We start from the raw sequence: 57,671 nt of genomic DNA, 5'->3' as shown, positions 1-57,671 counted from the left end.
CTACACGCTCTTGGTTTTTACGGTTAATCTGGCTGAAAGAAGTCGAGTATGAGATATTCGCAATAGAATTTAAGGGTACTTCACGCAACATTCCGCCCATTACCATATCACGATAAACGATTTTCATACTCAATAATTTCTCAATCTGGTTACGGTCTTGCGACTTGATTCTCAATTGAATTGGGTATTCGTCTTTATCATCACGGAATTTGGCGATTTCTAAACCAAACAAAGCAGTACGAACAGCCATCGCAATTTGTGCTGATGAAATACCTTCTCTTTGTGCTTTTGCTTTATCAACGTCAATGATGATTTCTGGTTTATTGGTAATCAAATCGGATTTCAATTTTTCAATACCCTTAATCCCTGATTTGTCAATGGCAGCACGTACTTGTTTTTCTAATTTTGCCAATGTTTGGAAATCATCACCCGCAATTTCAATCGCAATTGGAGCTCCAGTTGGTGGTCCATTATTTTCTCTGTCAACGGAAATTTCTGCTCCCGGAATTGGCAATGCTTTAATTTCTTTTCTGAAAACAGTTAACATTTTTTCTGAAGAAATTCCACCACGATTAATTCCACTCACAAAGGCAACGGTTACTTTCGATTTTTGTGGCGTTGGAGCTCTGTCAGGATTGGTTGGGTCACCTGCATTTTTACCAACATTTGAAATTACCGAGTTGATAGCTCCTTCTGCTTTTTCACGTTTGATGATTTCAAAAACCTTTTTCTCAATCACTTTTGTTACCGAGTCGGTTACTCTGGCATCTGTTCCAATTGGTAAATTGTTGTAGATATAAATATAATCTGGCTCACCACTTGGGAAGAAAATAACCTGAGGTTTTACCACACCCAATAACATAATAGTTACAGCAAATAATACAAACATTGAAATAACTGCCCAAACAGGACGGTAGCCTGTAATCAACCAAGAAATCAATTTTTGATAGTTATTCTTAAATCTCGGTAAACTCTTTTCTTGGAAAGGAACGATAATTTTTGGCGTAAGAATAAAGTGATTGAAAGCATATAAAAGAGCAATCAATACAAAGAAATTACCCAAACCTACATTAACGATATAACCTAATAAAGCACACACTGCCAAGATAATCATTGGTTTTTTGATGGCGGCAACGCTGGTATCAACCACACCGTGTTCGTCATGACGTTTCATGAATGAAATCGCAAAAACAGGGTTCATTACATAAGCAACAATCAAAGAAGCAATCAAAGTACAAATTAAGGTGATTGGTAAAAACTTCATGAATTCACCAATAATACCCGGCCAAAAAAGAAGCGGAACAAATGGCATAACCGTCGTAACTGTTCCTGATAATACAGGAATGAATACCTCAGAGGCAGCCAGTTTTACGGCTTCAACAATTGAAATATGACGATACTGATTGAAAATACGGTGTGAGTTTTCAATTACCACAATGGCATCATCTACCACAATACCCAAACCTAATAAGAAGGCAAAAAGTACGATGGTATTCAGCGTAAATCCTAAGAAAAACAATGGAATAAAAGCTAACAATGCTGATAATGGAACAGAAAGTCCCACGAAAATGGCATCACGCACACCCATAAAGAACATCAAAACCAATACCACAAAGATGAAACCTAAAATTACGGTATTCACTAAGTCGTCAATATCTCCTTTTGTTCTTTCAGAAGTATCCGCTGTAATTCTAACTTCTAAACCTTGTGGCAAACGATTTTCTTTTGCTTTGGCAATGATTTCCTCAATTTCTTCAGATGCTTTAATTAAGTTAGCTCCACCACGTTTGATTACGTTGAGTGTTACTACTTTTTTATTGTCTAAACGAGCAAAATCTTGTTGTTCTTCGCTACTATCAATTACTTCGGCAACATCGCCCAAACGAACCATCGCACCTGATGATGAACGTAACTGAATATCTTGAATTTGAGCCATCGACTTAAATTCACCTTTTACTCTTAGTGTTCTTCTAACCCCGTCAACGTTTAATTCACCACCTGAAATATTTACGTTTTCGCCTTGAATTGCCGTTTGAATGTCATAAAATGATAAACCCGACGACTGAGCTTTGTAAAGGTCAAGGTTAATTTGGATTTCACGAGTTAAAGCTCCTACAATATCTACACGAGTAATTTCTGGTAAACCTTCAATTTCGTCTTGTAAATCTTCAGCAAAGTCTTTTAATTTTGCTAAAGGAAAGTTTCCCGCCAAGTTGATGTTCATAATTGGAAACTCCGAGAAGTTTACATCTTGCACAACAGGTTTTTTCGTCAAATCTTTTGGTAATTGAACAATGTCAACTTTGTCTTTTACCTTACGGAGAGCATCTTCAACTTTTACGTCAGGGTTAAATTCAACCAAGATAATCGAGAAATCTTGTAGTGAATTTGACTTTACTTTTTTTACCCCTGAGATAGTTTTAATCTGCTTCTCGATAGGTTTTGTAATGGTATTTTCAATATCCGTTGGCGTTGTTCCTGCATAAATAGTTTGCACATAAATCTGCGGAACTTTAATATCAGGAAATTGCTCTTTGGGTAAGATATTGTAAATCACCATACCCACAATAAAAAGTACAGTAGTAAAAAGGTACACTGTTTTTTGGTTAGCTCCCAGCCAACCAATCATATTATAAATCACACCCGCACCATGTTTTTCATTGGTTAGAGCGTCATTATTGTCGAGGTTGTTGTTCATATTTTTAAATAATATTTTCTAAATCGTTAAATCTTTGTGATATTTCTTCTGGAGAAGCCTTCTTCCAATTCTCGTTCAGAATGTTCATCTGCTAAATCTAAAAAATCAAAACTGTAATTATCCTTGACCGCTAAATGTGCTTGATGAGCATAATTTTCAGGTAATAGTTGGTCAAAATTGGTTTGGTTTGTCAAATACATTTCAAATGCTTTTCTTTCAATTTGATGAATTAAAACATTTTTTGTCCAACCAAATTTTTTGGCATGAATCATATAAAACCTACGCTCTTCTACGGTTTTACATTTTTGCATGATGATAACATTATGAGTCCAGCCAATTTTCCCAACCATTGGTTGGGATATTGTATCTGCCTGATATTCAAGGTAAAACCTCTTCATGTACTCCAAGTTACTTCTCCCAAAACCATTTTCATTTGGAAACTCTTTTTGTAAATCCTTTGATAGATTTTCGATAATAGATTTTCCCCAACCAAATTGCATTTGACGTTCTACAATCATTTTTCCCAAATCCCAATAAAGTTGAATTAACTCTTTATTGACGGCTTTTAATGCTTTGTATTGAGCTTCACGAATTTTAGTTTTGACTTCACCAAAAAAAGATTGGTAATCAGAATTTTGAATATCCATTTTGTCTGAATTAATACGCAATCAAACTTCCATCTACTAAATCTTGGTAGCCTTGTGTAATAATCATTTCGCCTGTTGTTAAGCCTTCAACAATTTCAACGTTTCCATTGTAAGCAATCCCCGTTTTAACTTTTTTGCTTTTGGCGATTTTCTTCCCATTTTCAGTTACCGCTACATAAACAATGTCTCCTGATTCAGTTTTCTGAACAACGTTTTGATTTACAACCAATGAATTAGCTTTCGATAAGTCATTTACATTAATAATTGCTACTTGATTTGGCTTCAATGTTCCTCCTAAATTTGGAATATTTGCCTCAATACCGAATGTTCTTGAAGCTGGGTCAATCAAAGCATTTACCAATGAAATACGTGTTGAAAATTCTTTATTAATATCTGGGAATTTTACGGTAATCATATCGCCACGTTTTACCGAACCTACATAAGTATCAGCAATTTTAGCCGTTACTTTCAAGTCGCCAACGTTTACAATTTGTGCAATTGGACCACCTGGCATTCCCATTTCACCTGACTTCTGAATAACTTTTTCAACCGTTCCCGAAATTGGAGCGTAAACTTTTGTCATTGCCAATTGCGTTTCCATAGTTGCAATGCGTTTCTCCAAAGACTCTTTGTTGGCTTTTGCTTGTAAAAACTGAACTTCTGTACCAATTTGTTGGTCCCAAAGTGTTTTTTGTTTGTTGAAGATTGTCGTAGCTAAATCTAATTGCGTTTTAATTTCTACCAATGATTCTTTCATTACAGAATTATCGATGGTTGCCACTAATTGACCTTTTTTCACAACCTGACCTTCTACAATCAAGATACTTGTGATAGCTCCACCCATTTGTGGCGTTACTTGTACGATATTTTTAGAAGTAACTATTCCCTGAGCTTCCACAAAGTGTTTGAAGTTTTGTGCTTGAATTGGCATTACTGAAACATTGACGGGTGTTGCTTCTGCTTTTTTCTCAGATGCACCTAATTCTTTTTCAAGAGCTTTAATTTTTACTTCAATTTCTTTTTGTTGAGATTTCAAATCTGCCAATTCCGTTTTTTTATCTGGCTTACTGCACGCAGCTAAAAGTAGGATAGAGGCAAGGCTTAAGTATTGTATTGTTTTCATATTATATAATGATAGAAAGTGTTGGTTGATTATTTAGTGTCACAGGAATCTTTCCTATGAAGTTTTGGTATCAGAAACACGGGAAGGATTCCCGTGGTACATTAGTCGTTGTATAATTTTCCTAATGCTTTGTCTAAGTCAACTTTCGCAACTAAAGCATTATAGAAAGTGGTAAAATAATTGGTTTGAGCTTCTTTGTAAGAAATTTCAGCATTGATAACTTCTAAGTTTGAGCCAACCCCTTGCTTATATTTAATCTTGGTAACTCTTACTACTTCGCTTGCCAAATCCATATTAGCTTTTTGTTCTTGCAAAGTTTCGTAGGCATTTTTCAAAGTAATTTGCCCTTGTTTTACTTGCATATCAATCGAGTTTTCTAACAATTCAAAACTCTGTTTTACTTTTAATAAGCTATTTTGAGATTGAATAATTTTGTTTTTTCTCTGGAAACCATCAAAAATTGGCACTTGAACGGCAAAGCCAAGACTGGCTGCGTTGAACCAAGGTTTACTAATCAAATCAAAAAACTTAGGACGACCTGCCGAATATCCAAAACTACCCGTCAAAACTACTCTTGGTAAATAACCAGCTTTTTGGTTTTTCAAATCCAATTCTGCCAAACGGTTTTGTGTTTCAAGAATAGAATATTCAATTCTATTTCCATATTTCAAATCCAATTGGTTTTCGGGAGTTAATTCATTGATATTCACATCAGAAAGTTTATCAGTTAACAAAATCGTTTCTGTTACTTTTTTGCCCATCTGAAATTTCAATAAATGATAACTCAATTCTTGTAAGCGGTCAACGTTTTTTGCTTCAATTTTTAGGTTATTTAGTTGAACTTCAAGACGTTGTACGTCAAGTTTTTCTGCAAAACCTTGTGCGTTTAGTGCTTTTGTATCACGTAAAAGGGAATCTAAACGACCAATATTTAAGGTCAATAATTTAATACGTTCTTCATTAACCAAAATGCCATAATATGCTTTCGTTACACCTTCAGCGGCTTGTTGCTTTGTTTGAAGCAAAGCTTTTTTCGATAATTCCTTGTAAACATCTGCTGCTTTTAAGCCCAAAGTATATGAACCATCAAATAATAATTGGCTCAAACTTATACCCGCTTGCCCACTGTTTGCCACACCAAATTCAGCGGCAATAACATCGCCTTCTGCGGCAGTTGGGTCAAATGTTTTGGCAGGAATAAACATTTTAGGAATAATCACATTGTTTGTATAAGCAACGCTTGCTCCAACTTGTGGTAAGCCAAGCCCTTTAAGTTCATTAACACGAGCTTCTGCGTTGTAAATATCAAGTTGAGCGTTTTTAATAGAAATGTGATTTTTTACGGTATAATCAACCGCCTCACGTAGCGAATAACTTTGCTGTGAAAAAGATAAGTTTGTAACAAGCAATAGGCTGAAAATTAGCCATTTACTTAGTAGGTTTGTATTCATTTTGTGTTTGTTTTTGTGGTATTAGACCGCTTTGTGTACTGTTTAATAAAATCGTTTTATAATTGGTAATGTTGATAAATTTCTAAGCCTTTTTCGGTGAGCATACCTCTCATGAAGTGGTCGAGTAAAGTGAGTTGAACATCAACTATTTTGAATTTGCTTGGAGGAAAAATATTGGGGTCAAAACCCATTTCTACTTGTTCCAGTCTCATTCTTGCTAAAATATCAACCTTAATATCTGCTCTGAAATAACCCTGTTCAACACCTTCAATAAGGTCTTTTTGTATCATTTCAAGCACAAATTTTTCTTTATGTTCTTGAAATAATTTCCATGTACGAGGATGATACTTTTTAATATCAAAAAATGCAGAAGGATTAATTTCGTTGAATGAATCTTTGCATAAATCCATCGACTTCATTGTTTTCTCCACCACATTAGAAGACCCTTTATTCAATTCACTCCACTCATATTTATCAGTAGCAATTTCCGTCAACATCAATTGGTACACCAATTCATCTTTGTCTTCAAAATGCTGATAAATCGTTTTTTTGGAGATGCCCAGCTCACTCGCAATGTCGTCCATCGTCACGGATTTGATTCCGTAACGAAAAAATTGCTCACGAGCTTTAGCGATTATTCTTTCTTTAATTTCCAATTTTTAATATTTTAAAAGACTTAAAAACTTTAGAAACAATTAAAGTTTCCAGATTTAAAACTTTGGAAACTTTTAAAAGGTTCAAAGTTTTTATAATTTTTTTTAGAAATTGAAAATTGCAGAGAGTCAGAATGTAGTGTTAAGTTGTTGATTTTAAGATAAAAATTGACTTGTTTATATTTTTTATAGAAATAATTATAAATTAAACTTTGTATTATTTCAAGATGCAAAGAAAAGAGTATTTCTATTTTACGGATAAAAAATAGTTTGTACGGTTATATTGATACGTGAAAGACATGCGTTTAAGAAATCAGCCGTAAGTAAGTACAAGGACGATTTAAGAACGGTTCGCCGTAGCGATTACGATTTACGATTATCATAAGCTTGATTGTCAATGATTTATGATATTTTAAAATATCGTTTTATTTTGTCTCATTACTTAGAAAATCGAAATCAATTATATCTTTGTGTCTATGAAAATCATTCGTAATGTGCTTATATACTTCGTTTTAGCTTGTGTTGCGTTATTGGCATTGGCAATTATATTTCAGGAAAAACTCATTTTCAGAAATACCAAATTGACTATGGATTATCAGTTTCAATTCAAAAGCGATTTTGAAGAAATTTGGCTTGAACCCGAAGCAGGAGTGAGGCTAAATGGACTTTATTTCAAAACAGATTCCACCCATAGAAAAGGCTTGATTATCTATTTTCATGGCAATGCCGATGACCTTAAACGTTGGGGAAAATATGCTGAAGATTTTACCAAAAATAATTATGATGTCTTGATGTTTGATTATCGGGAATTTGGAAAATCAACAGGGACGCTTTCCGAAAAAGCCTTGCACACAGACGCCCGTTATGTGTATAGCTGGGCAAAAAAACGTTTTCCAGAAGATAAAATTGTTGTTTACGGGCGGTCGTTGGGAACGGGGATTGCTACACGTTTGGCATCAGAGAATAATCCTAAAATGCTGTTATTGGAAACGCCGTATTTTAGTTTGATTGATGTAGGTGAAAGTTATTTCCCAATGCTTCCATATAATTTGTTATTGAGATATAAAATGCGGACAGATTTATGTATTCAAGCCGTAAAATGCCCGATTCATTTGTTTCATGGCACAAAAGATGAAGTTGTGCCGTACCAATCAAGTATCAAATTAGCAAAATTACTAAACAAAAAACCTTCTGAAATTTTAACGACAATTCCAGAAGGTAAACATAAAAATTTAGGAGAATTTCAAGCGTATCATCGTGCCTTGAAGCGTTTACTTTAGACCACTGATTATACAGATTGGACAGATTTACACAGATAAAATATAAGTACAGTGATGATTTAAGAATTACGATAATACAGCTCCTAATAATACTAAATCCTAACACCACATTTGTATAAAAATCTAACGATAATAATAAAAAATCTGTGTAAATCTGTTTAATCCGTATAATCGGTGGTCTAAATAATTACCGACCGAAGTCATCTTGCAATCTCACAATATCTTCTTCGTCAGATGGTTTTTCTGGGTCTGTATGTTGCCAGATTTCTGCTACAACGCCCCAACCATCTAAGCCAATCAAACGGTGGCGTTCGCCTTTGTCCATTTGGATAAAACTTCCTGATTCTAAGGTTTTTACTTCGTCAGATTCTTCGTCGGTATCGCTGATTTTAACGCCAACGGTTGTTCCTGCAATTACTTTCCAGATTTCGGCACGACGAAAATGGTATTGCCACGACAAGCGTTTGTTTGGAGCAACCACTAATATTTTCGGCGATAATTTATTGGTAATCTGAATTTCCGACATTTCTAATTGTGGAAAATAACGAGCCGCAAATTTAGCAGCGTCACTTTCTTCCAACACAAAGAATCCGCCCCACGGACGAGTTTGGTCTTGCGTAGAAACTGTAAAACCTAATGCTGAGAGTTCAGAGGCAATTTGATTGAAAATATCAGCCTTTTCAGTTGAAGAGTTGATTGTTAAGTTCATGAATAGATTTGAAATGTTTGTATTGCAAAATTACGTAAAACACTTAGAAATCAAATGTTTCGTTGTGGGCTTCGTTATGGAAAAGTTTTATAAATCTTTAATCATCCAAACATCGCAACCATTATGCCCGCTGTTGCCCATAGGTGCATTTAGATAACTAAAACCTGCTTTTTCATAAAGCGGTACAGCTATATTTAACTCAGGTAGCGTTTCGAGATACATTTTTGTGTAACCCAATTCTTTAGCCGCCTCAAAACAACGATTTAATAACGTTTTGCCTAAGCCCAAACCTCTAAAATCAGCTTTGAGATAAAGTTTTACTAATTCACAAGTATCCTCTGGTAGGTTTTCGGTTGGAAAAACACCTGCTCCGCCAGCCATTTTTCCATCAACTTCTATGATAAAATAAATAGATTTTGGTTCTCTGAAAAGCTCAAACAAATGGTCGGTTGTGGGGTCATAAAAAACCGTTCCTTGTTTTGCCGCATTAAAATCTAAGAGTGAATTTCTAATAATTGTAGCTAATTCTCGGTTGTCCTGTGGTTGTATTTGACGAATGTTGATGTTTGGCATATTGTTGGGTTGGGTTGAGAGATTAGCCAACTTTTTAAAAGTTGGCTAATTTGCCCTATAAATCGAAAAGGGAGAAACAGTTTTTAAACCATTCCTCCCTTCATTTCTAAAAAAGAAAAAGTTTATTCAGCATATTCCTCAATTGGTAAACAGCTACAAACCAAATTACGGTCGCCGTAAGCTGAGTCAATTCTTGAAACTGTTGGCCAGAATTTATTAGCTTTTACATAAGCCAATGGGAAAACAGCTTTTTCACGAGAATATGGTCTGTCCCAATTTTCTGCTAAAACCACTGCTTGCGTATGTGGAGCGTGTTTCAAAACGTTATTTGCTTTATCTGCATTTCCGTTTTCAACTTCCGCAATTTCTTCACGAATCGCAATCATGGCATCGCAAAAACGGTCTAATTCTGCTTTTGATTCAGATTCAGTTGGTTCAATCATCAACGTTCCAGCCACTGGGAATGAAAGCGTTGGTGCGTGGAAACCATAATCCATCAAACGTTTGGCAATATCTTCTGCTTCAACACCTGCTGAAATTTTAAGTGGACGACAATCCAAAATCATTTCATGGGCACAACGTCCTTGCGAACCTGTATAAAGCACAGGATAATGTGCTTCTAAACGAGCTTTGATATAGTTTGCATTCAAAATTGCGGTTTCAGTAGCACGTCTCAAACCGTCGCCTCCCATCATTGCAATATACGCATAAGAGATTGTCAGGATAGAAGCAGAACCATAAGGAGCTGCAGAAACTGCCGAAATCCCTTCTTTTCCACCAACTTTTGAAACAACCGCATGACTTGGTAAGAATGGTACTAATTGTTTCGCTACGCCGATTGGTCCCATTCCTGGGCCACCCCCACCGTGAGGAATACAGAAGGTTTTGTGTAAGTTTAAGTGACAAACATCTGCTCCGATTGTTGCAGGAGAAGTTAAACCTACTTGAGCATTCATATTGGCACCGTCCATATAAACTTGTCCGCCAAATTCATGAATCATCGAGCAAATTTCTTTGATTGATTCTTCAAAAACTCCGTGCGTTGATGGATACGTTACCATCAAACAAGATAAGTTATCAGCGTGCAATTGTGCTTTTTCTCTTAAATCAATAAGGTCGATATTTCCGTTTTCGTCGCATTTTGTAACAACCACTTTCATACCTGCCATTACCGCAGACGCTGGGTTTGTTCCGTGTGCCGACGAAGGAATTAAGGCAACATTACGGTGGAAATCTCCACGAGATTCATGATAAGCACGAATAACCATCAAACCAGCGTATTCACCTTGAGCTCCAGAATTTGGTTGGAATGACATCGCCGCAAAACCTGTAATTTCACTAAGCCAATCGTTCAAATCACCAATCATGGCGGTATAACCTTGTACTTGGCTTTTAGGAGCAAATGGGTGAATATTTCCAAATTCTGGCCATGTTACAGGAATCATTTCGGTAGTTGCATTCAATTTCATCGTACATGAACCCAATGAAATCATTGAATGAACCATTGAAAGGTCTTTGTTTTCCAATTGCTTTAAATATCTAAGCATTTCATGCTCAGAATGATAGCTATTGAAAACAGGATGCGTTAAGAAATCAGAAGTACGGTTGAATGATTTTCCGAAAGCATAATCAACTTGGTCGAAAAGTGATGATAATTCAACTTCTGCCGTTCCGATTTTTTCAAAAACTGAAATAATATTTTGAACGTCTTCAAGCGTACAAGTTTCATCTAAAGAAATACCGATGTATTTATAGTCATCATAATACCTAAAGTTGATACCGTTTGCTAAAGCTTCTTTTTTCAAATGAGTTTCATCTTCATTGATATTTACTTTGATGGTATCAAAATAGGCACTTGTTTCAATTTTATAGCCTAATTTTTCAAGAGCTAAAGCAGTTAATTTTGTTAAACCGTGTACACGTTCTGCAATAGCTTTTAAGCCTTCTGGCCCATGATAAATAGCATAAGCTGCTGCCATTACCGACAATAAAACTTGTGCAGTACAAATATTTGAAGTCGCTTTTTCACGACGAATATGTTGCTCACGTGTTTGTAATGCCATACGTAATGCCCGATTTCCTTGTGCATCCATAGAAACACCAATGATACGCCCTGGAATATGACGTTTGAATTCATCTTTAGTGGCAAAGAAAGCGGCATGAGGACCTCCAAAACCCATTGGTACACCAAAGCGTTGTGAAGTACCAATTACGGCATCAGCACCCATTTCACCTGGAGATTTCAATAGTGTTAAAGCTAATAAATCAGCGGCAACAACTACGTTAATTCCTAATTCGTGGGCAGATTCAATAAGGGAAGTATAATCAAAAAGTTGTCCATCTCCAGCAGGATATTGGACAATCATTCCGTAGATTTTCTCTTGTGTTAAATCAACTTTACGGTGGTCGCCAACGATAATTTCAATTCCAAGTGGCAAAGCACGAGTTTTCAAAACATCAATAGTTTGTGGATGGCAAAGGTCTGAAACAAAAAATGCTTCTGCATTTTTCTTTGCCCCTTTTCTTTGTCCGTGCAACATCGTCATGGCTTCTGCGGCAGCCGTTCCTTCATCTAAAAGAGAAGCATTGGCAATTTCCATACCCGTAAGGTCGATAATCATTGTTTGATAATTCAACAACATTTCTAAACGACCTTGTGCAATTTCTGCTTGATACGGTGTATAAGCAGTGTACCAAGCTGGATTTTCAAGAATGTTACGTAAAATCACGGCTGGCGTGTAAGTATCGTAATAACCCATTCCGATATGCGACTTAAAAGTGTCATTCATCTGAGCTAATTTCTTGAAATCTTTCAAAAATTGAGCTTCAGATTTTGCTTCTGGTAAGTTCAGCGGCTTAGGTAAATGAATAGCAGGAGGAACAGTTTGATTGATGAGTGTTTCGATAGAATCTACTCCAATAATATCAAGCATTTCCTTGCGGTCAGCTACGTTAGAATTGTTATGACGATTCTCAAATTTTTCTTGATACTGAAAGTTTATCTTCATTTTGGGAGAAAAAAGGGTATTGTTTCAAAAAACTGACACAAATTTACAAAGAATTAATTTCAAACACGATATTGTAAAGTCTCAGATTAACAGGGTGTTAAATTATTTTGTTCAATAAAATAAATGAGTGCTTTTGTGTTCTAAAAAATATTAGAATTATGCAAAAAACATTGTATTGTTAAGTTTTACATAATTTATTTTTGACATAAACAACCATTTTACTTTTTTCAGCGTCTCAGTAATATAATATATATGACGGTTGATAATATAGTAACCAACTAATTTCTTTATAAATAGATAATACATTGAAATTGCCAAAGACCCTAAAGTAATTTCTTGACCGTTTAATAATTTTAAATAATAACTAAAGGTATTCTCTATTGACTTAATGGGTAAAAGACAGTAGTTTTGTAAGTGAAATATAGGAAAAATACAAATTTCTATAATTAGTTATTATTTGCCCGATATTTTACTTTTATAGTCAGATTTTAAAACCTATGAAAAAGCTGTTTAAAAATAATCCACTCATTGTTATATCTGTGTTACTACTTTCGGTGGTAACTATTATTACTTATAGCCGAAATTTAGACTCTTCAGTAAAATCATCTCAAGGGTTTTTCTCTGGGAAAATTAGTTTTGATAGCATATCCAATCATAAATTATATTCTGATAAAATACAAGTAAAAAGAAGTGCTGAGCGTGGGGTAACCGTTTTGACAATTGTAGTAACCGATAATAATTCTCCAGAATCAGTATTTGTTAAATTATATAATGCCAATGAGAGAGGAACGTTTTTTATTCCCGGTGAAGGAGATTTACAAAATGTTGGAAATTTAATAAAAGATGTTAACCAATTCCGTGAAGAAAGTAATTTTTACCAAACAACTTTAGCAAATGATGAGGGATTGAAGAATGGGGTTGGTAGAGTAAATATTACCAAATTGACTAAAGATGAAGTAGAAGGGGAGTTGATAATAATTGCTAATAATTCTGAAGGGAAACAAGCTCAGTTAGAATCAGCAAGATTTAAAGCAAGATTTTAAAACAAATGAATAAATAAATTATCATTTGACAAGATTATATTTAGTGGTTAGGTGATACCAAAACGTCCGAAGCTTTGCTTCGGACGTTTTTTTGTTGATTAGTTTTGAATTAGCGAAGATAGCGAATAGCGAGGTTAAAAGCGAAGATAGCGAATGGCGTTTGTGAAGTCAGAAACTAAAATAGCGAATAGCGAGGGTTACACAGCCCATTTCGCTATTCGCTATTTTCGCTAATCGCTTTTCACTATTTCACTACTTCAAATAATTCTTTATCCATTTGTGGTTTTACAGTACAAGTATTGTCAAAGTGCATGGTAGTTGTATTACTTGCATTATACGCATCCCATTTTGGTAAATCTTTGTGATTTGGATTGCCCGTTTTCGCAAAATTTAACCATGCCTGACTCATTTTTGCAGCTAATAAATAAGCATCTTTATTGCCACCAGTCATTTCTTCGCAACGAGCGATGTTATCAAAAACGAAAGGGATTTCCATGCAGTGAACCGCTTTGTATTTACCATCCATTACGGGCGATTGCCAGTCGAATAAGTACATATATACAGGCGAACCTCCTGCCAAAGCTGATTTTTGATTTGCCTGCACAACTGCTCCTGGTCTAAACGTTACATCATAATCCATTAACTCAGCAGGTTTGGCATTGGGATATGCCTTTTGAACGGCAGAGATGTAAGCGTCGGCTTTAGCTCCATACGTTTTCTTGATAGCTTCAACTGCTTGCTCTTGAGTTGTTCCTTTGGGCAAGCCACCTCTGAACGGCATAAATTCATTAACCGTAGTGCCAATCATCAAAGGAACATTTTTTGACAACTCAAATGCTTCGTTTGAGAACAATTGATAAGGCAATACTTCGCCGTCGGCACTTGGACCCCAGCTTAATCCAAAACCAATTACAGGTTTTCCTTCAGCTTTCATTTTATCCGCAACGGTTTTAAGGGCTTTTTTTCCTGCATCGCTTAATGTTTGAAAAGGTACTTTTTGAATCTCATCGACTTTATCTGCTGAAAGTCCTAATTCTTTCATTACTTCTGCTCCAATTGCCTGTGTTGTAGTTTTATCAAGCATAGCAGTACGGAACGCACCACTTTGATTGATGGCTTTGTGGAATAATCCTTTTGCCGACGGCATTGCCATCAAAGTATTTACCTTTGCTCCACCACCCGACTGTCCGAAAATCGTTACATTATTTGGGTCACCCCCGAAATTTGAAATGTTTGTTTTGACCCATTCCAAAGCCGCTTTCATGTCTAAAACACTTGAGTTGGCAGATTGCTTATATTTTTCGCCATAGGCTGATAAATCTAAAAAGCCTAAAATATTTAAACGATGATTGATTGAAACTACTACAACATCGCCTTTTTTCGCTAAGTTTTCACCATCGTAAGAAGGTAATTCTTGTGATGAACCAGCCGTAAAACCACCTCCATGAATCCAAAACATAACTGGACGTTTTTTCCCATCATTGGTACTTGGAGTCCATACATTGATACGCATACAATCTTCGTTTGTAAATCCCCAACTATGGTTGAAAACAAATTCACCTTCATCCATTACACTGGTTGTAGGGTCGAGGAGAGGGGCAACAGGCCCATAAGCTAAAGAGCTACGAACTCCCGACCATGATTTAGGTTTTTGTGGGGCTTCAAAGCGTTTGGCTTCGGCATACGGAATGCCTTTATACGTAACAATATTGTTGTGAATATAGCCACGAACTTTACCCGCATCGGTAGAAGTTACAGCTACATTTTCGCCCGTTTGAATTTGGGCATTTACTCCCAAACAAGTGCTAAGGGCTAAAGAAAGGGCAATAATTGTTTTTTTCATTGTGTTGTTGAAAGGTTGAAATTGTTATTCAGAATTAAATTTCCATTGTTAAAAGAGCATAACTTAATGCTTTTCCGTGTGTATCCATGCGTAAGGAGGTGGTTACGCCACCCGCCAAAGCATCTTGACAAACAAATAATAGTGATGAAATATTGGGCATTTCGTAACGAATGATTTCGCCCGAGATAATGCCTTCCATGTGTTTTTTCACAGTGTCGGCAGTGACTTTTTGGCAAAGCATTTCATAGTCATTTTCATTGTAGGGAATTAATGAAAGTGTTGAAATATTGCCTTTGTCGCCCGCTCGGCTATGTGCTATATCGTATAATTTCATGTTAAAGATGAATTAGAAATTATGAGTTATAAATGAGCTTTTGGTTGTTTAACTATTCTGAAAATAATGTCATAACGGGTTTGATTTTGTTCCTATCCACCAAAACGGATACAATTCCGATGACTTCATTCACATATTTTCTGACTCCGCCACCGCCTGCTGGACCATTGGTGTAAAGAGCTTCTACTTCTTCACCGATTAATGCCGCTTCGGCTTGAGTTTGGGCTTTGGCGGCTATTCGAAGACGAACCTCTGAATTTTGATATTGAAATTTGGAATTCGGAAAAACAGAATTTTGACCAATATAATCCACTTGAATGTCGTCAAATTGAGGTTTTAGCCGTTTTTCAAGTGTTTCTCCTGCTAATTTGGCTCTTTCTAAAGCCGAATAACCTGCATAAGAAATTTCTCCTTCGCCTTGCCAAAATGCTTTGTAACCAACGCTTACTTTATAAGTTTCGGGTTTGGTTTTGCCACCACCGCCAGATACTTTTATTTGATTTTTCCCGATTTCTTCCAATTTTACACTCGTAAAATCAGCGATAACATCGGGCGTAAAATATTCGTTTGGATTAATAACTTCGTACAATAATTGCTCTTTAGCGGTTTGTAAATTGATGATTCCGCCTGTTCCTTCAACTTTACTAATAATTGCCGAACCGTCTGAAAAAATATCTGCAAATGGATGTCCCAAATTCTCCATATTTTCAACGGGTTTCTTGATGGGGTCAGCAAAATATCCACCTGTTATGTGTCCTGCACATTCCATCAAATGTCCGATAACTGTTCCTTTTCCTAATAAATCAAAATCATCAGTTTGCCAACCAAATTCATGAATCATCGGAGCAAGAAATAACGAAGGGTCAGCTACTCGTCCCGTGATAATTATTTGAGCATCAGCTTGTAAAGCCTCTAAAATTCCTTCAATGCCGAGATAAGCGTTAGCGGAATTTACGATTTGGGATTTACGGTTTTGGATTAGGTCGTAAGCAAAGTTCTCATTATTAAACACTCTAAAATCGTCATTCGTTATTTGTAAATCGCCAATTACGTCGTCTCCACTTACAGCAGCAACTTTTATGTTAACTCCTTGCTTTTTTGCAATTTCTATGATTTTCTTTGCTCCTTCAATGGGATTCGCAGCTCCCATATTAGTAATGAGACGGATATTATTTTTGAGCAAATGAGGTAAAAGCGTTTCAATTCTACGTTCCAAAAGTGGGTCGTATCCTTTGGTTGAGTCAGCCATTTTACGCTTATTGGCAAGTGCAATGGTGCGTTCTGCCAAACATTCCAAAACCAAATAATCCAATTCTCCCTTTTCAGCAAGGACGATGGCAGGCTCAATTCTATCCCCCGAAAACCCTGCTCCACAACCTATTCTTATTTTATTCTTCATTTTTAAGTAATCGTGCAAATTATAAACTACATTTTGAAATTTCATAAGCCATTGATAACCAAGCTCATGATAATGCTAAATCCTAACACCTAAATCCCAACACCTACTTATAAATGTATTGAACCCGTTAAAATTGCTACAATTGTCATCACGATGGTGGTTCCCCAAGCCCATTTGAAGGTATTTCGCTGATGTTCGCCTAAATCAACTTCTGCTAAACCAACCAATAAAAAGGTTGATGCCGTAAGCGGACTGATAGGAAAACCAACCGTCATTTGTCCCAATAGAGCGGCACGACCAATTTCGAGCGAGTCAATGCCAAATTGCGTTGCGGTCTGGCTCAAAATTGGCACAACACCAAAATAATAGGCATCAGGTGTGAATAACATACTGGCTGGCAAACTCGTGATTGCCGTTAGCATGGGTAAAAGATTGGCGTGATTTTGAGGAATCAGAGCAACCAAAGTATTAGCCATTTCTTCAATCATTTTTGAGCCTGTCAAAATACCAGAGAAAATACCAGCAGCAAAAATCATACTCGCAACCATGAAAATATTTGTGCCATGAGCTTTCATAACTTTCTGTTGGTCAGCGAGTTTTGGATAATTAATCAACAACGCAATCATACTTGCTACCACAAATAAAACAGGGGCAGGAATCCAACCTTTTGTTAAGGCAATAATGAGTAAAATTGTCAGAATTGCATTGAAAATGAGCAAATTGGGTCGTCTTAATCCGTGTTGTTCTTCCGTTAAATTGTCTTTATGATTATACTGAAAATCAATGATTCCGAGTCTGTTTCTTTCTTTTTTACCCAACCAATACGCCACAAAAATCACCCAAGCAATACCTCCCAAAATAGCAGGAATATTTGGATTGAAAATATGAACTGCATCAGATTTTAAGGTAGAAATTGCTCTTGCTGATGTTCCAGACCAAGGCACTAAGTGCATAGGCCCAACGCTCAACGCAACGATAGTTGATAATACTAAACGATTGATTTTTAGTTGTTTATAAATCGGTAAAAATGCCGAAAGTACAATCATAAACGTAGCCGTTCCGTCGCCATCCAAATGTACAATCATTGTTAAAATTGCCGTTCCGATGATAACTTTTAGCGGGTCACCTTTTACCGACTTGATGATAAAAGCAATTACAGGGTCGAACAGTCCTGCGTCCAACATTGTGGCAAAATACAAAACGGCAAACATCAATAAAATGCCTGTTGGAGCAACTTGTTTGATGCCCGCAAGGCTAAATTCGCCTAATTCTTTTGGGTTGAACCCTGCCAAAAGTCCAAAGACAATGGGCGTAATGACCAAGGCAGTCATCACTGACATTTTCTTGGTCATTATCAAAATCAAAAATATTATTATCGTTGCGAAACCGAGTGAGGAAAGCATCATTCTATACTTATGTTAGTATTTTCAAGTCAAATTATTCTACCGTTACGCCGTTCTTTTTCAAGATATTATGAAAGAAAAGTACGTGATATGGTAGCGAATTTTCCCAATATGGCCATGTGTGAGCTCCTGGGTGTTCGGTATAATCGTGTGGGAAACCTGCATAAAGCAAACGGCTATGTAATTCACGATTGGCATCAATCAAGAAATCATCAACGCCGCAATCAATGATAGTTGGCAAACCGTTTTTCTTGATGGCATCAACCATATTTACGATTGAGTTTTTAACGAAAACTTCGTTTGTTACATCAGAAGTACCCAAAAGTTTCTCAAAACGGTCTTTCAACGATTTTGAAAAATCTGCATTAATCTTAAATTTTGTGAAATTCATATCCATCGCTCCACTCATTGTTCCTGCCGCACCAAATAAATCAGGGTGATGAGTTGATAAGTACATTGCACCATGTCCGCCCATCGAAAGTCCTGTGATTACTCGTCCTTTATTACTTTTTACGGTACGATATGTTGCATCAATTTTCTGAATAACTTCTTTGGTGATATACGTTTCAAACTTGCTCGCTTGGTCGAAAGGGCTATCCATATACCAACCAAAAGTTTCACCTTCTGGCATTACGATAATTAAATTGTATTTATCAGCAAGATTTTTTACAAGATTTTTATCGGGCGTTGAAGTTAGCCAATCACGGAAATGTCCGCCACCGCCATGTAACAGATATAAAACTGGATATGAAGCCTGATTTTTGGCATAAGAAGCAGGCAAAACCACCGCCGCTTTATAGGCTTTGTTCATGACCGCACTTGGTACATCAAGGCTATCAACTGTTGAGGCTTTTGCTGAAAATGTGAAGAGAATTATGGCTAAATAGATAAAAATACGCATGGTTTTGTTGGGGTTTAATTTATATTTTTTCATGCACGTAGAGACGTTGCCTGCAACGTCTCTACATAATCAAAATTTTAAAAAGTCATTAAAAAATGGCAACAAATCATTCAAAACACGTCCGTCAATTGTCCAGATTTTATTACCGTGGTCGCCGATATATTCTTCGGAAAAATGGTTAATCCCCAAATTCTCCAAACGCTGACTCAACATTCCGATTTGTACAGGAAAACGTGGAGAATCGTTCCGTCCCCAATCCAATTTTATGGCTGTCATTTTGCGGAGGTTATCTGCATATTTATCAACCATATAAACAGGCATATTGGCTTCCCATTTTTCTAAAACGGATTGATTGACAATCATTTTATCGCCTTCGTAACTGAATGGAAAATCACAGAAAAATGGAGGTTTATTTGGGTTAGGCGACCACGCACGAGCTACCGCTACCAATACTTTGGGATAATACGTTTTCTTTAAATCATCTTGCGTTTTAACGTTTTGAACCTCTTTGTAAGAAGTGCTATTTGGTCCAAATTCTTTCACCATAGCCAATAATCCCGGACTCAAAGCATAAATACTGCTAAAAACTTCGGGGTGAAGCATTCCGATTTTGAAAGCTCCGTATCCACCCATCGAATGCCCTGCAATGCCTCGACTTTCACGGTTGGGAATAGTTTTGAAGTTTTTATCAAGATATTCAACTAACTCTTTTGATTCAAATTCGTCCCAATTTCCTGTCAATGAAGAATTTGAGTAAAAACTTCCTTCAAAAAGCGTGTATTGGTCAGCTTGAACAAAAATGAAAGGTTTGATTTTTTGACGACGAATACCTTCATCCAAGATATTTTTCATGTTAGCAAAAATGCTATCTTTCCCCATGAAACCGTGCAAATAATAAATAACTGGATAACGCTGAGTTGAGCCGTCATAATTGGGTGGCAAATACACCGAAACTTTACGATTTGGATTTTCGCCACCTGTATTTTGTAAGGCTTTTGAGTTTAATATAAAACTTACCACTTTACCTGTTTGGGCAGTTGCACAAGTGATGAGTGATAAGTGAAAAATGATGAGTATTAGGAGTTTTTTCATTCGTAATTCATTTTAGTTTTCCTCAATAATTTTAACCCCCCAAGCTTCTAAATCTAAAGACGTATTAGTTGCAATGGATTTATTTGAAAGTAATTCATTTCCATTGTTAAAAGTGTATTGTACTTTTTGCGGAACAGCTGAATAATTAAAGAAATAACGAATCGTTTTTCCTTGTTGATTTACACCCGATTTTGTAATAATCGGAAAGGTTAAACTTTGTTCCGTTTTCCATAAATTGGCTTTTCCCAAAGCATCTTTCATGATTTTTTCGGTCAATGCTGAGGTCGTCATGCAGCCCACATAAGTTGCTAAACCTTTCCCGAACTGATTTTGAGTTACTGCCGCATAATTTCCCCAAGATGGATGTTCGTAATATGCCAAAACTTTAGCAGTTGTTGGCGTAATTAATTCCATCCAAGTATTGATTTTGTTATTGTCTTTACCAACGCCGAAAGGGTCGTTTTTCAGAGAAACATTTTGCGGAACAGTAAATTGACTGTAAGAAATCCCGCAGGCTTCATTGATAATAGCAGGTTGAACGGTGCTTCTAACCTTCACATTTTCATCTGAAAAACCACTTTTGAAAGTGTAAACCACGTGTCCGCCATCTTTCACAAATTGGTTTAATTTCTTCAATAACTCATCCGAAGCAGCGTAAAGTGCAGGAACGATTATCAATTTATAATTACTCAATTCTGGATTTTTTGTGCCATCCACAAAATCCATTCCCACGTTCATTTTATACAGGGCGTCGTAATATGGGCGGAGAATATCGTTGTAGGTTTCTCTTGCTCCCCAACCAAAACTGAAAGCATTGAAGGCAGTTTGGGCTTCGTTGCTGAAAAGAACGGCTACGTCATTTTTCTTTTTCAAATTGATGAGTTTGTCGCTTAATCTTGCAAAATCTTTCCCGATTGTTTTTGCTTCGTTATACGTTGGATTTGGTTCAAAATCATGGCTTAAAAGACCTTTCCAATAGGTTTCTGCTGAATTATGAATGGAATGCCAATGCCAATATTCCAACATATTTGCCCCAGAAGCTAAATGACTGAATGCTTGTAAACGTAACTGATTTGGATAGGGAACCCATTGAGGAAAACCTTGTGCTTCGGTTTCGAGGACAAAGTAATTTCTGTTTTTCATCGAGCGAGTTAAATCTCCTCCCAAAGAAATTTCGATACCTGTCAGTACATCTTGCGTTGGATGATAAATATCGACTCCTGCTACGTCTAAGGCTTTTGCCGCCGCAAAATGGTCAACATCAGGCTGAATGCCGTAAGAATATCCATGCCAATCAAGGTCGAAATTTTGGGTTACAAATTGCGTGGGTTTAGCATATTCTTTCACAATTTTAGCTTGCCAAGCTAAATAATCAGTCACAATTTGACGTTGAAATTTTGAAAATTCTGAGTTCAAACTGGCATTAATTGAAGCATTGAATGTGCCATTTACCGTTGGGAAATCGTCCCAATTATTGATTCTGTTACTCCAATAATCCAAACCAAAAGCCTTATTTACTGCCTCTAAAGTCTTGAATTTATCCTTCATATACGCCACAAATGCCTTTTGTACATTGTCGCCTGCTGTTCCATAGGCTTTCGTTTCATTATCAACCTGATAGCCGATAATAGCAGGATGGTCTTTAACGTGTTCCATGATTTTACGGATTACACGTTCGGCATGAAAACGGAAATGTTCATTCGTAATATCCATATTTTGTCTTGCTCCGTACAGGTTTTTACCTTTAGAAGTTGTAGCCAAAATATCAGGATATTTTTTAGCCAACCAAGTCGGAAAAGCATACGTTGGCGTGCCAATAATGACTTTAATTCCGCCTTTGTGCATAGCATTTAGCACACGGTCGATATGCGAAAAATCCCATACATTGTCTTGTGGTTCAACAGTACTCCAAGTTGATTCTGCAATTCTGACTACATTTATGCCAGCCTCTTTCATCATTGCCACATCTTTTTCGAGGCGTTCATAAGGCATATATTCATCGTAATACGCCACCCCAAAAAGTAGAGACGTTGCCTGCAACGTCTTCTCCACCTGTAATGTCTGTTCAGACGTTGCCTGCAACGTCTTCTCCACCTGTAATGTCTGTTCAGACGTTGCCTGCAACGTCTTCTCCACCTGCAATGTCTGTAAAGGCGTTGCAGGTTTCTGAGCAAAAGCCTGATTCAAAAATGATAAAAAGAGAATAAATAAAAAGTGTTTTTTCATAAAATTGGGATATTGTGAGAATGTTGAACGTGTATTTTAACCAAATAAATTCACGTCAATAAACTCATTTCTGAATTTTCCTTCTGGGTCGTGTTTAGTCATTAATGCCTTGAAATCAGCTAATTCCTTAATTCTTCCTTGTAAAACAGAAGGCTTCAAAGTGAATATTTTACCCCAGTGTGGACGTGGATTGAAAGGAGCGAGGGCTTCTTCGATAAGCGGTAAAAGTGCGGTTACAGCTTCAATTTCTTGTTTCCAAGTGAAGTGAAAAGCTACACAAGTTTTGCCATTGAAAGGACTCATCAATAAATCATCAGCAGCGATGGCTCTAACTTCTGTAATCATTAAATGTGGCGAAACTTTTTCGTTCAATTTTTCAATTGCCATGAAACCTTCGTAGGCATTTTCAAAAGGAATGAAAAATTCTGACTGTAATTCCTTTCCGCTACTTGGCGTAAAACCCATTCTAAAATGTGGCATACGCTCGTACCAAGGACCTTCAACGCCCATTTGTTCGGTACAGTTGATAGCGTCAAGGGCTTCGATAGGGTGGAGGTTTTTAGTCGCTAATTTTGCTCCGTAAAATTCTGGAGCTATTTCTTTCATGTCTTCCGACTTACTTTTTATCCAAACTTCGCTAACGTTTTTCTTCGTCCAGTCGGTGAATAAACTTACGCTATAACCTGCTGACATAATGGCTTCAAAATTCTTTTCCAATTCTGTCATGGCTAAGTTTTGATAAACCACCTGTTTCATTTTGAAGGTTGGTTGTACATTAAGCGTAATTTTAGTGGCAATTCCCAACGCTCCCAAATTCACGACTGCTCCTAAAAATTCCGCTCCGTCTTTTTCTCTGGTTAAATTGACAACTTCTCCTTTTCCGTTGACAAACTCAATTCCAGCAACTGCCGTAGCCAAACTACCATTTTTGATACCCGAACCATGCGTAGAAGTGGCACACGCACCTGCAACTGAAATATGTGGTAATGATGCCAAATTGTGTAAGGCAAAACCGCTTTCATCTAATTGTTTACAGAATTCTCCGTATTTGATTCCTGCTCCAACCGTTACCGTTTTTTTCTCTTTATCAATAGAAATAACTTTATTGAATTCCGCTGATGAAATCTGATTTTCGGTACTATCCGCAATTTTGTTGAAACAGTGTTTGGTACCTAAACCTCTAACTTTTTCACACTTTTTGATAGTTTCTTGGAGTTCTTCTACCGTTTTGGGAGTGAATAAATTATCGGTACTATAAGTTAAATTTCCTGCCCAGTTGGTGCGTGGAGCAGCTTTTGCTTTTTCTTTACAAGAAATCAATTGAGGAAACATTGCTCCGACTGTTAAAAGTGATGTTGCTTTTAGGAAAGTTCTTTTTTTCATAGGGATGATTAAGTTGGTAAAGGATTTATAATTGAGATGGTTGGATTTTAAGTGGTTAAGTACCAATAACAAATTGTTTAATACTTTGATATCGTTTATTATGTAGGAGTGTATTGCATCCCAATACTGTCAATTTTATTTTTTTATTGTACCAAAATTTAGATAATTCCTGTTTCAACGCTGACAGGGTTCAAAACCCTGTCAGCGTTAAGCAGATAAATTTCTTAAATTGACAGCATCGGTATCGCATACGCTTTCCAATATTTATGGCATTATTTCTATTTCAAATACCCCTGCATTTTGAGCCAATTCCCGAAGCTATCAATCCAGCCATCGGTTGAGATTCCTGTTTTTCTCATACCAAAACCGTGTCCGCCTTTTTCATAAATATGTAATTCGGCAGGTTGTTTGGCATCAAACCATTTGCGGTAAATATTAATGCTGTGAGGCATAAATCCTAATTGGTCGTCGCTGGCAACGGCTATGAAAATGGGTGTTTTTTCTTTGGGCATATTATTCCCAATGATGGCATTTTCATAAGCGTAGATAGGAGCAACGAAATTGGGACGATTACTATCTTCAGCACTATAAACGACTGACATCGTTAGTGTTCCTCCTGCTGAAAACCCCATAAAACCGATTTTTTTCGGGTCAAGATTAAATTCTTTCGCATGGTCACGGACGTATTTTACAGCGGTCAAACCATCTTGTGTTGCTAATGGAACGACCGTCGCATTTTCTTCATCCAATGCTTTGAAGTTTCCCATTTTGGGCATTAATTCTTTTACAGGGTCATCAGTTAAACTATGTACTACACGATATTTTAACACAAATGCCGTAACGCCTTTGGCATTCAACCATTTTGCCACATCAGTTCCTTCATTATCAATAGAAAGTGTGTGAAATGCTCCACCTGGGGCAACAATTACAGACGTTCCGTTGGGATTTTCAGGTATATAAGCAGTTATCGTTGGACTCGCAACATTATAAACCACTTTGGTATTGAAGATATTTTTTTCAGAAGTCGCTTCTTGCCAAGTCCAATTTTCAGAACCTTTTGCTTTGCCTTCGTAAAGAGAAATAACTTTCTGAGCGTTTGAGTTGAATAAAAAGGCAAAGGAGATGAATAGTACGAGTGTTTTTTTCATGAAAAGAGGGAGAGTAATGGACAATTGAGAGTTGACAACTGTCCATTATCAATTATTCATTAAATCTTGCTTGTCAAATAATCAGAACTACGTTTTAGGGCGATAGCAGGGTCTTTTACCATATCTTGTTCTACAAAGAAATGTTCAACACCTACTTCTTTTGCTTTTTTTACAATTCCTTGTAAATCAAGTACGCCATCACCTGCTGAAGCCATTAAAGCAAACATTGGCATCCAGTCGCCCATTCCGCCACCGTCACCTGCGAATTGCTTTTTCTCCTTCATGTCCTTCAAATGCAACATTTTATAGCGGTTTGAATATTTCGTTAAATACTCAATTGGGTCTGCTCCACCTGCGGTTGTCCAGAAAATGTCCATTTCAAAAAATACCAAATTAGGGTCGGTATTATCCAAAATAATTTGAAGAGGAACTTGTCCGTTCATCGGTTTGATACCATATCCATGATTGTGATATCCAAACTTAATGCCTTGTTTTTTAGCACTTTCACCAATTTTGTTGAATGCCTCAGCAATACGTTTGTAATCATCAAGCGTTTGGCGTCTATCATCAGGAATGGCTGGAAGCGTAACATATTTATGCCCTAAAATATGAGCAGCTTCTCCCAATGCACCCATGTTTGTTTCTAAAGTTTCCAAGTCTGTATGTGTTCCCGGACTTGTCATTCCGTGGTCATCAAGGATTTTTTTCACGTCTTGAGCAGTTCTTCCAAAATATCCACTACCTGAAAATCCTAACATTTTACCAGCACCTTCCCAACTTTTTTTAGCTTTTTCTGCACTGAATGGAAAAGGGCCGAAAAGTTCTAATTCTTTATAACCCAAAGATTGTAACATTTTGATTCCACCCATATAATCCTCAGAAAGCATTTTTGGGATAGAAAAAAGCTGAATACCTAATTTGTTTTCCTGTTTCAATTCTGCCATGATATTAGCAAAAGGTGTTATCGCAGCAGCGGTAGCCAAAAGGGATGTATTTTTTAAAAATTCTCTTCTTGTTGTCATTGTATTTTACATTTACGATTGATATTGTAGGACAGGTTTCCAACCTGTCAGTAAGTTTTTTGATAAGTTGAAAACCTATCAGTATAATATTTGACTTGGAGTAACTTCTCGAAAGTTTTAAAACTTTCGAGAAGTTGAAGATTAAAAGCTTAGTAAGTTTTTTTGACAGGTTGGAAACCTGTCTTACTTATTCTTAAAAGCTTTATCTAAAAACTCATAACGAGCGTCGTTAATAGCTTTTTCAGTTTTTGACTCAACATCAATAATCATTACTGGAGGAGTTGCATCACCTGCTTTTGCAGCCGTCCATTCTGGTAATTTTCCACCGTTAGGATTTCCCGTTTTGATGAAATTGGCAAAGTAGTTAAACATCGTATCTGATACTTTATAATCTTCTGGAGTCCAAGCATATTCTTTTACCAAATGAAGATTTCCCATGCAATATTCAATTTCGCAAGCGTGTGGAGCACCTACGGGAGCAGGAGGTTTTGGAGCATTTGCATCTTTTTTCACTGTACCACCCGCTAAACCAGAAGCCATAGAATTATCTACTAAATCAGGTCTGATTTTGCTATACAAATAACGATAAACAGGTTGTGAAGAATTATTACGGTGCAAATCAAACCATTTCCATGTGCTATAAGAAATGAATCTGTCTGATGCTAAAGCCGTAGCAGATAATTCAACTTCTTTGTCTGAACTGTGTGGATACATTTTTAAAACTTCCTCAAAATCAGCAGGATACGCTTCTTTTACTTTAGCAGTGAAGTTTTCAGCCGTATAAGGTTTTCCTTGCATAAATGCCATTCCCGGGATTTCGGCAGAGTTCCAACCTACTAAAAGAGGTACTTGTGCTTGTTCTTTTGCTCCGAAGATTTGTGGAAGCGTTTTTGGTAAGAAATATCCATCTAACACAACAGGAAAACCAAATCTTTTAGATTCGTTGTACATTTCGTACACTTCTCTTGTTGATAAAGCTCTCAATTGTTTTAAAGAAGGTACACCTGCTTTTTGGGCAAATTCAGCTCCTTGTTTTTCAGCTTCTGCCAAAGTTACAGGAGCCATAGTTGGGTTAATTCCTGCACCACTTTCTCCGATAGCTCCAGCAATTAAGCCTTTTGATAATGGAGAAGCCATTTGATAACTCACTGAAATAGAACCTGCTGATTCTCCTGCAATCGTTACTTTTTTAGGGTCACCACCAAACTGAGCAATGTTTTTCTGAACCCATTTTAAAGCGGCAATTTGGTCGAAATATCCATAATTTCCAGAACCTTTGTATGAGGTTTCAGCACTTAATTCTGGGTGAGCAAAATTGCCAAAAATGTTCAAACGATAGTTGCAAGTAACAACTACAATTCCTTTTTTCGACATACTTTCTCCGTCATAACGTGGTTCTGAACCATCGCCCGCAACGTTACCACCACCATAGAAATACACTAAAACGGGTAAATCTTTTGTGTTTCTTTTGGTAGGTGTCCAAACATTTAGGTAAAGACAGTCTTCACTTACACCGTTTGAACGTGAATTCATATCGCCAAAAACAACCGTTTGCATTGGTCTTGCACCAAATTTCTTGGTTTCTTTTACGCCCGTCCAATTTGCTAAAGGTTGTGGAGCTTTCCAACGTAATTCACCAACGGGTGGTTTTGCGAAAGGGACTCCAAAATAAGTTTGAATACCCGACTTTGTGTCGTAATTCCCTTCAATCACACCATTTTCAATGGTAGTTTGTACTGCAAAAGCATTATTTCCTTGTGCCATTCCTGAAAAATTAGCAAGACAAAGCAGTCCGAATAAATAGACTATTTTTTTCATTTTTTTAGGTTAAATTTATTATTGTCGCATTTTGAGACAATAATAATTGGTTTTTAAAATTAATCCTATTTATTTGTGAAAAATTTATATTTGTGATTTAGGGGTTGGGGGTTAGGTTTTAGGATTTAGGGAGGTTTTTCGGCTCAATTTCCCGAAACAATATCCATTGTGAGTTTAACCCTTAACGAAGTTATTTCGGGAAGTTCCAAGGAATTAAGTACACTGTTTAATAAATTTTCTGAATAATTTTTATCCTAAAATGTTTGATTAAGGGACTTCCCGAAAGTTTTTTACCCGCAATGGATATTGTTTCGAGAAGTTGAAAAAACTTATTAAACAGTGTATTAAGAATGAAGAAGGAAAGTCGCAGCATTACTTCTAAATTCTCCATTCATTGTTCTGGCTTCTGACTTATTTTTACTTAACCTGATGGCTATGATGCTAACTCCAACCCCTAAATCCCAACCCCCAACCCCTAACAAAAGTGAACGAAACTACCTTTTTACGCCACATAGCTTATGACTCAGTCATTTTTGGTTTTTCGGGAGAAAAACTGAAAATTCTCATCATGAAATATCATAATACAGGTTTGTATGCCTTACCAGGTGGATTTGTGCAAAGAGATGAAAATTTGAATGATGCTGTAAGGAGAGGATTGAAAGAAAGAACAGGTTTAGCAAATATTTACTTGGAACAGTTTTATACTTTTGGGGACGTGACTCGCTATAAACCTGAAATTATGCAGACGATTTTAGAAGCCAACGAACATAATGTAGAGCCTTACCAATGGATGTTGGATAGATTTATTTCGGTGGCATATTATGCCTTGATTAATTATCGTGAGGTGGTACCAACACCCGATGCGTTATCAGATTCTTGTGATTGGTATGATATAAATGAATTACCAACTTTGATGCTCGACCATGCCGAAATTGTAGCGAAAGCCTTACAAACTTTACGGGATAATTTGGAACGGAAATTAGTAGGAACGAATCTTTTGCCACCATTATTTACTTTAACAGAATTGCAAAAAGTGTATGAAGAGATATTAGGAGAGAAATTACACCGAGGAACTTTTCAGCGGAAAATTTTAGGTTTAGGACTTTTGCAGAGACATGAAAAACAGTTTTCAGGAAAGGCTCATAAAGCTCCGTTTTTGTATAGTTTTGGAGAGGGGGGGGGGAGTTTATGAGTTTAAAGTTTAAAGTTTATGAGTTTATGAGTGGAAAGTTTATGAGTTTAAAGTTTATGAGTTTATGAGTTTAAAGTTTATGAGTTTATGAGTGGAAAGTTTATGAGTTTATGAGTTTATGAGTTTAAAGTTTATGAGTTTAAAGTTTATGAGTTTAAAGTTTATGAGTTTATGATTTATGAGTTTATGGGTTTATGGGTTTATGAGTTTAGGGTTTATGAGTTAAGAGTTTATGAGTTTAGGGTTTATGAGTTAAGAGTTTATGAGAAATTGTACTTTAAACTTTTCACTCATAAACCAATAACTCATAAACTCATAAACTTTCCACTCATAAACTTTCCACTCATAAACTCATAATCTCATAAACCCTTCACTCCATCTATTTCTTCAAAACAACGCTATTGCTTACTTTATTTCCTAAAACAACGCCATTTTTCACATTTTTAATATCTGTGTTCAATAAGCGAATTGCTTTTGAGCGTGTACCTTGAACTTTTAAGAATGTTTCTGCATTAGTGCCAAATTTAATTCCATCAAGTGTTACGTTTTGACTATTCTGAATTTGTCCGATGGTATTATCTTGGGTCAAAAGTGTGATGTTTTTCAAGTTAATGTCCTGAGCTTCAATACAAAGTAAACCTTTGTTGCATTCAAGAATAGCATTTTCGATATTGATATTTTTGATTGCCATTTCTGGTAAACCTCTAATCAAAATCCCTGTTTCAGCTCCTTTACACACAATATTTTGAATAAAGAAATTCTTGAATTGTGGGGTTGCTTCGCTTACAGGTTCTGCTTTAATTTCTGGTAATTCTTTTACTTCACCTGATGCCAATGATTCTCCCGATGCCAAAACTGGGTCTTTTGCAGCGTAGTACATATCAAATAAAACGGCTTCTCCCGGAATTTCGGTCATATTTACATTATTCACATAAATATTTTCAACAACGCCACCACGTCCACGAGCAGTTTTGAAACGTAAACCAACGTCAGAACCCATAAAAGTACAGTCAGAAATAAACATATTTCTCACACCTCCCGACATCTCTGAACCAATCACAAATCCGCCATGTGCATGGTAAACGATATTATTTTTAACGATAAAGTTTTCGGTTGGTACACCACGTTTACGTCCTTGCTCATCTCGTCCAGATTTAATCGTAATTCCGTCATCGCCTGTGCTAAAATTACAACCTTCCAAGATACCATTACGGCAAGATTCTAAGTCAATAGCATCACTGTTTTGTGCATACCAAGGATTATTTACCGTAACATTTCTAACGGTGATATGGTCGCATAAAAGCGGGTGCATTGTCCACGCAGGAGAATTTTGAAGCGTAAATCCTTCTAAAATAATATTTTTACAACGAGTTAGACTCAACATATTTGGACGAAGGAAATCTTTGTAAGATTCCAATTCTTCCATGCTTGGACGTATGGTATATGTACCTACGCTGTCTTTTCTCAATCGTCCAGCATTAGGAATTTGGTTGCCTTTCAATGACTTTTCAGAAGGATACCACATATCTTTTTTCTCATTGGTAACACCTGTTTTAATCAATTTCGACCATTGTCCAGCCGTCATTTTATCTCTTTTGATGGCACGCCAAACGTCTCCGCCACCATCAATTACGCCAGCACCTGTGATAGCAATATTTTCTAAATCAAATCCACCGATTGGAGCTTGACAACGGTATGAATCTTGTCCTTCCCAAGTAGTTAGTACGATTGGATAATCGGCATAATTACGGCTGAATTGCAATAAAGCCCCTTTTTCAACATGAAGATTTACATTGCTTTTCAAAACGATTGGTCCTGTTACCCAAAGTCCTTTCGGAATCAACACTGTTCCACCGCCTGCGGCATTACATAATTCTATGGCTTGATTGATGGCTTTTGTATTTACCGTAAGTCCATCTGCTTTTGCTCCGTAACGAACAATGTTGAAAGTATCTTTTTTGAATGTAGGACGATAAACAACTGGCAATTCATATTCATATTTATCCACAAATTCAGTTTTTTTCAAGAAGCTTTTTAGTGGATTCCCTTGTTTAACCATTTCATCTGCTACCATATTTGCCATTAATCTCGCTCCATAAGGCGAAAAGTGCGTATTGTCTTCATTACTTTTGGGGAATTTAGAATAAATACCTCCTCCAAAAATCATGAACATTTTTTTAGAACCTTCCACACCGTGTTGCTCAATGATTTTTTGACTTTCCTTGTGTGCATCAATCAAGTATAAATGATATTGTTGAGCAATTTCACGAACAACTTTTGGGTATTCGCCGTGTTGGTCAACGAACTTGCCGTTTTCATCAAATTTTCTACGCATTACGGGCGTAAGCAAAATTGGCGTAGCACCTTTTGCTTGCGTTTCCTCAATGTAGCGAATCAAGTTTTTACGATAATCCGTTTGCGGAGCTGCGTAACGTGTGGTGTCTGATTCTTTTTGGTCATTATGTCCAAATTGAATAAAAACAAAATCACCTTTGTGTAATTGGTCGTTTACTTTTTTCCAATGTCCCAACGTTCTGAAACTTTTGGTGCTACGTCCGTTTACAGCATGATTTTGAATTTCAACGGCATTCGTAAATAATTGAGGGAATGCCTGTCCCCAACCCATTTCTGGTTCATCATAAGGATTTTTATTGGCACAAGTGGAGTCGCCAATTAAGAAAATTCTTGGTTTATCATCTGCCGATTTGAAGGCAAAAATGAGCGTCAGAGCAATTATTGAAAGTATTTTTTTCATTTGTATTAATTTGAAGTAAATAGCCTTTTAGCACTATTTCAGTTTTAAAAACGAGTTTTTATGATATATTCTTTATTTCAAAGGATTCCATTTTCCTTCAAAAGTCCATTGAACGGTTACTGTTTTTGGGTCGATAGTAAAATTATTGGCGTGCCATTGATAGTCGCCCGCTTTTCTATGGCAGTTTTGATAATAAACTCTATGTCCCCATTGTGGCATTGGACTGCTTGATACGTGGTAGATTTCGGCATCAGCCATATTTTCATCAAATTGACAATCCAATAAATAAAACTGGGCAGGACGATGATAACGCCCCAATTTATATCCTTTGTCGCCCTCGAAAGTACAGTTTTTCAAAACCGTTTTGGCAGATTCATGATTAGAACCGTCGTGCCAGATAGCGGCGTTCATGTTATGGCAAACAAAATGACAGTTTTCAGCCCAAGCCCAACCTCTCGGGCAATAGAAATCAACGCCCCCTTCCATGGTACAGTCCTTAAAATAGAACATTCCGCCTTCTACGTCCCACGGACTCACGGTATCACCACCGCCTGCACGGAAAGTACAGTTTTTGAAAATTAAACGAGTAGCTCCTGGCATTGACCGAAAAGCAAATTGATGTCCGTCTTTTCTGACTACCTTTTTACCAACTTCTTCAGAGCTTTCTCGGTGAATGGCATAACCTTTATTAGCAGCACCTACGCCACCAGCATCGGTATTACAGATAATTGTTGTGTCTTTTTTTGCCGTAAAACCGTAGTCATTCAAAACGGTAAGTTTTTCAAAAGTTAAATCATGTCCTTTTACATTGATAGTGGCTGCCCCGTAGTCATCGGTATTGGCACAACGCCAAATATCTCTTGGTTGAGCAATACGAATAATGACGCCTGCTTCGCTTTGTCCTTCCAATTTTATGAACGATTTGGCAATCATCAATTTTTCAGAATAGACCCCATTTTTAATATAGATAGTTCGGGTTTTAGTAGTTGTACTATCCAGACTATTGATGGCATCTTGGATACTTTTGAAAGCTCCCGAACCGTCTTTGGCAACCGTTATTTTTTGAGAAAAGGAAGAGAAAACAGTTAATCCCCAAAAAAGAAAAGTAATGATGTTTTTCATGTATTATGTTTTGTGGTGTGAATAACGATAACGTTTATCCTTATTCATAATTCGGTAAAATGATACAGACTCATAAAGCCAATATGAAAGCATAATTACCCAATATTTAAGGAAGTTTTTAGGAATTCTGAAAATACACAAAAGGCAATAATGCGTATCCTGCATGATTTTAAGATTTATTTATTGATGCTAACTTCATTAGATTTTTATGGTCAAATACTTTAAGGGTTATCAAGTTCATAATGTATTGACTTATCAACTTACGATTTTTATATAATTCCTTTCACTCTTCATATCGAATGCACAATTGCTTCAATTAACTATAATCATGGTAAAAAATGTCTTATTTATTGCATCTCTAACTTTTTTGGCGTTGTCTTCACATGGGCAAATGGTGACAGACTCTACCGCTGAAAAGATGCTATTGTACCAACGTAACAATGGAGGTTTTCCTCAACCTCATGGCGACCCCATAAAGTATGATTTGGCTATTTCTGAAAAACTAAAGGCGACTTTATTGGCTGAAAAACCGCTTTTAGATGCCACAATTGATGACCAAGCCACAACTCGTGAAATAAAAGGATTGGCAAGTGCTTATCAAAAAACACAGAATCCCGTTTATTTGAAGGCAGTTGAAAATGGAATTAATTATTTGATAACCGCTCAAAATTCAGCAGGAGGTTGGGGGCAATTTTATCCAGATTCAAGTGGCTATCATAAACATATTACTTATAATGACAACGCCATGATTGATGTGATGTGGATTATGAAATATGCTTCAGAATGTACACATGATTTTGAGAAAATTGATAAGAAAATCGCTCAAAATGCAAAAATAGCCCTTGAAAAAGGCATACAGTGTATTTTGAAAACTCAGGTTGTTCAAAACGGAAAATTGACTGCTTGGTGTGCTCAACACGACAGAAAAACCTTAAAACCTGCTAAAGCCAGAATGTTTGAATTACCTTCGCTTTCGGGTAATGAAAGTGTTGGAATTACTCGATTTTTAATGAGTATTGATAAACCTTCGGCAGAAATTAAGAAATCGATTCAGTCGGCAGTAGAATGGTTGGAATCAGTAAAAATTGTAGGAATTAAAACCAAAGATATTCCAGATGCAAGCCAACCGAAAGGAAAAGACAGAATTGTTGTAGAAGACCCTAACTCAGTAGTTTGGGCAAGATTTTATGAGCTGGATACCAACAAACCATTTTTTGTAGGCAGAAATAGTATTCCTAAAAGTACCCTTGCAGAAATTGAAAATGAACGTAGGGTAGGATATGCCTATTATGGGGTTTGGGCTAAAGCTTTATTAGAGAAGGATTATCCTATTTGGAAAACAAAGTGGAAATAATCATTAGGATATTTTAGTACAAAAAATTAGATAATATCATACAATAACTTCATCTATAAGGTAGTAGAGTACAGGACGGCAACAGTGAGGCTATTTAGTATTTTTGATGAATAAATATAATTTTTCAAAGGAGATAGTCTCTTCCGCTGTACAATTCTAATATTATAGAGTTGACTAAGCAAAATCAAAAAATGAAAAAAAACATTGTATTAATTTTTACTCTTTTAGTTAGTTCAACAGGTCTTTATGCTCAAAGAAATGTTACAAATGCGAATGACTCAAACACGCCTTTACATTTGTTAAGACCAGATTACCCAATTAATTATGGTATTCCAAAAGCAGAAGAAATAAAAGGTTCTTTGGATAAAATTCATGCGTATTTGAATGAAGTAACACCCGCTGAATTTATTAATTCAAAAACTGGTGAAACCGTTACAGATTTATCAAAATTAGATGAAAATACAGCTTTGAAAAAAGGCGATTTCAGAATTGTAAGTTATGAATGGGGAGTTACTTATGGAGCGATGTTATTGGCAAGTCAAGCTACTGGTGATGCACGTTTTAAAGAATACTCTGAAAAAAGATTACAATTTATAGCCAATGCTGCTCCATTCTTCAAAAAAACAACTGAAGAACACGCAGATTGGGGAACAAAAGGACCATTAAAAGGATTATTGACACCGCACGCTTTAGATGATTGCGGAGCGATGTGTGCTGCCATGATTAAGGCATCTCGTGAAGGAAGTAAATCTAATTTTCGCCCGTTGATTGATTCGCATATTGACTATATTCTTAACAAAGAACACCGTTTGAAAGATGGAACTTTAGCAAGAAATCGTCCACAACCAAACTCACTTTGGTTAGATGATATGTTTATGGGAATTCCTGCTTTAGCTCAAATGGGAAAACTCACAGGCGACAAAAAATATTATGATGAAGCGGCACGTCAAGTCTTGTCTTTTTCTAAAAAAATGTTCAACAAAGATAAGAACGTATATATGCACGGTTGGATTGAAGGCATGACCGAACATCCACAATTTCACTGGGCAAGAGCCAACGGTTGGGCAATTCTTACGAAAGTTGAATTGTTAGACGTTTTACCAGAAAATCATCCTGCTCGTCCAGAAATTTTAGCCTTATTAAAAGCACACGTAAAAGGCTTAACAGGTTATCAGTCAGGTTCAGGATTTTGGCATCAATTGCTTGACCGTGAGGATTCTTACCTTGAAACATCAGCCACCGCAATTTATACTTATGCTATTGCTCGTGCTATCAATCGTGGTTGGATAGATGGTCTTGCTTATGCACCAATGGCACTTTTAGGTTGGAATGCCGTAGCAACGAAAATCACAGAAAAAGGTCAAGTAGATGGCACTTGTGTAGGTACAGGAATGGGTTTTGACCCTGCATTTTACTATCACCGTCCAATCAGCCCATTTGCAGCACATGGATATGGCCCTGTAATTTTAGCAGGTTCAGAAGTGATAAATTTATTGAAAAACAAGAAATTTGAGATAAACGATAGTTCAGTTCAGTTATTACAAAAATGAAAAAACTAATTTTCTTGATTGTATTGATGTCTCAACTTACATTTGCCCAAGTGCCTCAAAAGTTCAATTTTGAGGCACTAAGTAAAAAAGGTTTTGTCACAATATCACCCGAACTTATTTATACTCCTGTTCAAGCTTATGGCTATGTGAAAGGAACAAATAACCGTTATTTTACTTTTGATATATCTGAAGGAAATTACGATGTGATTATGCAGTTTGGTAGTAATACCACTGAATCTGAGACCACAATTAAAGTTGAGAATAGAAGGTTGGTTCTTGAAAAAATACAAGTTGCTAAAGGTGAAACTGTAACCAAAACGTTTACGGTAAATATTAGAAATGCTAAAATTGATGAGACAAGAAGCGTAGAATTAAAACCACGAGAATCATCTTATTTACATTGGGATAACCAATTAACGTTTGAATTTTGTGGTAAAAATCCTGCCGTAAGAAGTATTGAAATTAGACCAAATAAAAAGGCTATTACGGTTTTTTTAGCGGGCAATTCTACGGTAGTTGACCAAATTCAAGAACCTTTTACGGCATGGGGACAAATGATTCCAAGGTTTTTTAATCCGCAGAAAATTGCCATTGCCAACCATGCAGAATCAGGAGAGTCTTTGAAAAGTTTTGTGAGTGAAAATAGATTAGAAAAGATATTGTCACAGATGAAAAAGGGCGATTATTTATTTGTTGAATTCGCTCATAATGACCAAAAAATCAAAGATTTTAGACCTTTTATTGAGTATAGAAACTTACTTAAAGACTTTATAGAGAGAACTCGTCAAAAAGGAGGGAATCCTGTATTGGTAACGTCTATGCACCGTCGAAATTTTGATGAAAATGGAAAGATAATTAATACACTTGGCGATTTTCCAGAGGCAATGAGACTAACCGCTCAAGAATACAGTGTTCCTTTGATAGACCTAAATGCCATAAGTAAAATTCTTTGGGAAAGTATGGGAGTAGAGGAGTCTAAAAAAGCATTTGTTCATGTATCTGCTAATACATATCCTAACCAAGATAAAGCCATTGCAGACAATACTCATTTTAGCAATTATGGAGCGTACCAATTAGCGAAATGTATCGTTGAAGAAATTAAAAAAATACAATTGCCAATTTCTAAATATTTAGTGGAAACGCAACCATTTGACCCACATTTTCCAGATAATTTACAAACATGGGATTTTCCGGCAAGTCCAGCAATACCAGTAGTTAAACCTGATGGAAATTAACGTTTTTTGTGATAATTAATGTGTCTAAATAACACTTTATAGGATAAAATATCAGGGTCAATTCTGAGCAATTGATTAAAAATATTAAAAGTAAACTATAGTAAAATTGGGATAATTTACATGACCCCGACAGCGGTTGCATAAACCCTGTCGGCGGTTAATGTTTTTGAATCCTAAAACGCAAAGTCTCATAAACCTTTTCCTAATGCACGCACGTTTCCTCATTGTATTTCTACTTTTTGCCACCATTTGTCAAGGTCAACGTTTGGTTGAGAACCTCAATCGTGGACTAATTGCTGTGCGTACCAACCCAACCCAAGTATTTTTAAGTTGGCGTTTATTAGGAACAGAACCAGAATCAACAACCTTTAATGTTTATAAAGATGGTGTAAAAATAAACAGTTCTCCTGTTTTCACGACTACCAATTTTATTGATAATTCAAGTGGGAATGCTACCTATACGGTTCGTGCCATTATCAATAATGTTGAGCAAAGAGATTCTGAAAAATCAAAAACTTGGGAACAAGCCTATTTAGATATTCCACTAAAAGCTCCTGTTGGGGGCATCACTCCCGACGGCGTAGAATATACCTACAATGCCAATGATTGTAGTGTAGGTGATGTAGATGGTGACGGAGAATATGAAATAATTTTGAAATGGGACCCTTCAAATTCAAAAGATAATTCTCAAAGCGGTTATACAGGAAATGTGTATTTAGATGCTTTGAAATTGGACGGAACGCAATTATGGCGTATTGATTTAGGTAAAAATATTCGTGCAGGAGCTCATTATACCCAATTTATGGTTTATGACTTTGATTCTGACGGAAAGGCAGAAATCGCTTGTAAAACTGCCGATGGTACAATTGATGGAAAAGGAAAATTAATCGGAGATGAAAAAGCAGACTATCGTAATAAGTCGGGCTATGTACTTGCGGGGCCAGAATTTTTGACAATTTTCAACGGACAAACTGGCGAAGCAATGGCAACAACTGATTATTTGCCTGCTCGTGGAACGGTAGAAAGTTGGGGCGATAATTACGGAAACCGTGTGGATAGATTCATTGCGGCAGTTGCTTATTTAGACGGACAACGCCCAAGCCTTGTGATGGGGCGTGGTTATTATACTCGTTTGGTTAGAGCTGCATGGGATTGGCGTGATGGAAAATTGACTTCTCGTTGGGTTTTTGATAGCAACAATAATAATAAAGATTACGAGTATCAAGGCAATCACCAAATGACTGTTGGAGACGTTGATGGTGACGGAAAAGATGAAATCTTTAATGGAAGTAGTGCCATTGATGATGATGGAAAAGGTTTATATACGAATCATTTGGGACACGGCGATGCTCTGCACATGACCGATATGAACCCCGACCGTGAAGGACAAGAAATTTGGCAGTCGCATGAAAGTCCTTCAAAATATGGTGCTTACGGACTTGAATTTAGAGATGCTAAAACAGGCACGCCACTTTGGGGTGTTGATGGCGAAAATAAAGATATTGGTCGTGCTTTGGCAATTGACATTGACCCACGTTATAAAGGATATGAATGTTGGGGAGCTACGGGAGGATTATATGATTGCAAAGGAAACTCAATTGGAACGGCAAGACCATCTATGAACTTTGCCGTTTGGTGGGACGCTGACCTTTCTCGTGAATTATTAGACGGAAATCATATTGATAAATGGGATTATTTGAACGGAAAAGCTAACCGCATTTTAACTGCAACAGATTATTCTTCTAATAATGGAACAAAAGCAACTCCAAATTTGAGTGCAGATATTTTAGGAGATTGGCGTGAAGAAGTTATCCTTAGAAAAACAGATAATACTTCATTGAGAATATTTACAACGACTATTCCTGCAACTAACAGAATTTATACGCTCATGCACGACCCGCAATATAGAGTGGCAATTGCTTGGCAAAATTCGGCTTATAATCAACCACCACACCCAAGTTTTTATTTAGGCGATGGTATGAATAAACCGCCAAAACCTAATATTCAGTTAATTGCCAGAGAAGGTACGCAACTTATTACAGGAATTGAAGAGAATGTCACACATAAAGCAACGGTTTTTCCAAACCCATCAAAACATTCATTTCAGTTAAAAATGCAAGGAAAATTTACCTATTCAATCATCACGACGAATGGGCAAAAAGTAGAAAGCCACCATTGTAAAGACGAATGTGAAATTGGAGCGAAAATTCCAGTGGGTAGTTATATTATCCAAATAGAATCTTCAAATGGGAATGATTCTTTAAAAATTGTAAAAGAGTAGATTATTGAGGTGACGTTTTTTGTAACACAGACTTTAGTCTGTAAATCAATATTAAAGCCTGTGTTACAAAATAAATGACCATTTAAGAATATGAACAAACAAATATATATGTATTTCAAAACCCTTAGTATTGGGCTAATTATCATGGCATTAAGCATCAATTCAGATGCACAAAATATGCCTAAAAAACAAGAAGTTTTAAAAGCAATTACTGCAGCTAATGACTATTTCATGACCGAATGGTCGGACGTAAGTAAACCTATTTGGGCAGCCGATAAAACTCGTCCAAGTAATATTTGGACTCGTGGCGTATATTATGAAGGATTAATGGCTCTGTATAAAGTTGATAAGCAAAAACGCTATTATGATTATGCCGTTGCTTGGGGAGAAGCTCACAAATGGGGACTTAGAAACGGTACAAAAACCAGAAATGGAGATGACCAATGTTGTGGACAAACCTACATTGACTTGTACATGATTGACCCAAAACCAGAGCGTATCAAAGACATTAAAGAGAGCATGGATTTCATGGTCAATAGTGAAAAAAAAGATGATTGGTCGTGGATTGATGCTCTACAAATGGCAATGCCTGTTTTTGCTCAGTTGGGCGTAATTTATAAGGACAATCGCTATTATGAAAAAATGTACGAAATGTATATGTACACCAAAAATGTACATGGCGACAAAGGTTTGTATAATCCAGTAGAAAAACTTTGGTATAGAGATAAAGATTTTGACCCACCTTATGTAACGCCAGCGGGTAAAAGTTGCTATTGGTCACGTGGGGATGGTTGGGTTGTTGCTGCTTTGGTTCGAGTATTAGATATTATGCCCAAAAATGCTCCACATCGTGAAGAATATTTGAAGACTTATTTAGAAATGATGCAAGCTCTACCGCCTTTACAAAGAAAAGATGGTTTTTGGAATGTGAGCTTAATGGACGAAACTGATTTTGGAGGAAAAGAACTTACAGGAACAGCACTATTTACCTACGGAATGGCTTGGGGAATCAATAAAGGTTTGATTAGTAAAAAAACGTACAAACCAATAATTGCCAAAGCCATGAATGCTATGATAAAAGATTGCGTGCATCCAAATGGATTTTTGGGCTATGTGCAAGGAACAGGAAAAGAACCAAAAGATGGTCAACCACTTTCATTTGACAAAGTACCAAATTTTGATGACTATGGCGTAGGATGTTTCCTTTTAGCAGGAGCAGAAGTTTATAAAATGAAGTAACACAGACTTCAGGCTGTAATTAAAATAGACAGACTAAAGTCTGTGTTACAAAACAAAAATGAAAAAATATATTTTCTTGGTATTAAGCTGTATTTGCTTAATAAGTGCCAAACAAAAAACCAAACCAACACTCTATATCATTGGAGATTCTACGGTGAAAAATGGTTCTGGAAAAGGCTCAGACGGACAATGGGGTTGGGGAAGTATCGTTTACGAACATTTCGATACAACCAAAATCCATATTGAAAACCATGCCATTGGAGGGAGAAGTAGCCGTACATTTTTAACAGAAGGACGTTGGGATAAAATTTTGAAAAATCTCAAAAAAGGAGATTACGTCATGATGCAATTTGGGCATAACGATGGCGGTGCAATCAACGATACCACCAGAGCCAGAGGAAGCATCAAAGGAACAGGCGAAGAAACCCAAGAAATTGATAATATGCTTACTAAAAAGCATGAAATCGTGCATTCTTACGGGTGGTATATGAGAAAATACATCACCGAAACCAACGAAAAAGGAGCAACTGCCATTGTGTTTTCGCCTGTGCCACGTAATGTTTGGAAAGAAGGAAAAATTCCAAGAGACGGTTACACCAAATGGGCAGCAGAATCAGCCCAAACAGCAGGAGCATTTTTTGTAGATTTGAATGAAATGGTTGCTTCAAAATACGAATTATCGAATGAAGCAAAATTGAAAGCAGACTTCTTCCCGATTGACCACACCCACACCAATTTTGCAGGGGCAAAACTCAATGCTGCAACGGTCGTAGAAGGAATTAAAACGTTGAAAGATTGCAAAATCAACAAGTTTTTATTGACTGCAAGACAAATTAGAAAGCGTAGTAAATAAACAAATAGCTACCAATTAGAAATTTAGTAGTTTTCGCTGATAAAGTTATCTCTTTAAAATTCGTAAGGTTGTTCCAAAATCTTAGTAAAGCCTTACGAATTTCTCATAATTCTGTGGTGGCAAGTAGGAATTAGAATTGAGTTGTTGAGTATTAAAATAATAGCAACAACAAACCGCCTAATTTTTTAACGAATACTTATATAGACAACGACATGACGTATTGGAATTAGATTAGACAACTTTTAAAAAAGTTGTCTAATCTAAACAAAATTATTCCAAAATATATTCTGATACGTTATGTCATACTCTATATGTGAAATTCTTAAACAGTAATCTGATTAGGAGTTGTAAAAAAATAATCAAAATAAAATTGTACTTAACGAAGAAAATTTATAAAAATTACAATCAATAACGTATGAGACACCAATACCCAATGCGTACATTTTTTATCCTTTTTGTGGCTTTCAGTTCGTTGGTGAGTTGCACACGGGAGGAATTGGACATATACGCACGTCCTGAAGGATTAGAACCGCCCATTTATCAACAATTACAGGCTAAGAAGAATTTTAACACGCTCTTGCAGGTAATTGATAAAAGTGGTTACCAACGTACATTAAGTAGTGCAGGTTACTGGACAATGTTTGCTCCAAATGACGAAGCATTTACAAAGTATTTGCAAAAAAACAACCTGACTGTCGGTACAATCGACTCTACAAAAGCTCGTGAGCTAATCCAATATTTGTTGGTTTATAATGCTTTTGATAAAGATAGATTAGACGATTATCAATCTACTATTGGCTGGGTTCCGTCTAAGGCATTCAGAAGAAGAACGGCTTATTACACAGGTTTTTATACAGACCAAACATTTGATGGAGCATCTGTAAAAGCTGTTGCGTCAAACAGAAACTCGACCTTCTATTCAACGGCTGATAACAACAATAAATACCTGTCATATTTCACAGACAATTATTTTGCTGACAAAGGACTAACGGCGGCAGACTACAATTATTTCTACCCGAGTGTACCATATACAGGATTTAACGTAATGGACTCAAAAGTGGTAACTAAAGATATTGTTGCTGAAAATGGAATGATTCATGAAGTTGATAATGTCTTCACGGCACAACCGTCTATCGAAGAATACCTACGTAATAAACCCGAATACAGCGAGTTTAAGAAGATTTTGGAAAAATATGCAGTCAATTTTATTCCTAATGCAGAGGCAACCAAAAAATATCAGATTTTGACAGGAAAAAGCGACCAAGTGTATATTAAATCATACTCAAAACAAGCACTTACATTTTGGCCAAATAACGAAAACTTTACCAAGTTTGCCGATAACGACGGTCAGCAGGAGGCTTGGAGTATTTTTGTGCCAACTAATGAAACGCTACAACCTTACCTCAAAAATGTAATTCTTGAAAACTATGCGTCTTTGGATGTTGTGCCTTCAAGTATTATTGCCGATTTATTAAATGCCCATTTGTGGTCTTCGGGTGTGTGGCCAAGTAAATTCAAATCTTCATTTAATGGATTTGGAGAAGAAGCACGCTTTGACCCAGTTGCCAATGTTGTGGAGAAAAAAATATTGAGTAATGGGTTTTTCTACGGAACAAATAAAGTACAAGAAACCAATGTTTTCAGTACTGTTTATGCAAAAGCCTATCTCGACCCAAAATATTCAATCATGACCCGTTTATTGAATTTGGATTTAAGACCAACCATTCTTAATCCTAAATTCAATTATACCGTTTTCATGATGAGTGACGATGCCTTCAAAACCGCAGGTTATGATTATGACGGAGCAAAAAATGAATGGGGATATACTGCTCCGGGAACGACTACTCGTACCGTTGGCGATATTAACAGAAACAACTTATTAAGAATAGTAGCAACCAGTGTAATTCCTACGCCAAATAATGAGTTAGACAACTTAAATAAAGATGGAATTATAGATGCTTCTAATGGTGAATATATCAAATATTCTCAAAATAAAGTTTATTCAGCGGGCTTAGCAGATATTAGTAAAACCCTAACAATTTTAGGGTCAAAATCGGCTTCAAATGGGAAGGTTTATTATACTGATGGATTATTAAATTTTACCGCATTAAACATCGGGAAACACATTGAAACCTTAGGAACTGCCACAACTTCGCCATTTAACTTCTTTTGGCAATTCCTTAAAAACTCAGCCAATGCTTACAATGCCACAACAGGCGAAATCACAGGGACGGCTTCTGGGTCATTCTACACGGTTTTCGTACCTGATAACGCAGCGATTCAAGCAGCAGTTAATGCAGGGGTATTGCCCGGAACTGGTACTGGAGCTGTGAAAACTCCGAATTTTAATCCTACGACAAACGATGATAAACTAAAAGTTTTGAACTTCATTTCATATCATGTTTTGAATAAAAAATCTTTAATTCCTGATGGAAAAGAATCAGGTTCTATGGAAACTCTATTGAAAGACAATACAGGTGATGGTATTAGAGTGACAGTTATCAATTCAGTAGGAGCAATGCAAGTAACGGATAGAAACAGCCGTAAGTCGGTGGTAAATGTTGCCAAAAGTAACAACCTTTCTAACCGTGCAGTCATTCACTTAGTAGATAACTATTTGCAACCATGATAAGAAGATATTAGATAAGGTTCAAAAGGTTTTAAGCTCCTGAGAGCCTTATCGAAAGGTCTAATGTTATTTACCAATTCAGATATTTACTTATCAACATTTTATATTGAATCGTTAATTGAAACTTTAAGCGAATGAAAATATTTACTAAATTTTTGTTGATTATCGGGGTAATTTTGATGCAAACTTTTCATGTTGTAGCACAAACTCCTGCCCCCACAAACATTGTTCGAGGAAAAGTCATAGACTCCAAAGACAATTCGCCCGTTATTGGGGCAACCGTTGCAGAACTCGACAAAGACAATCGTACCATCAAAGGGGTTACTTCCGATATTGAAGGTAATTTTGTTATTCGGATGAATTCTACGGTACACCTTCTTTCATTTTCAAGTATTGGCTACAAATCGCAAAAAATAGCAGTAAACGGACAAAAAAATATCTCCGTTTTGTTAGAATCTACTGATAGTGAAATTGAGGAAGTTGTGGTTTCGGCACAACGAAACGACAACGGATTGGTTTCGCACTCAGACCGTAGCAATACCATGGCAGTTTCTAAAATTGACATTAAGCAAATTGAAGAAATGCAAGGGTCATCTATTGACCAAATGCTTCAAGGACGTTTGGCAGGGGTGGATATTACTGCAAGTTCTGGTGACCCCGGAGCAGGGATGCAAATCAGAATTAGAGGTACATCTTCAATTAACTCTGCCGTTGACCCAATGGTAGTAGTGGACGGTATGCCTTATGAAACTGCTATTCCTTCAGACTTTAACTTCGGTACTGCTGATGAATTGGGTTATGCTGCCTTATTAAATCTTGCTCCGACCGATATTAAAAACATCACCATTTTGAAAGATGCTGCGGCAACTGCGATGTGGGGGTCAAGAGCTGCCAATGGGGTAGTTGTTATCAATACAAAGCGTGGTAGTATTGGTAAACCATTAATTACTTATACTTTTAAAGGTTCGATTTCTAAACAACCCTCGGCAATTCCAATGCTTACGGGTGACCAATATTCTATGCTTATTCCAGAAGAATACATGAATAGAAATGGGGTGCCTCTTAATACGCAAACTGTTAAAGAATTTCAGTACGACCCCAATGACCCATATTGGTACAATAATTACAGCAATAATACCGATTGGATAAAGGAAATTACACAATTAGGAAATGCCCAAGACCATAATATTTCGATTACAGGTGGTGGTGAAAAAGCAAAATATTTTGCTTCATTTGGATATTTCAATCAAAAAGGAACTACCATTGGAACAGGTTTAGACCGTCTGAATACTCGTATAAACCTTGATTATAACGTTTCAAACCGTATTCGTTTCAAAACTGACCTTTCGTTTACGCACTCTGATAATGACCGTAATTATGTAAATTCAAATAATACATCAGACCAAATTAGAAATATTGCGTACAAAAAAATGCCCAATATGAGTGTTTATGAGTACAATGAATATGGTGTGATTTCTCCAAACTATTTCTCTCCATTCAGAAATATTCAAGGTGGTTATACGGCTACTTATAACCCTGTGGCGATGGCTTTGAGTGCCAAGAATAATATTATTTCTGAAAGAATTATCCCGCACTTTCAATTACAGTATGATTTGAAACCAGCCGTTTTGATGGCTTCTTTTGACGTTCAATTTGACATTAATAATACCAAGAGTCAGTCTTTCTTACCACAAATTGCCACAGGACAAACTTGGACGAGTTCAAATGTAAACTTGGCTTATGATGGAGACGTAGATGTTTTTGGTATCACAACCAAAACGGCTTTGATTTATACCCCAAAAATCAAAAATACGAAACATGAATTAACAAGTCTTTGGGTTTTGAATACTTCTGATATAAAAAGTATTTCTCAACAAGCTTCTGTACCCAATACTGCCTCAGATTTATTGCAAGATATTACCAGCGTAGCACGCCAGACATCTTCAACACTTTCGTCATCAATCAATCAAACTCGTTCAATTGGTTTGCTTTGGAACGTACACTATGGTTTTAAAGAAAAATATATCATTGATATAGGTATCAGAGGTGATGGTAGTTCAAAATTTGGTCCTGCTTATCGTTATGGATTATTTCCTTCGGTATCGGCAAAATGGAATATTTCTGATGAGCCTTTCATGAGACCTTTTGAAAACTTTGTAGATAATTTAGGTTTAAGAGCCAGTTACGGACAAAGTGGAAATGCTCCAAAATATGATTATACCTTCTTTAGTACCTATGCCACTTTGGGTTGGTCATATTTAGGACAAGCTGGAGTTGTTCCTGCTTCTATGGAATTGAAAAACTTACGTTGGGAGACTATCACAGGGAAAAACTTAGGTTTGAACCTTTCGATGTTTAAGAAAAAAATTACAATTGATGCCGAATTATACGCCAACCGTACCGAAAATCTATTCTTTAACGGTCTTCAGATTTCATCATTTACAGGGTTCAATAGTGTAAACATGAACGTTGGAACGATGGATAACTTGGGTTGGGAAATCAACTTAGGATTTACTCCGTATAAAGCCAAAAACTGGCAATTGGATTTAAACATGAACGTGTCAAGAAATATCAACGTAATCCGTGAAATTTCTGATTTATACCCACGTACCAGAGGAAACATCACTGCCAATGGCGAGTACAAAACTTATATGCAAGAAAATAACCCATTTGGTTCATTCTACGGCTTTAAGTACGCAGGTGTTTACAAAGATAAAAATTCAACAATTGCCAAAGGGAAAAATGGAGAACCAATCATTACGCCAGACGGACAAGGTGTTTATATGAGATTTAATTATCCTGCAACAGACTATGTTTTTCAACCTGGAGATGCTATGTATGAAGACATCAATCATGATGGAAATATCAACTACATGGATATTGTTTATTTGGGTAATAGTAACCCTGCTTTAACAGGTGGTTTTGGTGGAACAATTACTTACAAACAACGATTAAAACTAACGGCATTTTTTAACTTCCGTTCTGACTATGACGTAGTAAACGGTACAAGAATGGCTACGACGGCTATGTACGGTTATGATAACCAAAGTACAGAGGTGCTTTCGAGATGGAGAAAAGAAGGAGATGTTACCAATGTGCCAAGAGCATTATTCGGAACGGGATATAACTGGTTAGGTTCAAGCAGATACGTTGAAGATGCGTCGTTTGTACGTTTCCGTACCTTGACGGTTCGTTATACATTCTCGAAAAAAGTAAATGATTTGTTGAAAATCAAGAACCTAAGTGGGTATCTGACGGCAGAAAATTTATTTACATGGACTAATTATCAAGGACAAGATCCAGAGGTTTCAATGCGTGGAGGTGACCCATTCAGAGTAGCCATTGATTACTCAATGACTCCGCCTTCAAAAACGATTACCATAGGTTTAACTTCTTCGTTTTAAGGGAATTAAGTAGTTGTTAGGTGCTGCTTAGGGAAATTGTAAAAATAAGAGTACCGTTCAACTTCCCGAAAGTTTTAACCTTTCGGGAAGTTCCTCAAAAGATATTTTAAAGCATATATTTTAAAGCAAAATATTTAAAAAAATGTTAAAAAAGCTACTTCATATTTCAGTGTGTTTACTACTCCTTATCATACCCACGTCGTGTGATAATTGGCTGGATTTACAGCCACAAGATGGTATCACGAAAGATAAATTTTGGAAAACAAAAGAACAAGTTCAAGCAGGGATGTCAGGTATTTATGCCTCAATGCTTGCTCCAAGTTCAAACAGTATTACAGCAGTCAGTTCGTTAGGTGGCAATAGTTTAATCATTAGTTTGTTTTTGTGGGGTGAGCTTCGTGCCGATATGCTTACAACAACATTCGCAACTCGTGCCGAAGACCTTGACATTATGAACGTAAACGTGTTGGCAAGTAATGGTATCACCAATTGGCGAACCGTTTATCAAATCATCAATTATTGCAATACCGTTATTGATTTTGCTCCAGCGGTTTTAGAAAATGACAAAACCTTTACGCAAGAATCATTGAATAGTTATGTGGCAGAAGCCAAGACAATTAGAGCATTGATGTATTTTTATTTGGCTCGTACTTTCGGAGACGTTCCTTTAAAATTAAAAGCAACGAGTACAGACGAAGAAATCCAGCAAATTCCTAAAAATACCCAAGCGGAAGTATTAGACCAAATTGTAAAAGATTTGAACGAAGCCGAACCAAATGCTCCATTAACTTATGGAAATACCGCTTCGGACAAAGGTCGTATCACTCGCTACACGGTTAATGCTTTGCAAGCAGATGTGTATTTATGGATGGAAAAATATGCGGAAGTTTTAACGGCTTGTGACAAAATTACCAAAAGCGGGAAGTTCGGTCTTATTGAAGGTAGCCGTTTTTTCAATGCTGTTTTTGTACAGGGAAATTCTAACGAGAGCATTTTTGAATTACAATTTGACCGCCAGAGATTAAACGAATTTTATCCATTATTCGCCAATCCACGTCGTTTCAGTGCCAATGCTTATGTGATGGATTATGTTTATACACAAGATTTTACCGACGATACCAAGAAAGATTTGAGAGGTCCAGAAGCTTCAGTAAGAGCAACAGATGGTATGATTTGGAAATACTCAGGAATCAATGCTACGCAAGTTAGAGCCATTGAAGATTATACCGCACACTGGATGGTTTATCGTTATGCCGATATTTTATTAATGAAAGCAGAAGCCTTGGCATTACTAAACCGAGGAGCGGAGGCTTTGGGAGTGGTAAAAACGATTAGAAATAGAGCAAATGCCTTGGAATTAACCAATGAAAACCCTGACCCTTCTGATTCTGAAGCGGTGGCAGATTTCATTTTGAGTGAACGTGCCAGAGAGTTTGCTTTTGAAGGAAAACGTTGGTACGATGTGCTACGCCATTCAAAAAGAAATAAATACAAGAGAATGGACATTATGCTTGAAATGGTTGCAAGAGCAGCTCCACCAGATAGACAACAATCTGCCATTGCTAAATACAAAGATTTTAATAGCCATTATCTGCCCATTTATCAATACGAATTACAGACAGATAAAAACTTGATACAGAATCCATTTTATAAATAGGGGTTGAGCTAAAAAGTCATGAATCATGAAGTCTTTTTTAGACTCTTACAGCATTTTCAATTTTAATAAAGTAATGAAAAAAATATCAAAATCACTATTCATCCTAATGGCAAGTATCTTCGGAAGTTTGTACTTGTTGGGTTGTACAGAGATTCAAATCGTAGAAACAACCACTACCGATGTGAATATGTATAGCTATTTGAGGAAATATCCAGACAAATACTCTGATTTTGCGACTGTTCTCGACCGAGCAGGTTATGCCAGTTTTTTGGATGCTTATGGGGCTTATACAATGTTTGTACCTACCAATGCAGGTGTACAAGCGTTTTTGAAAGAAATGAATAAAACCTCTGCCGACCAATTGACAGTTGAAGAAGCAAAGGACATTGCCAAAATTCATATCATCCGTGATACCCTCACGACCAAATCATTTAAAGATGGAAAATTACCATTGATTACCATGTATGGTCAGTATTTGATTGGTGGCGTTTCGTTTAATAATGGCGTTTCAAGTTTTAGTCTCAATCGCCAAGCATCGGTTATTGAGTCTAACATTACCGTAGGAAATGGTATTTTACATATCATCGACAAAACCCTGAAACCAGCCAAATTATCGCTTTCTGCTATGATAGAATCGAATCCCAACTATTCTATTTTCACACAAGCACTGAAAGAAACAGGATATTATGATTCATTGAAAGTAGTTGACCCAGATTTGAGCAAACGTTGGTCAACCGTTATTACAGAATCTAATGCCGTATTGGGTAACGCAGGAATTACTTCTTATGATGTCTTGAAAAAACGATATTCAAATACAGGCAATCCTCGCCTAAAAACAGACAGTTTAAATCTTTACGTTGCGTATCATATTTTACCCGGAATAAAATATTTAGCAGATATTATTTCGTCGGCATCACATCTTACCAAAATTCCATTGGAAGTAGTAACGTCAAAATTAGATGGTCAAACAGTTTTATTAAATGATGTAGATTTTAACGGAATCCATGAACAAGGCATTGAATTAGACCGAAATTTAAGTGATAATGCTTCAACGAATGGCGTTCTCCATGCTGCTAATGCTCATTTTGTTGTAAAATTCCGTAAGCCAACGCCAATTCACTGGAAAGTTTCTGATTTCCCAGAAATTCGTAAACTGCCTGCTTATTTCCGTAAACAAGGTTATGCTTTTGCGATGGAGTCAATCAAAGATTGGTCATGGCAGATGAATACAATTTCTTATGTGTATGGAACAGGAGGAGTAACAGCTACGACCTATTTCAATGATTGTTTGCAAATTCCATTAGGGCTTGGCAATGCTGCCCGTAGCAACTGGATTGAAATGAAAACGCCTCTAATCGTAAAAGGAAAATACAAAGTATGGTTGTGTTATAGAGCTCAAAAACAATCAGGTACTTTAGGTACAACGGGTGGTTCTGTCAATGTAGTACAAGTAAGTGTTAATGGTGACCCTCTACCAAGACCTGTCACTTTTACCGACCAAGCCCCAACAGGAACAGCAGGAGAGTTGGAGTCATTGGGTTGGAAAATGTATATGAACAATGTAACCTCCCTTTTTGCTTGTGGAAGACTTTTAGGCACGGTTGACATCAAAACGACTGACCGCCATACGCTTCGTATGCAGTCTATTTCGGGAGGACAAAATACCAATAACGTTGATTTGATTCAATTTATCCCTGTGGATATGAACCAACTTAGTCCAAAATTTACACAATCAGGCTTGATGGTACCGTAATAAAATTGGGACGAATCAGTGGTGAAACGTCCCAATCTTCTATTTCAAATTCATTTATAACGTAAGAAAAAATGATTAAAAAATATACATATTTACTCATACTTGTCATTAGCTGTATTTCGCTTTCTTGCGAAAGATGGGATGACCGTATAAGCCTAACCGATGCGTCTTTAGGAAGAAACCTATTGGAACAAATAAGTACCCAACCTGATTTGAGCAAATTCCAAGAACTATTGGTAAAAAGTGGCTATGACAAACTAATCAGTGCGTCTCAGAATTATACCGTTTTTGCTCCTTCCAACAAAGCTTTGGAAGGTTTTGATATTACAAGTTTGAAAGATAGTGCTTCTATCAGAGCATTCGTAGGCAATCATATTGCTTTGCAGGCATATTCAATGCCCTCTACCAGCACAGAAACCAATATCAAATTGTTGAATGGAAAATATGCAAAACTCAACAAAGGCGTATTTGGAGAATCTGCTATTGTAACGGCAAACGTCTTTGTAGGAAATGGCGTATTACACATTTTAGATAAATACTCGCCTGTACTGCCAAGCCTTTGGTCGTATATCAATAGTGCAAAAGAGGAATTTGCTCAGAATAAACTAATTGCTAATTTGGCTTATTATTCGTTTAATCCTGAAAAAGCTATTGTAGATAGTATTAGTGGCACAACAGGGCGTCCAATTTATAGACCGGGAAGTGGTTTTGAACTCAAAAATCAATTTACCGATGCCGTTTATGATTTGAACGATGAAGCCAAACAATACACTTATTTTATCTTGAATGACCCAGCTTTGACCACCGAAATTGCCAAAGTTAGCCCATATTTCAAAACATCCACAACAGATAGTACTTACACGGCTTCAGCTTGGAATGTTGTAAAAGACTTAGCGGTAGAAGGTTATTATACACCTGATAAATTGCCAGATGTTCTCAAATCTAAGTTTGGTGTTGAAATTCCGCTTAGCAAAACCGCCATCGTAAAAACGATTAAATTGAGTAATGGTATTGCGTATATATTCAATAAAGTAGATTTCAAATTACAAGATAAAATCCAGTCAATTGTTGTTGAAGCTGAGACAAACCCTGTATTAATGCAGAGTATCGCATCTGCTACTTACGCTATTTTAGAGAAGAAAAACCCCAACACAAACCTAACAACGAAGCATCTTTTAATAGCAGGTCATGCGGTTACCAACTTTTGGGTAAGATACCGAATCCCACAAGTGCCAGCAGCAAAATATAAAGTGTATTGGGTTGCAGTAAATGACCAATCTCGAACAAATTATACCAGTAGTGGCGTAACACCACCCGTAACGCTTACCCAACGTTTGGCAATGGGAAATGTAACTAACACAACCTTTGCCAATGTAACAGTTACGCTCAATAATTTCTCTGAAGTCCTTCTTGGAGAATACACAACTAACAAATACGGTACTTTAGACATATTCCTGCAAGGCAGTGGAACAACGCCTATCGTATTGGATTACGTAAGGTTAGTACCTGTTTTATAAAAGATATATTCAATAAAATTAATTTTATGCGAGCATCTCAGAAAATAACATACTTAATGATTAGTTTCCTACTCATGGCAAAAGGCATTTTTGCCCAAAATGACGTAGTAGTGCTAACTCAGAAAGCAAAATATACCAATCAGTTATCAGGAAGTATAACTGATGCCGTTACCCAAAAACCATTGATGGGAGCGAGAGTATATTATAAACAAGTAACCACAACTATCACCGACGATAATGGGAATTTTAAATTATTAGTACCCAATTATTCAGTTTCGGTAGTGATAGAAATGGCTGGTTATCAGTCGAAAGAAGTTTTTATTGCAGGCAGAACAGAAATTAAAGTAAGCTTGAACGAAGAAGGGCATCCTTCGTTCAACCAAGAAATTGCTCTTCCAATTAATGCAGTTTCGGGTAACCGTCTTACTTCGGCAGCAGTTTCAGCTCAATTAACAGACACTTGGTCAAGAGCAACTGATAGCCCAGATAGCTATTTACAAGGAAAAATTGCGGGTTTAAATGTAACTCGCCACTCAGGAATTGCCAATTCTGGAGCAAATTTGATGCTTCGTGGATTATCCTCAATACAGGCTACCAATCAGCCATTAATAATTGTGGATAACATGATGTACGACAATAATCAATACGGTAATTCATTGATTAGTAATTATATCGACAATCCTTTAGCAAATCTTGACATCCGTGATATTAGTAATATTACCGTATTGAAAGACGCTTCGGCAGCCGCTATTTATGGTACAAAAGCCGCTAATGGTGTTATTTTAATCACTACGGCAAGAGCTAAAGAATTAGGAACAAAAATTGACTTGGCAGTTTACGGTGGCATGAATGCTGCTCCAAAAGCTTTGCCTATGTTAAACGTAAAAGATTATCGTACTTATTTGTCAGATTTGTACAAATCGGGTGGAGCAACGACAGATTTGATTCAATCATTGCCATTTATGAATGACGATAAAGCGTCGGCGAGTTATTATCAATATCACAACAATACCAATTGGCAAGATAAAATGTTTGCCAATCAGCAAATGTCAAATGTGTATTTGAAAGTAACAGGTGGTGATAACATCGCAAAATATGCCCTTTCACTGAATTATGCCAAAAATCAAACAGCTTTGGCTGGGACAGATTTGAGCAAATACAGCACTCGTTTCAATGCTGATTTGAATTTAAGTCGCCGTTTAAAAGCCATCACCAATTTGAGTTTCTCATTCAATGAAGCAACGGTAAAAGATTTAGGTTTTGCCTCAAAAACAAACCCTATTTTATTGTCATTGACGAAAGCACCATTTTTAAGTGACCACGATATTTCAAGTCTTGGAATAGCCTCTCCAGATTTATCAGACGAAGATATTTTCAATGTCGGAAACCCAACGGTGGCAGCACAAGTAATGTCGGCATCAAACCGTTCATATCGTTTTGCGGGTACAATCAATTTTGATTATGAAATAAGCAAAACGCTTCATTGGGGAAATACAATTGGTTTGATTTTCGATAAAATTAAAGAAAACCGTTTCGTGCCAAAACGTGGTATTGTGAGTGATACTTTGGGACTTTATTTGGCAGAAAACAAATTAGGTTCACAAACCAAACGCTTATTTAATTTATTCAACGATACGTATTTTTCTTACAACCAAACTTTTAAAGATATTCATTCAATATCTGCCAGAGTTGGGGCAAGATTTTTAAATAGCCGTGCAGAACAAGACCAAATTTTAGGGTTCAATTCTGCAACCGATGAATTAGTAACCGTAGGAAATGGACAACGATTATTGAACCAAATCAGCGGAGGAATTGGCACTTCAAACTGGTTAAATACTTATGTTAGTTTAGATTATAATATTTCAGACAAATACTTCTTGGCATTTAACATGGCAATGGATGCGTCGTCGAGATTTGGAAAAGAGGCTGTTTCAGAAGGTTTTAAAATCGGAGGGTCTCCAACTGCTTTAATGCCGTCTATTTCAGGAGCTTGGATTATTTCTTCAGAAAAATTCATGGCAAATTCTCCTTTTGATTTATTAAAACTTCGTGCTTCTTGGGGAAGTGTTGGCAATGACGACATCGGAAATTATGCTTCTCGCCAATATTATGTAGTTCAGAATTTATTAGGAATGCAAGGATTAGTTCGTGGAAATATTGGAAATGCTGGCTTGAAATGGGAAACTATCACCAAAACCAATTTTGGCATTGATGCGTCATTATTCAATGAAAAAATTAACCTTTCGGTTGACTTTTTCAACAACAAAACCAATGATATGTTAACGATGGAGAAATTGCCAACTACTTCTGGTATTTCGTATTTATTGACTAACAATGGTGCAATGGAAACCAAAGGTTTAGATGTTTCCTTGAATATTAAAGCAATCAATTATCAGAATTTGAAATGGGATTTTGGCATGACTTTAGGCAAAACACAGTCAACCCTTACCAAATTACCTGACGATAATACGGTTACTACTTATGGTTCAGCTTCCTATATTTCTAAAGTCGGACAAGCTCCCAATCTTTTCTATGGTTTATCTGCTCAAGGCGTTTATACTTCTGATGCTGAGGCAAGTGCAGCAGGTTTACAAACCAAGCGTCCAGACGGTTCATTGATGCCATTTAAAGGTGGTGATATGAAATTTGTAGATGTAAATGGCGATAAAATTATTGATGAAAAAGATAAACAAGCCATTGGCAATCCTACACCAGATTTATTCGGTTCGGTAGTCAATCGTGTTTCATTCAAAAACTGGACTTTAGACGCACTTTGTACGTTTGTTTCGGGCAATAGCATTTTCAATTATACTCGAAGTGCGTTAGAATCAATGTCAAATCCAAATAATCAGACACAAGCAGTCTTGAATCGTTGGAGAGGAGACGGACAAGTAACGTCTATTCCGAGAGCCTCAATGGATGACCCAATGGGCAATAGCCGTTTTTCAAGTCGTTGGATAGAAGACGGTTCGTATTTTAGAGTAAGAGCAGTTACGCTTTCATACAATATGCCTTTGGACAGAAGCATGGTAAAATACCTGACATTCTATGGTACAGTGAACAATGCGGTTACGTTTACCAAATATTTAGGCTACGACCCAGAGTTTAGTGCAACCAATAATATTTTCGGACAAGGCGTTGATAATACGCTTGAACCAATCCAAAAATCGTTTCAGTTAGGTCTTAAAATTGGTTTGTAAAAGCCAACCCCACCCCGACAAGGAGGGGAGCAAGTAATATATCTCATTTCTTTTAAGTCCCTCCCTATCGTGGAGGGATTTAGGGTGAGGTTAAATATATCATTCAATTATTCGTCATTATACTTATGAAATTCTCGATAAAGAAAATATTTTTAAACGTTGGAATACTTTCAAGTATGCTAATGGCAACTTCGTCATGCAAAGAAGTATTTGACTTACAACCCGAAGAAACCCTGACCAAAGAGCAAGTATATCGTAATCTTTTCGATGCCGATGCTGCCATTATAGGTCTATACGGGAAGTTCATGAATTTGGCAAAACAACACGTCATTCTCAATGAGCTAAGAGCCGATTTATTGGATGTAAGTAGCGGTGCTGATGAACAAATGGTTCAAATCAATAATCATAATGTGCAAGCAGGGAACGTCTATGCAGACCCACGCCCATATTATGAAGTAATTTTGAATTGTAACGACATCTTGAAAAATTTCAAGATTATGCTCGACCAAAACAAAATGAAATTGGAAGAATACAACCAACGTGTAGCAGATGTAACGTCATTACGTACATGGGTGTATTTGCAAGTAGGGATTCATTTTGGAGAAGTACCTTATGTTACTTCAACCATTGAAAATACGGCAGATTTAAGTGTTTTAAATTCCGCTCCGAAACTTACATTGCCCAATTTAGTAAAGGAACTCATCAAAACGATGGAGACAATTTCTCCTGTTTATATGGACCCTTATCCTTCTACGAATACATTAGTGGCAAACTCAGTTGATGGTTATTTGTTGAATAAAATGTTTATCAATAAACACGTACTTTTGGGCGATTTATACCTTTGGGATAACCAATATTTAAAAGCAGCGACTACGTATAAATTGGTAATGGAAACGGCTACAAGATTGGGTTATGATATTAACACAGGAGAGATTTTCTTTGGTTTATATAAAATTAAATATGCAGAAACAAATCCTTTAACTAACACTATTAATGCTCGTGATATAGGCGTAATATACACGTCAGGTAGAAATGATATAAACGCTCTGATTGATAATAATGATTTAGGATGGAGGTCGATATTTGCTCGCAAAAATACCGATGCAGGTTATAACTACGAATGGATTTGGTCATTGCCTTTTGATGCCACTTTCAATCCTCAAAATCCATTTATTGACTTATTTACCAATAGAGTACAACCTTCAGAGCAGAGTATTTCAATGTGGAATAGCCAAAAACAAAATAATAATTTCCTTTTTGATGCTCGTGGAAGAATGAGTTATAAAACCATCAACGGTAAACCTACCGTGATGAAATATCTTTATAATTATATTGACCCATCAACATCTTTAAGTCTTGGAAATGCCAATTTCGGGAAAGGACAGTGGTGGCTTTATCGTGCGGCAACTTTGCATTTAAGATATGCCGAAGCCGCCAATCGTGATGGTCGTCGGAAGTTAGCATTCGCATTAATGAATCAGGGAATTGGAAGTACCTACAATGGAACATCTTCTGACAAAACCAATTTAATGAACACCTTTGACGTGCCTCCGTATGATTTTGATGCAAGAAATGGAGATAATCCATCTTTCAGAGCTTCATGGTATAGAAATACGGGAATCAGAGGAAGAGCATCTTTACAGTCAGTCCCAGTGGTTGGTGACAGTACCATTTCAATTGAAAACTCATTAATACAAGAATCAGCTTTAGAATTGGCGTATGAAGGGCAACGTTGGGCAGATTTAGTAAGAGTTGCTTCAAGAAGAAATGACCCTGCATTTTTGGCAGACAAAATTTACGATAAACTTAAAAAAGCAAATAATCCAAATGCGGAGGCTGTCAGAACAAAATTGATGGATAAAAGCAACTGGTACTTGCCTTTCAATTTGAAATAAGTGAAAAATAATACTATTGTTTAATTACCAAATTAACGTGATTTATTATCTATCATCGTGATGCGATATTAGATATTTTTTGAAGTCGAATATGTTTAAACCGAGTTTAAGTGTATTCGACTTCTTGTTTCTACTGGTTCAAGCGTTCCTACTGGTTCAAGCGTCCTCGCTTGAACCAGTAGGATTTGGAACATAAACTAATAAATCCATGAAAAAATATTTTTTTATACTTTTATTCTTAATAGGAATACTTCCAAGTAGTTTTTCACAAACAGATTCTC

38 protein-coding genes (1 of these 38 running past the window's edge) are annotated in these 57,671 nt (G+C 36.6%); 16 read left to right on the top strand and 22 right to left on the bottom strand.

Annotated features, from left to right (window positions below; translation table 11 throughout):
• From LV89_RS20725 to LV89_RS20705, 5 genes are all read right to left on the bottom strand, one after another.
• Nucleotides 1-2,629: the 5' portion of an efflux RND transporter permease subunit gene (locus LV89_RS20725; RefSeq protein ID WP_109744849.1), read on the bottom strand. It extends 746 nt beyond the left edge of the window; 2,629 of the gene's 3,375 nt are visible here — the first part of the coding sequence; the start codon lies at nucleotides 2,627-2,629; the stop codon falls past the left edge of the window.
• A 95-nt stretch (nucleotides 2,630-2,724) separates the two neighbouring features.
• Nucleotides 2,725-3,345, bottom strand: coding sequence for a DUF1016 N-terminal domain-containing protein (locus LV89_RS20720; protein ID WP_109744837.1), 621 nt, complete (start codon nucleotides 3,343-3,345; stop codon nucleotides 2,725-2,727).
• 10 nt (nucleotides 3,346-3,355) lie between these two features.
• Nucleotides 3,356-4,468, bottom strand: a complete 1,113-nt coding sequence (locus LV89_RS20715) for an efflux RND transporter periplasmic adaptor subunit (RefSeq protein ID WP_109744836.1) — start codon at nucleotides 4,466-4,468, stop codon at nucleotides 3,356-3,358.
• Nucleotides 4,469-4,569: 101 nt separating this feature from the next.
• A complete protein-coding gene (locus LV89_RS20710) occupies nucleotides 4,570-5,919 on the bottom strand; it encodes a TolC family protein (RefSeq protein WP_109744835.1) in 1,350 nt (449 codons plus the stop codon).
• A gap of 56 nt (nucleotides 5,920-5,975) precedes the next feature.
• Entirely contained in the window at nucleotides 5,976-6,575 is a 600-nt protein-coding gene (locus tag LV89_RS20705) for a TetR/AcrR family transcriptional regulator (RefSeq protein WP_109744834.1), read from the bottom strand.
• Between the two features lie 473 nt (nucleotides 6,576-7,048).
• Here LV89_RS20705 and LV89_RS20700 point away from each other — a divergent pair, with 473 nt between their 5' ends.
• Nucleotides 7,049-7,852 carry an alpha/beta hydrolase gene (locus tag LV89_RS20700; RefSeq protein ID WP_109744833.1) on the top strand — a complete coding sequence of 268 codons (804 nt, stop codon included), beginning with the start codon at nucleotides 7,049-7,051 and terminating at the stop codon, nucleotides 7,850-7,852.
• A 187-nt stretch (nucleotides 7,853-8,039) separates the two neighbouring features.
• Here the strand turns inward: LV89_RS20700 and LV89_RS20695 are convergent, their stop codons facing one another.
• The 3 genes from LV89_RS20695 to gcvP all read right to left on the bottom strand — a co-directional run bounded on the left by LV89_RS20695 (nucleotide 8,040) and on the right by gcvP (nucleotide 12,142).
• Entirely contained in the window at nucleotides 8,040-8,561 is a 522-nt protein-coding gene (locus LV89_RS20695) for a cupin domain-containing protein (RefSeq protein ID WP_109744832.1), read from the bottom strand.
• Between the two features lie 87 nt (nucleotides 8,562-8,648).
• Nucleotides 8,649-9,134: a GNAT family N-acetyltransferase gene (locus tag LV89_RS20690; protein ID WP_109744831.1), complete on the bottom strand. Its 486-nt coding sequence runs from the start codon at nucleotides 9,132-9,134 to the stop codon at nucleotides 8,649-8,651.
• A 122-nt stretch (nucleotides 9,135-9,256) separates the two neighbouring features.
• Nucleotides 9,257-12,142 (bottom strand): aminomethyl-transferring glycine dehydrogenase, encoded by a 2,886-nt coding sequence (gene gcvP / locus LV89_RS20685; RefSeq protein WP_109744830.1) that lies wholly within the window; start codon nucleotides 12,140-12,142, stop codon nucleotides 9,257-9,259.
• A gap of 497 nt (nucleotides 12,143-12,639) precedes the next feature.
• Here gcvP and LV89_RS20680 point away from each other — a divergent pair, with 497 nt between their 5' ends.
• Nucleotides 12,640-13,185: a hypothetical protein gene (locus LV89_RS20680; protein ID WP_109744829.1), complete on the top strand. Its 546-nt coding sequence runs from the start codon at nucleotides 12,640-12,642 to the stop codon at nucleotides 13,183-13,185.
• 244 nt (nucleotides 13,186-13,429) lie between these two features.
• On the opposite strand, the gene LV89_RS20675 is transcribed toward LV89_RS20680, so the two are convergent.
• The 11 genes from LV89_RS20675 to LV89_RS20625 form a co-directional block, all read right to left on the bottom strand.
• The gene (locus LV89_RS20675; protein WP_109744828.1) at nucleotides 13,430-15,028 is read right to left on the bottom strand and encodes a carboxylesterase/lipase family protein; all 1,599 of its coding nucleotides are present in this window, start codon (nucleotides 15,026-15,028) and stop codon (nucleotides 13,430-13,432) included.
• 34 nt (nucleotides 15,029-15,062) lie between these two features.
• Complete coding sequence (locus LV89_RS20670; RefSeq protein WP_109744827.1) at nucleotides 15,063-15,362, bottom strand: AtuA-related protein; 300 nt, start codon at nucleotides 15,360-15,362, stop codon at nucleotides 15,063-15,065.
• Between the two features lie 52 nt (nucleotides 15,363-15,414).
• The gene (locus tag LV89_RS20665; RefSeq protein WP_109744848.1) at nucleotides 15,415-16,761 is read right to left on the bottom strand and encodes an acyclic terpene utilization AtuA family protein; all 1,347 of its coding nucleotides are present in this window, start codon (nucleotides 16,759-16,761) and stop codon (nucleotides 15,415-15,417) included.
• Between the two features lie 107 nt (nucleotides 16,762-16,868).
• Nucleotides 16,869-18,164, bottom strand: a complete 1,296-nt coding sequence (locus LV89_RS20660; protein ID WP_109744847.1) for a CitMHS family transporter — start codon at nucleotides 18,162-18,164, stop codon at nucleotides 16,869-16,871.
• A gap of 34 nt (nucleotides 18,165-18,198) precedes the next feature.
• Nucleotides 18,199-19,098, bottom strand: coding sequence for an alpha/beta hydrolase (locus LV89_RS20655; protein ID WP_374755156.1), 900 nt, complete (start codon nucleotides 19,096-19,098; stop codon nucleotides 18,199-18,201).
• 36 nt (nucleotides 19,099-19,134) lie between these two features.
• Nucleotides 19,135-20,157 (bottom strand): alpha/beta hydrolase, encoded by a 1,023-nt coding sequence (locus LV89_RS20650; RefSeq protein ID WP_109744826.1) that lies wholly within the window; start codon nucleotides 20,155-20,157, stop codon nucleotides 19,135-19,137.
• Between the two features lie 12 nt (nucleotides 20,158-20,169).
• The gene (locus tag LV89_RS20645; protein ID WP_211321246.1) at nucleotides 20,170-22,383 is read right to left on the bottom strand and encodes a beta-galactosidase; all 2,214 of its coding nucleotides are present in this window, start codon (nucleotides 22,381-22,383) and stop codon (nucleotides 20,170-20,172) included.
• Nucleotides 22,384-22,419: 36 nt separating this feature from the next.
• Nucleotides 22,420-23,766, bottom strand: a complete 1,347-nt coding sequence (locus tag LV89_RS20640; protein WP_109744825.1) for an FAD-binding protein — start codon at nucleotides 23,764-23,766, stop codon at nucleotides 22,420-22,422.
• A gap of 278 nt (nucleotides 23,767-24,044) precedes the next feature.
• Complete coding sequence (locus LV89_RS20635; RefSeq protein WP_109744824.1) at nucleotides 24,045-24,914, bottom strand: alpha/beta hydrolase; 870 nt, start codon at nucleotides 24,912-24,914, stop codon at nucleotides 24,045-24,047.
• Between the two features lie 59 nt (nucleotides 24,915-24,973).
• Nucleotides 24,974-25,936 carry a sugar phosphate isomerase/epimerase family protein gene (locus LV89_RS20630; RefSeq protein ID WP_109744823.1) on the bottom strand — a complete coding sequence of 321 codons (963 nt, stop codon included), beginning with the start codon at nucleotides 25,934-25,936 and terminating at the stop codon, nucleotides 24,974-24,976.
• A 183-nt stretch (nucleotides 25,937-26,119) separates the two neighbouring features.
• Nucleotides 26,120-27,754 (bottom strand): carboxylesterase/lipase family protein, encoded by a 1,635-nt coding sequence (locus LV89_RS20625; protein ID WP_109744822.1) that lies wholly within the window; start codon nucleotides 27,752-27,754, stop codon nucleotides 26,120-26,122.
• A 484-nt stretch (nucleotides 27,755-28,238) separates the two neighbouring features.
• On the opposite strand from LV89_RS20625, the gene LV89_RS20620 reads away from it, so the two are divergent.
• Nucleotides 28,239-28,946, top strand: coding sequence for an NUDIX hydrolase (locus LV89_RS20620; protein ID WP_109744821.1), 708 nt, complete (start codon nucleotides 28,239-28,241; stop codon nucleotides 28,944-28,946).
• 379 nt (nucleotides 28,947-29,325) lie between these two features.
• Here LV89_RS20620 and LV89_RS20615 read toward each other — a convergent pair whose 3' ends face one another.
• The 3 genes from LV89_RS20615 to LV89_RS25330 all read right to left on the bottom strand — a co-directional run bounded on the left by LV89_RS20615 (nucleotide 29,326) and on the right by LV89_RS25330 (nucleotide 32,988).
• A complete protein-coding gene (locus LV89_RS20615; protein WP_109744820.1) occupies nucleotides 29,326-31,701 on the bottom strand; it encodes a glycosyl hydrolase family 28 protein in 2,376 nt (791 codons plus the stop codon).
• 72 nt (nucleotides 31,702-31,773) lie between these two features.
• Nucleotides 31,774-32,823: a pectinesterase family protein gene (locus LV89_RS20610; protein WP_109744819.1), complete on the bottom strand. Its 1,050-nt coding sequence runs from the start codon at nucleotides 32,821-32,823 to the stop codon at nucleotides 31,774-31,776.
• A 3-nt stretch (nucleotides 32,824-32,826) separates the two neighbouring features.
• Nucleotides 32,827-32,988, bottom strand: coding sequence for a hypothetical protein (locus tag LV89_RS25330; RefSeq protein WP_158279649.1), 162 nt, complete (start codon nucleotides 32,986-32,988; stop codon nucleotides 32,827-32,829).
• A gap of 163 nt (nucleotides 32,989-33,151) precedes the next feature.
• Here LV89_RS25330 and pelA point away from each other — a divergent pair, with 163 nt between their 5' ends.
• The 13 genes from pelA (at nucleotide 33,152) to LV89_RS20545 (ending at nucleotide 57,390) form a co-directional block, all read left to right on the top strand.
• The gene (gene pelA / locus LV89_RS20605) at nucleotides 33,152-34,177 is read left to right on the top strand and encodes a pectate lyase (protein WP_109744818.1); all 1,026 of its coding nucleotides are present in this window, start codon (nucleotides 33,152-33,154) and stop codon (nucleotides 34,175-34,177) included.
• 191 nt (nucleotides 34,178-34,368) lie between these two features.
• Nucleotides 34,369-35,727 carry a glycoside hydrolase family 88/105 protein gene (locus LV89_RS20600; protein ID WP_109744817.1) on the top strand — a complete coding sequence of 453 codons (1,359 nt, stop codon included), beginning with the start codon at nucleotides 34,369-34,371 and terminating at the stop codon, nucleotides 35,725-35,727.
• Entirely contained in the window at nucleotides 35,724-36,962 is a 1,239-nt protein-coding gene (locus tag LV89_RS20595; protein WP_109744816.1) for a rhamnogalacturonan acetylesterase, read from the top strand. The genes LV89_RS20600 and LV89_RS20595 overlap by 4 nt, the downstream gene beginning before the upstream one ends.
• Nucleotides 36,963-37,167: 205 nt before the next feature.
• Nucleotides 37,168-39,243 carry a rhamnogalacturonan lyase family protein gene (locus tag LV89_RS20590; protein ID WP_158279648.1) on the top strand — a complete coding sequence of 692 codons (2,076 nt, stop codon included), beginning with the start codon at nucleotides 37,168-37,170 and terminating at the stop codon, nucleotides 39,241-39,243.
• 90 nt (nucleotides 39,244-39,333) lie between these two features.
• The gene (locus tag LV89_RS20585) at nucleotides 39,334-40,482 is read left to right on the top strand and encodes a glycoside hydrolase family 88/105 protein (RefSeq protein ID WP_374755155.1); all 1,149 of its coding nucleotides are present in this window, start codon (nucleotides 39,334-39,336) and stop codon (nucleotides 40,480-40,482) included.
• Between the two features lie 58 nt (nucleotides 40,483-40,540).
• Nucleotides 40,541-41,335: a rhamnogalacturonan acetylesterase gene (locus tag LV89_RS20580; protein WP_109744814.1), complete on the top strand. Its 795-nt coding sequence runs from the start codon at nucleotides 40,541-40,543 to the stop codon at nucleotides 41,333-41,335.
• Nucleotides 41,336-41,750: 415 nt separating this feature from the next.
• Nucleotides 41,751-43,964: a fasciclin domain-containing protein gene (locus tag LV89_RS20575; RefSeq protein ID WP_109744813.1), complete on the top strand. Its 2,214-nt coding sequence runs from the start codon at nucleotides 41,751-41,753 to the stop codon at nucleotides 43,962-43,964.
• A 134-nt stretch (nucleotides 43,965-44,098) separates the two neighbouring features.
• Nucleotides 44,099-47,368: a SusC/RagA family TonB-linked outer membrane protein gene (locus LV89_RS20570; protein WP_109744812.1), complete on the top strand. Its 3,270-nt coding sequence runs from the start codon at nucleotides 44,099-44,101 to the stop codon at nucleotides 47,366-47,368.
• Between the two features lie 142 nt (nucleotides 47,369-47,510).
• Nucleotides 47,511-49,025: a RagB/SusD family nutrient uptake outer membrane protein gene (locus LV89_RS20565; protein WP_109744811.1), complete on the top strand. Its 1,515-nt coding sequence runs from the start codon at nucleotides 47,511-47,513 to the stop codon at nucleotides 49,023-49,025.
• Between the two features lie 73 nt (nucleotides 49,026-49,098).
• Nucleotides 49,099-50,778, top strand: a complete 1,680-nt coding sequence (locus tag LV89_RS20560; protein ID WP_158279647.1) for a fasciclin domain-containing protein — start codon at nucleotides 49,099-49,101, stop codon at nucleotides 50,776-50,778.
• Nucleotides 50,779-50,849: 71 nt separating this feature from the next.
• Nucleotides 50,850-52,295: a fasciclin domain-containing protein gene (locus LV89_RS20555; protein ID WP_109744809.1), complete on the top strand. Its 1,446-nt coding sequence runs from the start codon at nucleotides 50,850-50,852 to the stop codon at nucleotides 52,293-52,295.
• Between the two features lie 74 nt (nucleotides 52,296-52,369).
• On the top strand, nucleotides 52,370-55,495 hold the full coding sequence (locus LV89_RS20550; protein WP_211321245.1) for a SusC/RagA family TonB-linked outer membrane protein: 3,126 nt from the start codon (nucleotides 52,370-52,372) through the stop codon (nucleotides 55,493-55,495).
• Between the two features lie 125 nt (nucleotides 55,496-55,620).
• A complete protein-coding gene (locus LV89_RS20545; RefSeq protein ID WP_109744807.1) occupies nucleotides 55,621-57,390 on the top strand; it encodes a RagB/SusD family nutrient uptake outer membrane protein in 1,770 nt (589 codons plus the stop codon).
• Nucleotides 57,391-57,671: the final 281 nt, after the last annotated feature.

Origin of the sequence: Arcicella aurantiaca (assembly GCF_003148625.1) — a bacterium.
In the GTDB taxonomy this organism is placed as follows: Bacteria; Bacteroidota; Bacteroidia; order Cytophagales; family Spirosomataceae; genus Arcicella; species Arcicella aurantiaca.
This window is presented reverse-complemented; position numbering and strand designations above follow the sequence as displayed.

Coding starts and splice junctions, on each gene's coding strand:
- LV89_RS20580 (WP_109744814.1), top strand. CDS start 40,541: ATGAAAAAATATATTTTCTTGGTATTAAGCTGTATTTGCTTAATAAGT.
- LV89_RS20550 (WP_211321245.1), top strand. CDS start 52,370: ATGGCAAAAGGCATTTTTGCCCAAAATGACGTAGTAGTGCTAACTCAG.
- LV89_RS20700 (WP_109744833.1), top strand. CDS start 7,049: ATGAAAATCATTCGTAATGTGCTTATATACTTCGTTTTAGCTTGTGTT.
- LV89_RS20585 (WP_374755155.1), top strand. CDS start 39,334: ATGAACAAACAAATATATATGTATTTCAAAACCCTTAGTATTGGGCTA.
- LV89_RS20640 (WP_109744825.1), bottom strand. CDS start 23,766: ATGAAAAAAAGAACTTTCCTAAAAGCAACATCACTTTTAACAGTCGGA.
- LV89_RS20650 (WP_109744826.1), bottom strand. CDS start 20,157: ATGAAAAAACTCCTAATACTCATCATTTTTCACTTATCACTCATCACT.
- LV89_RS20630 (WP_109744823.1), bottom strand. CDS start 25,936: ATGACAACAAGAAGAGAATTTTTAAAAAATACATCCCTTTTGGCTACC.
- LV89_RS20555 (WP_109744809.1), top strand. CDS start 50,850: ATGATTAAAAAATATACATATTTACTCATACTTGTCATTAGCTGTATT.
- LV89_RS25330 (WP_158279649.1), bottom strand. CDS start 32,988: ATGCAGGATACGCATTATTGCCTTTTGTGTATTTTCAGAATTCCTAAA.
- gcvP (WP_109744830.1), bottom strand. CDS start 12,142: ATGAAGATAAACTTTCAGTATCAAGAAAAATTTGAGAATCGTCATAAC.
- LV89_RS20570 (WP_109744812.1), top strand. CDS start 44,099: ATGAAAATATTTACTAAATTTTTGTTGATTATCGGGGTAATTTTGATG.
- LV89_RS20565 (WP_109744811.1), top strand. CDS start 47,511: ATGTTAAAAAAGCTACTTCATATTTCAGTGTGTTTACTACTCCTTATC.
- LV89_RS20590 (WP_158279648.1), top strand. CDS start 37,168: ATGCACGCACGTTTCCTCATTGTATTTCTACTTTTTGCCACCATTTGT.
- LV89_RS20710 (WP_109744835.1), bottom strand. CDS start 5,919: ATGAATACAAACCTACTAAGTAAATGGCTAATTTTCAGCCTATTGCTT.
- LV89_RS20545 (WP_109744807.1), top strand. CDS start 55,621: ATGAAATTCTCGATAAAGAAAATATTTTTAAACGTTGGAATACTTTCA.
- LV89_RS20675 (WP_109744828.1), bottom strand. CDS start 15,028: ATGAAAAAAACAATTATTGCCCTTTCTTTAGCCCTTAGCACTTGTTTG.
- LV89_RS20645 (WP_211321246.1), bottom strand. CDS start 22,383: ATGAAAAAACACTTTTTATTTATTCTCTTTTTATCATTTTTGAATCAG.
- LV89_RS20600 (WP_109744817.1), top strand. CDS start 34,369: ATGAAAAAAAACATTGTATTAATTTTTACTCTTTTAGTTAGTTCAACA.
- pelA (WP_109744818.1), top strand. CDS start 33,152: ATGGTAAAAAATGTCTTATTTATTGCATCTCTAACTTTTTTGGCGTTG.
- LV89_RS20665 (WP_109744848.1), bottom strand. CDS start 16,761: ATGAAGAATAAAATAAGAATAGGTTGTGGAGCAGGGTTTTCGGGGGAT.
- LV89_RS20655 (WP_374755156.1), bottom strand. CDS start 19,098: ATGAAAAAATATAAATTAAACCCCAACAAAACCATGCGTATTTTTATC.
- LV89_RS20695 (WP_109744832.1), bottom strand. CDS start 8,561: ATGAACTTAACAATCAACTCTTCAACTGAAAAGGCTGATATTTTCAAT.
- LV89_RS20670 (WP_109744827.1), bottom strand. CDS start 15,362: ATGAAATTATACGATATAGCACATAGCCGAGCGGGCGACAAAGGCAAT.
- LV89_RS20610 (WP_109744819.1), bottom strand. CDS start 32,823: ATGAAAAACATCATTACTTTTCTTTTTTGGGGATTAACTGTTTTCTCT.
- LV89_RS20575 (WP_109744813.1), top strand. CDS start 41,751: ATGAGACACCAATACCCAATGCGTACATTTTTTATCCTTTTTGTGGCT.
- LV89_RS20615 (WP_109744820.1), bottom strand. CDS start 31,701: ATGAAAAAAATACTTTCAATAATTGCTCTGACGCTCATTTTTGCCTTC.
- LV89_RS20660 (WP_109744847.1), bottom strand. CDS start 18,164: ATGCTTTCCTCACTCGGTTTCGCAACGATAATAATATTTTTGATTTTG.
- LV89_RS20635 (WP_109744824.1), bottom strand. CDS start 24,914: ATGAAAAAAACACTCGTACTATTCATCTCCTTTGCCTTTTTATTCAAC.
- LV89_RS20595 (WP_109744816.1), top strand. CDS start 35,724: ATGAAAAAACTAATTTTCTTGATTGTATTGATGTCTCAACTTACATTT.
- LV89_RS20720 (WP_109744837.1), bottom strand. CDS start 3,345: ATGGATATTCAAAATTCTGATTACCAATCTTTTTTTGGTGAAGTCAAA.
- LV89_RS20560 (WP_158279647.1), top strand. CDS start 49,099: ATGAAAAAAATATCAAAATCACTATTCATCCTAATGGCAAGTATCTTC.
- LV89_RS20715 (WP_109744836.1), bottom strand. CDS start 4,468: ATGAAAACAATACAATACTTAAGCCTTGCCTCTATCCTACTTTTAGCT.
- LV89_RS20625 (WP_109744822.1), bottom strand. CDS start 27,754: ATGAAAAAAATAGTCTATTTATTCGGACTGCTTTGTCTTGCTAATTTT.
- LV89_RS20680 (WP_109744829.1), top strand. CDS start 12,640: ATGAAAAAGCTGTTTAAAAATAATCCACTCATTGTTATATCTGTGTTA.
- LV89_RS20690 (WP_109744831.1), bottom strand. CDS start 9,134: ATGCCAAACATCAACATTCGTCAAATACAACCACAGGACAACCGAGAA.